The sequence below is a fragment of the Streptantibioticus ferralitis genome, assembly GCF_029223525.1.
Lineage (GTDB): Bacteria > Actinomycetota > Actinomycetes > Streptomycetales > Streptomycetaceae > Streptantibioticus_A > Streptantibioticus_A ferralitis.
Genome location: NZ_JARHTQ010000048.1, coordinates 1 through 44677 on the forward strand (window position 1 = coordinate 1; position 44677 = coordinate 44677).

Sequence of the window (44677 nt, forward strand, 5' to 3'; positions counted from 1 at the left end):
GTCAACACGCCGAGTCGCACCTGATCAGACAATCCCACCCACGAATGAAGCACGCCCAGCCCAACGGCCCGCGGACCACTCCGTCACGGGTAACCCTTCACCACATCAAGCAACGGCATTGGGGGGCCGGGTCACGGTCGAGTCACTGGACATGACGAAGCCGGAGCAGGTCACCGCGCTGCGCGAACGCCTGGCGGAGCGCACCCTCGGCCTGCTGTTCGTCAACGCCGCCATCACGAGGGGCGACATTCCGATCGGCGACGTCCTGGAGGAGATGTTTGTCGAGGTCATGGTCACGAACGCGCTCAGCCCGATGCGCGTGGTCGAGTCCTTCCGCTCGCTGGTCGCGCCAACCGGGACCATCGGCGTCATGTCCTCGCGCCAGGGCAGCGTCAGCTTGAACACCAACGGCGGTCAGGACGTCTACCGCGCCAGCAAGTCCGCCCTGAACCAGTTGATGCGCGGCTACGCCGCCCGGTACGCCGACGCCGCGCACACGCTCCTGCTCATCTGCCCCGGCCGTGTCCGCACCGAACTCGGCGGACCGGACGCACCGCTGACCATCGACCAGTCCATCCCAGGCGTGGTGGACACGATCGACCGCCACAGCGGTGAACCGGGTCTGCAATTCCTCAACTACCAGGACCAGCCCGTGCCCTGGTAGCAGCCGTCGCAGTGACATTCCGGCCAGGAGAAGACCACGGTCAGGTGCTCTGTTCCGGCCAGGCGACGAGGCGGCGGGCGACATGGGCGAGGCGGGTGATCCGCGCCCTGGAGGAATATCGCCCTTGGGACTGGTGGGCTTGCATGTTGAGGTGTCGCGTATCCCTTGGGCAGGCGGGTGCGCCTCGATGTCGGCCTTCTCTGGTACCCAAGCACACAAGGCAGGACGGCGGGCGATGCGTCTGCGGCCATTCCGTGATCGCGGCCAGGGACTTTGCGCCAGCCGGTACCGCGCAGGCGGCGAGGGCGAGGGGTTGGCGCCACCCCTTGTCTCGGCACGGGTCGGGCAGCACGGCCAGGCAGGCGAGCAGACCGGAGTGCTCCCCGGGTGCGGGCGGTCGGGCAGCGGTGAACTGGCCCAGGCCGGTGGGAATGCGCGACGATGAACGGGCAGGCACGATCTTCCGTTCTGGTGATCATCAGGGACTCGACACCTGATGATCACCCGTCGATCGGGCCTGCCCGCATCCCACCCGGGGGCACGAAGTCCCCAGCCTCATCGGCCACCTGAACCGGCATCCGGACAGACTTGCTGAACGGCACCGCCCCGCGGCCGGCGCCGACCGCTCGACGAGCCCGTCGAACCCACCAACGACCCGCTGCGCCATCCAGTCAGGCAGCTCGTCGCCCTTGCGGAAACGCTATCTGCGTAAAACTTGACGCGCACCGCGCAGGTGGCCGTCTCCGCGGCTGGTCAGGTGGTGGTGGCAGGGGTGTGGAAGTAGTGGCCCTTGTCGAGGTCTTCGAGGAGGCCGGGGTGGGTCGGCTCCCAGTCCAGCAGTTCGCGGGTCAGGGTGTTCGACGCCGGGGCGTCTACGCCGAGGAATGCACCCAGCCAGGCGAAGTGCCCGGCCGCGGCCTCGGGGGCCACGGCAGTCACCGGCACGTCGAGGTGACGGCCGATCACCTCGGCGATGTCGCGGATCGCGACGCCCTCCTCCGCGGCGCCGTGCAGCACCGATCCGGCGGGGGCCTTCTCGGCCGCCAGGCGGAACAGCCGTGCGGCGTCGAGGCGGTGAACGGCCGGCCAGCGGTTGGCACCGTCACCGATGTAGCCGGAGACACCCTTGTCTCGGGCGATGGCGACCAGGGTTGCCATAAAGCCGTGGTCTCCTTCACCGTGGCAGGTCGGAGAGAGCCGCACCACGGATGAGCGCACGCCGCGCGAGGCGAGTGCGAGCACCGCCTGGGCGGTGGCCGATCGGATCGAGATCGGCGAGCCGTCGATCGTGGGCATGTCCCGCTCGGTCGCCAGATGCCCCGGCTTGAGGCCGACCACCCCGGAGGCGAGGACGAAGGGGCGGTCGGTGCCGGCGAGCGTGTCGCCGAAGGTGTCGACGGCGCGGCGATCTGCCTCGGCGGCGCCCTGGAAGTCGCCGGTGAAGGCGATGTCGTGCTTGAAGGCGAGGTGGATCACCCCGTCCGACGCGGCGGCCGCGTCCCGCAGGACGTCGAGGTCGTCGACGGTGCCACGGACGACCTCCGCCCCGGCCGCGGTGAGCGCGGCCGCGGAGGCGTCAGAGCGGGCGAGCCCGACAACCCGGTGCCCCGAATCGATGAGCTCGGGAACGACGGCGGAGCCGATCCAGCCGGACGCGCCGGTCACAACGATGCGCATGGGAGGAACCCCAGACTGTTGATGTCGGTGACTGTCATCGATGCTAGCACCTAATGTCAGCTGCTGTCATCACGTGGGATCTGCACATGGGTGGAAGGGAGCCGAACGCGCGCGGACGCCTGGCGGAAGCGGCGTTGGAGCTCTGCAGCGAGCGCGGCTACGAGCAGACCACCGCGGCGGAGATCGCCAAACGGGCCGACCTCACCGAGCGGACCTTCTTCCGGCACTGCGCCGACAAACGAGGGCGGCGGTTGATCACGTAGCGCAATCCCCGGGCCCCGCAAGCGCCGTTCGGACGACTGCGGGTCTCTCGTCGCATGAAGCGTTCGAGGCCGCAGGCGTAGACGGCGCCGTAGCGGGCCACGGACATCGCACGGATACCCGCCCCTGCGTTCGAGGAGCGCCCTCGCAAGGCGCCTGACCACGCTGCGCGCAGTGGGACCCGCGAAGGGGTCATGTGCGGCGCGACGTCACCGGCGTTGCCGCGCACTGCCGCAGAATGTCGCGCACGGTGAACCGCTCGAGTTCGGTTGCCACAGCGTCGGCAACCGTTCGATCGAGATCGGTGAGCGCCTTCTGCACACCGCGGCCCACCGCGCACGCCGGGTCGGGTCCGTGCAGTCCGAGTACCGGGTCGGTGCCCTGGAGGACTCGCCAGACCTGCGCGAGTGTCACGGCCTCGGCGGCGGCGGCCAGCTCCCAGCCTCCGTGCACGCCCGGACGCGACCGCACCAACCCGGCGTCACGGAGCGGGCCGAGCACACGGCGCACGTAGACGGGGTTGACGTTCGTGCTCCCGGAGAGATCCTCCGAGCTCACGGGGCGACCTTCGGCCACGCCGGCCAGGTAGGTCAACACGTGTACGGCGACTGCGAACTGGGTGTTGGTGGACCGTGCCATGCCCCCATCTTGCCATATCGCAATCATCACGACTACAGTTTGGGCGAACCGCAACCACAATGATTGCGAATTGGAGTAGGTATGACGATAGCCATCACCGGAGCCTCCGGCGCCCTGGGACGCGCCAGCACCGCCTTGGTACTGCAGGCCGTCGACCCGCGGGAGGTCGTGCTCACCACGCGGCACCCCGACGCCCTCGCCGATCTCTCCGCTCGCGGCGCCGACGTACGCCGGGTCGACTTCGGCGACCCGCGCACGCTCGCCTCCGCGTTCACGGGCGTCGATCGGCTGCTGCTCATCTCAACCGACGCGATCGGGTCACGTCTGGACCAGCAACGCGCAGCCATCCTGGCCGCTGCCGCCGCGGGTGTCCGGCACGTCGTGTACACCTCCGTTCCCGAACCGGTCCCGGCCAACCCGGCCCTGGTGGTCGCAGACCACGCCGGCACGGAGCAGGCGCTGCGTGACAGCGGCATGGGGTGGACGGTGCTGCGCAACAACCTGTACGCGCACATGCAGTTGCCGGTCATCCAGCAGGCGGTCGCGTCGGGCCGCCTGGTGACCAACAGCGGCACCGGCGCCATCGCCCATGTGACCCGTGAAGACTGCGCCGCGGCGGCCGCCGCCGCCGTGACCCAGGACGGACACGAGGGCCACGCGTACGACATCACCGGACCCGAGGCGTTGAGCGCCGCCGACCTCGTGAGCCTCGCAGGCGAGATCCGCGGCCGCGACGTCGAGCTCGTCAGCGTCGACGATGCCACCCACACCGCCCACCTGCGGGCCGCCGGGCTCCCGGAGGAGGCCGCAGAGCTCGTGACGTCGTTCGGCGCGGCCGCCCGCGGCGGCTTCCTCGCGAACGCCAGCTCAGCGGTCGCCGACCTGACCGGCCACACACCCACCGCGCTGGCGGATGTGATCCGGGCAGGGCTGAAGACCTGACCGTGGGTCTCGCCGGGGCAGTGGCCCGGCGAGACCCACATCCAAAGCACGCCGAGTCGTCAGCAGGGCGAGAGCCGAATCGGCAGCTCCGACTTCGCCGCCGCCTTCGCCGACCAGATCCCGGACGCGACAGCCGCGCGTCGCCGGGTCGCCGTCCCGCGGTGAGACCCGGCATCCCGGCATATGAACAAAGGAACCTGGCAATGACACAGAAGACGAACGCCGATGACCAGGCGCGCGCGGCGCCCGTGCGGAGCGCTTCCGTCCTGCTGATCCTCGCAGCTCTCGCCGCGCTCGGACCGCTGTCCACCGACGCCTACGTGCCCGGGCTGCCCCAGCTCGCCGAGGATCTGCACAGCCTTCCCTCGACGGCCCAACTCACGGTGACGACCTGCCTGATAGGTCTGGCCGTCGGTCAGCTTGTCGCGGGGCCGATGAGCGACGCGTTGGGCAGGCGGACACCCCTGCTCCTCGGACTCGCCGTCTACACGGCAGCAGGGCTTGCCTGCGCCATCGCCCCGAACATAGGGACCCTTGTAGTGTTCCGCGCGATTCAAGGCGGCGGCGGCGCCTTCGGGCTCGTGATCGCCTACGCGTACGTTCGTGACCTTCACCAGGGGAAGGCCGCGGCTCGCTACCTCTCGCTCATGCTGCTCGTGACCGGCCTCGCACCGGTGCTCGCCCCCCTCGTGGGCGCCCAGATCCTGAGGTTTTCGGGCTGGCGCGAGATCTTCGTCGCGCTCGCCGCGCTGTGCGCCGCCGTGCTCGTCGCATGCATCCGCGCGTTGCCGGAGAGCCTGCCTGCGCACCGGCGCCGGCCAGGCGGCCTGCGGGCAACCGGCTCGGTGTACGTCCGCCTGCTGAAGGACCGGGCTCTGGTGGGTTACGCGCTCACCAACGCGTCGGTGTTCTCGGCCATGTTCGCCTACATCGCGGGATCCCCCTTCGTACTGGAGCACATCTACCGTCTGACCCCGCAGCAGTACAGCCTGGTGTTCGCCGTGAACGCGTCAGGCCTCGTCGCCGCAGCGCACGCGAGCGGACGACTCGTCCGCCGCCTGGGCCCACTGTTTCTGTTGGGCGGCGGCGTAATCGGCTCAGTGGCCGGCGGCGGCGCCGTGCTCCTCGTCGTCATCACCAACGCGGGACTTTGGCCGCTGCTCGCCGCCCTGTTCACCGTCATCACGAGCGTGGGACTGGTCCTGCCGAACGCCCCCGCGCTGGCCCTGGAATCGCACGGCTCCCACGCAGGCGCCGCATCGGCACTGCTCGGCTTCACCCAGTTCCTGTTCGGCGGTCTCGCCGCACCCCTGGTAGGGGTCCTCGGATCCGGCAGCGCGCTGCCCATGGCCGCGGCCATGGCCGGACTCGCAGTCACCGCGTCGATCATGCTCATCGCGCTCGTACGGCCAACTACCCCGCTACCACTCGCAATCTGCCCTCGAAGCTGAACCCTTCACTCTCACGGCAGCACCGATCATCGGACGACCAGCGGCGCAGACCGCACCCGGAGGTTCCCATGACCAGCAAAGACCACAGCGATTCTGTCCACCTGCGCCGCCTGGCGTGGGCTGGCGTCGAGATCCGCCTCGGCGATACCCGTGTGCTGATCGACCCGCTCGAACACGCCGAGCCGCTCGCCCGCTTCCTCGGAAAGCCACGACGCCCTCTCCCCGCCATCGACGCCCCTCCCGGGACACACGCCCTGATCACGCATCTACACCCCGACCACTACGACCATGAGCTGCTCGCACGGCTCGCGGTCTCCGGGACCATCGGCTGCCACGCGCCGATCGCACCGACACTGACCGAGGCTGGCATCGGCGCGATCCCGCAGGAGCTTGGCCAGCCCCGCCGCATCGGCCCATTGACGGTCACGCCGGTCACCTCGCTGGACTGGCGAGGGGACGACGCCGACCAGGTCGCCTGGGTCGTGGAGGGCGCCGGCCGACGCGTCATCCACTGTGGTGACACCATGTGGCACGGCAACTGGTGGCAGATCGCCCGCGACCACGGCCCCTTCGACGTCGCGTTCGTACCCGTGAACGGCGTCATAGCCCGCTTCGAAGGCTACGAGGCCAACGTGCCCGTCACCATGACACCGGAACACGCAGTTGAGGCCGCCGCCGTGCTCGGGGCGACCACGGCCTGCGCGATCCACTACGGGCTCTTCCACAACCCGCCGACCTACACCGAGCAGCGCGACATCGAACAGCGCTTCCGACAGGCCGCCGAGGCGCGCGGCATCACGGCAGCGATCGTCGACGACGGCGAACCTGTCCCCCTCCCGCCCACAGGCCAATGACCGCCCGGCAGGAGACCTTGCCGGTGGTGGGCGGGGCCGCCTCCCTCATCACCGGCGAACGACACCTGCGCACAGTGCTCGGCAAGTACGCCGAGCACTACGACACCGGCCGAGCCCACCGCGGCCTGGACCTACGAGCACCACCAGCACCTCCCTGGGTCCAGGTCCTGACCTGACACCCAGGGAGGGAAGACGCTCCATGGTCCATCCGATGCGGGCAGTGCGCGCCCGGCTGTTCGTCTCCGCGGGGCAGTACCTGATCGTCGGCGACCCTGATCACGTACCCGTCCCAGAACGGCGCCCACCGGCGTGACCCTCACCGCGACCGACGGAGCGCTGCTCCTCCCCGGGCTGAACACAGGCGACATCTCGGCAACTTATGCCGAAAGGGATTCCTTCGCCGCGTCACCGCCGAGCGGGACCGGTTCGAACAGGGTGGGAGGCACGGGGGGCGTTGCGAGGAGCGCACTGATCCTTGGTATCTGGTCGGCCACGCTCGAGCTGTGCTCCGTGAACGCCTCGATCGAGGCGAACATCTGGACTACCAGCAGTGGACCGGTGTCCTCGCCGCGCGTGCGGTGCACGGAGTAGTGCATGCACCCCGGTTCAGCACGGATCTGCTGGGCGAGCTCCGCCAGGACCGCGACGAGGTCATCGCGTCGTCCGTGCTTCGGCTCCATCGTGGACACGGCAACGACCGCGCCGGTCCCGACCGGCTGGGCGGCCTGGAACAGTGCCAGCGCCTCGTCGGCCTCAGCCCGGCTGCGCATCCGGATCTCCCGCCCGCCCACCGCGGCTGCGGCCGACGCCGCGACCGCGACCGCACCGACCTGGTCGGCGGTCACCCAGTCCGGATCATCGGAGCCGACGAGGCGGGTCCTCACCGGCCCGAGCACCAGGGCGAAAACCCGCTGCTGTCCTGCGAGCTCGGCCTGGAGGACCTGCTGCATCATCAGCAGGGCCGCCTGCTCCATGCTGACCAGGCCGCTGCCGGGTACCGGCGTCGACGCGGAAGCCCCGACGATCACCGTGTACGCGCCGCGGGGGTTCAGCCGGGGCAGGAAGGCCCGCACGACGGCTACATGCGCGGTCGCCAGCCCGACGAAGGCACTCTGCCAGTCGGCCTCATCGATCTCCCAGACCCGCTTACCGACCCACCACCCACCGATCGGGGCCACCACGTCATCGACACCGCCGAGCCTGCGCTCCATCTCGTCGGCAAGCCGCTCGGCACCGGCGAACGTCGTGTAGTCGTGGACCACGAGGTGCAGGCGGTCGGTCGCCGCGTCACCGAGCACTCGCCGGAACTCCTCCGCCCGCTCCTGGGTGCGGGTGGGGACGACAACGTCCGCACCGGCGGAGAGGTAGCCGCGGACGACACCCTCACCCACGGCGCCGGTACCGCCCGGAACGACGACCCGGCGACCGGACAGGTCGGGAAGGGCATTGCTGCTGCGCATGAGATCACTCCTCGGGAGCGGTGTGGGGCAGTCGGTCGGGGGTCCGCCACTGACGCCACTCTTATGTCGGCCCTGCATGTTGGCCTGACCAACGTTGACTAGGCCAACATAGCGCAGGAGTGTTGGGAAGGCCAACGGTTAGGATTGGGGGATGACGGACACAGACGATGCCTTGCAGCCCCCGGCCCGGCTGCGTGGGCTTGTCAGCTGGCAGGCGAGCAAGGCGTCAACGCTCGGCGCCCGGCTGACCGCCCGACGCCTGCCGCTGGGAGCCCGCGCCGATTTCGCCGTGCTGGCAGCTCTGGAGGAGTACGGGGCGCTCAGCCAAGCCGACATCGGCCGCCGCCTCGGCCTTGACCGCAACGACGTCAGCGGCGTCCTCAACCGCCTCGAGGGCCGCCACCAGGTCGACCGCCAGGCCGACCCCGCCAACCGGCGCCGCAACGTCGTCACCCTCACTGCCGCCGGCAGGCAGCACCTCGAAGAACTCCAACAACACACCGATGCCGTCCAGGACGAACTCCTCGCCGGCCTCGACGCCGCGGAGCGCCAACAGCTCCACTCCCTGCTCGCCAAGCTGCTCGACAGTCACAAACCGCAACCGGCATAGCGATGTCCGGGAGTGCGGCGCCGTACACCCGCGGCCTCGCCACGGGCACCTGAAACCGCCAAGCGGGAGACGGCTGACGCGGGGCACCTGCGGAATCTGCCGAGGATGATTACGGTCACCGGAGCCTGGCGCGCCTGCTGTGGTGTGGGAGCGGTGGCCTGTGGGGGTTCTTCTGAGTCGGGCGGTGGTTACCGGTTATTCGCGGTGCTCTGTTTTTCTCTGGTGTTCCGCGGCGCTTTTTCCGGCTCGTCTGTGCGCTGGGGCCGGCTCGCGGGCGGCATCGGACCCGGTGCCTGGGCCTTCGATGCGGGTGGGGCTTGCACGGTTGGGGTGGTGTGGCCGTGGGCGGTGTGGAGCACGTCGAGGAGTTCGCAGGCCGGGTCGGGGGCGAGGGTGAACATCCTTGCGCCGTGGAGAGGTTGGGCTCGGGTTCCGGTGGTCGTTGTCACGGTTCCCTGTGCGTCGAGGTGGGCTCGGGCGGGCCATGCGTCAGCGTTGAGGATGATGACGGCCAGCTGGCCTCGGGCCGCTCGGTCGGCGGCGGATTTCAAGCGCTCGATACTGCCGGGGTCGAGGTCGCAGACCAGCAGGTCCATTGGCGGCCTGTCCTGCAATGCCTCGTCAAGTTCGATGTCTGCGCGGCGCGCACGATGCAGGAGGGTGCGTTCGACCAGGGCAAGGGCTTCAGTGCAGTCGCGCGTGATGGTCCACGCGGGCACGGGCTGCGTGAGGTGGGTGTCGGCGAGGAGGCGCTGCGCGGTGGCGGTCGGGGTCAGCAGCCGTACCTTGGGATGACCGGGGCGCAGGCGTTCGGCCGCGCTCAGGACGGCGACAGCCAGGGCGCGGGCAGCTGCATCTGCTCCTGGGCCGGTCAAGGCAATGCCGCCGGCAATGGCGAGGAGGTCGGCGTCCTGTTCGCGGTCATCGCGGATGGCGCAGACCACCGTCCCCGCTGCGGACGGCTCGGCAAGGGCCACGCGCCGCTGGAGGAGGGTCTCGGCCGTCTGCTCGGCACTCTGCTGAGACGAGGTGTGGCGGGTGGCCAGGTGCGCGGTGGTGGCGGCCCGCACCGCATGGGCCAGGGGCGGGGGCGCGGCTGTGGTGAGGCCTGGCTGACGGCGTCGACGGGCGTGCGCGCGGGCGAATCCTACGGCGGCGGCGATGCCCGCTGCCGTGGTCACGCCGATCACGGAGGCGGTACCGACGCTGATCTCCGCGACGTGCTGCTGTCGATGAGGGCCGGGTGCGATGGCTGGCGGGTGCTCACCCGTGTGCTGCGCCGGGGCGCCGGCCTGCGGCGCTGGTGAAGGCTGCTGCTGGCGCGGCACGAAGGCTCCGGTCGCTGGCGGCACGGTCGTACCGTGCGCTTGGGGGGTGGTCGGAACGTGCGGGGTCGGCATGAGGGTTGGAGTGTCGTTGCTGGTGGGGAGGTGGAGTGTCCAGCCGGGGTGCAGCAGGTCAGGGTCGTGTAGCCGGTGGCCGTCGTCTTGGATCCGGCCGCGGTTGAGTCGGTAGATCACCGGCCAGCGCAGCGGATCGCCCAGGTGGGCGCGGGCGATGTCCCACAAGGTGTCCCCGGGGGCGACCATGTACGTCGTGGTCCTGAACTGCTCAATGTGCCGCTCGCGCACCGTCTGGTGCTGTGGCGTCACGGGTGCGGCGGCGGAAGCGGCAGGAGGCCGGGCTGACGCAGGACTGGTCGCGGTGGCGCGCGCCGTGGCACGGCGCCAGATCACCGTCAGCGCGAGCAGCAGTGTGCCCACCAGGAACGCGGCAGCCGCCCGGTGCGTGGGGAGCGTGCGCAGGCGAGTGCGCAGCAGGGTGACATCGCCAAGGAGGGTGCCCAGTTGCCGTGTTGCCCAGGAGGCTTCGCGGATGAGCGAGACCATGAAGGCGGCCCAATACACCCATCCGGCCAAGGCGAGGAGTCTGGTAAGCAATGGGTCGCTGGCCGGCTGTGCCAGCCGGGCCCCCAGGTCGCCAAGCGAGGTGACCGGGGCAGGCCACGGCACCCCAGCGGAGGCTGCCAGGACATAGGGGATGCCGACAATGACGGCCACCAGGGCCGTCGTGGACAGCAGCAGCTGAAGGAGGGCGCACAGTCGCCCCCACGTTGTGGCGGCTGGGTTCATGGCGTTTTTCCTTGCAGCCAAGGGGTGGTGATGCCCTGCTCGGCTCGTGCCGTCGCATGGGCCGTGGTCACGAGCTGGTCGATTCCGGCGAGGGACAGGATCTGGGTGGGCTGACGATGCGTAACGAAGACCGCTATCTCAGCGCCGGTAGCTTCGGCGTGGCCGGTGTCTCCAACCGAGTCTGGATCCTTCAGGGGTTGCTCGCGGGGCAGAGCACCATGCGCGATCAGCCACAACCCGCCGCCCGCAGCGGCACCGAGAACAACCGCGTACAGCATGGTGGTGGTCATGCGCTGCGCCCCCACCGCTGCCCGTGTAGCGCCCGCTCGTCCAGGCCCGCTGCCAGCAGGACGGCAAGGGTCTCACCGCGCAGCGGCGTGGCCGGTACCGCCCGCCCGTCAGGCCCCGGCTGGTAGACCTCGTTCGAGATCACCTGGTGGCCGTCGGCGTCGACGATCTCGCGCACCGAATCGATCACTCGGCGGCCATCGGTATCCCACGCGAGGTGGACGACGAAGTGCACGGCCGAGGCCACCAGCAGGTTCGTCGCCTCCAACGACAACCGCTCCGGCGCCTGGGCCGCATAGGCGGCGAGTCTGGTGAACACTCCGCGGGAGGTAGAGGCGTGGATCGTCGACAGCGAGCCGTCGTTGCCCTGGGACATCGCGTTGCACATCGGCACGACCTCGGACCCGCGGATCTCGCCGACGATCACCCGGTCCGGAGACATCCGCAACCCCCAGCGGACCAGCTCGGCTTGGTCGATGGCGCCTTCACCCTCGATGTTCGCCTCGCGCGCCTGCATCGCCACCACATCCGGATGGGCCACCCGGTCGGTATCCAGGCCGAGTTCGAAGGTGTCCTCGATCGTCACCAGCCGCTCGTGCGCGGGGATGGCCGAGGCCAGGGCGCGCAGCACGGTGGTCTTACCGACATTGGTGCCCCCGGCGACGATCACGTTGCGACGGGCCCGCACCAGCGCACCCAAAAGGTCCGCCATCGGCTCGTCGCACACCCCCAGCCGCACCAGATCGGCCAGAGTGGCGGCGCGGAAGCGGTGGCGGCGAATCGACAGCGACACCCGACCGGTGACCGCCATGACCGCGAACAAGCGGGACCCATCGGGCAGGCGGATGTTCAGTCTCGGGACGGCGCGGTCGAAGCGCCGCTCCTCCAACCCGGCGCGCGCGGCGATCTGCCGTACCACCTCGACCAGTTCCTCATCCGACGCGGCTAGTGGCGCGGCGCGGTGTTTGGTGCCGTCCGCGTAGCGCACCCACACGGTGTCGGCTCCATTGACCGCAATGTTCTCCACCCGCTCATCCACCAACAACTGCTCCAGCGGCCCGAGACCGAACAGGGCGTCCAGCACGGCCCGCTCGATCCGTTGCTCCGCCCCCGGTTCCAAGGCCGGGCGCCCTGCCGCCAACTGGGCTGCTGCGTGGGCGTTGAGCTCCTCGGCCAGCAGGCGGCGGACCACCTGACTGCGCCGTTCGGCGTCCTCGGGCGGCAGACCGGCTTGCTCCCGCGCGTGCGCGTACCCCGCCATCCGCCCGGCGACCTGCTCCCGCAGCAGATCCACCAGCTGCTTCTCACTCGCTCCAGCGACCGTCGTCCACGGCACTCCCGCCGCATCCGTCACCGTGCTCACCGCACGTCACCTTCTTCCAACGTCCTTGCGGCCGCCTGTCCGGGAACCGGACGCGCGGTGGTGAGCGAGGTCAGGTCCCGCCCTGGGCTTTCACCCGACTCCACTACCGGGGTGACCAGATGCCAGGCCAGATCGCTGGCGGCACGCACGAGCGGGGCGGTGCGCCATCTGCGCGGTGATGCCGAAGCCCGGCCAGCCAAAGCTCGCGCCGTGCGCGCATCCCACGGCATCCGATGCACCCGCTGCACACCCAGGACCTCACGGATCTCGGACGGCGGATACGGGCTGGGGCCGACCACGACCAGCTCCACGCACCGGCTAGACCCGCGCAGGTCCGCCGCCGTCGAAGCGGCGTGAGCCAGCGCGTCCACCTCACCCCGGGACACCAGCAGCAACCGATCAGCCGCCTCCACCAGCCAGGCAGTCTCCGGCTGAAGCCGCCCGACATCCACCAGGACAGACCCGTCGCTGCCCATACCCGCCCGCAGCAACGCCGCACCATTGCCCGCGAACAGCCTCACGGCCGCAGCAGCCTGCTGCGCACCCGTCGGCCCCACCACCACATGCGCCCCGCCCGGCAGCAGTTGCACGCACTTCCCCAGCACCTGCTGCACGCGCTTCCCCAGCACCTGGGGCGACACCGCACGGCGAGCGGCAGCGGCAGCGGCAACGGCCATCAGTCCGGGCGAGTCCGACAGCTCGAAGCGCGCCGCCACATCACCGCCGGACGGGTCCGCCTCCACCACCAACGGCCGAGGCTGCCGGTCGGAAGTGGGCCAGCACTCCGCCAAGGCCAATATCAGCGTCGTCGCCCCAGGCGAGCCCTTAGCCGACCCGATCACCACCAGCGCCCGGGTCACGGCACCTCCCGGCCCACGGGACTGAGCACCACCCGACGCGGCTTGTCGATCCGCGCCGCCCGCCCGGCAGCGGTGGTGTCCGCCAAGACCGTCACCACCGAGGCCGCCGAATCCCGGTCTCCCGCCGCCACATTCGACAGCCAGCAGGCTGACAGCACTGCTGAAGGAGATACCGGGAGTTGCTCGGAAGTCGGTCTTGTATCCGATGAGCGCTCCTTGGAGCCAGGGGGGTCTTCCGACCGGATTCGGCTGTCCGTACGCCCCGACGTGCCGGCTTCTTCGGTGCACTTGGCACCGGAAGAGTGCACTCCGGCGATCAGCCGTCTCCCGCCATCAGCCAGAGCGGACGCGGCCGTGACCGCTACGGGGAGTACGCCAGACACCGCCAAAACCGCCAAGCACGCTGGCCACCCGACTGGAACCGCCATCAACAAGTGCCTGATTCGTGCAGGTAAAGAGCCGTGACCTTCCAGGCATCCTTCTCACGAGTAACCGTCGCGTCGGCCTTGCTACGGCTTCCCGGGCGATCGTTCTTCAGCGCGCCAGATTTCGCGTACTGCAACCAACCAGTTCCATCGACGCAGTCCTGGAGCTTGACGGTATTGGCGCCAGACGCAATCACCAATGGGTCGACCTGCGGTACTCCCTTGGTCACAATGTTCTCCGCTTGCGCCTTCTCCAAGCCGTACTTCAAAAGGCGGAGGGCCCCGTCGTCGGCGTGATCGGGAAGGTGCGGCCACCCCGGATCCGCATAGGCGGATGCCACGGCCATGTCCTTCCACATCGCTCGATAGGCGGCGAGCGCAGGGGCAGTGCTCGTATCTTCTCCGTTGCCGTTCCGCCCCCATGACGTCGCACCAACAGGCGGTGAACTGCTCGGTGTTCGGCCTGCCTTACCAGCACAGCCCGCGAGCAGCACGCTTGTTACTACGCACAGTGCCGCAACAGAGGCGGCGGTACGCCTGCCAGGCATCATGAATCCCCGCCATCCACCGAGACGTCACGAAGGGCTATGAACCTATCACCGTGGGTCACATTTCACCGTGCCCGCCTCACCCGTTTGCCGGAAAGCGCACGCTTCAGACGTCAGGCATGAGCCCGGCACAGGACTGACTATGGGGACGGTCCAACGCTGAACAGGGCGAGCCGACCGCTCGCGGGATGCCCGCGTCGGAGGCCTGGTGGGCGGAATCCAGCGCAGGGTGAGGAGGGGGCCGGGCCCCAAAGACGGTGGGGAGCCGGGTATTGAGGCGGCCGGGTGGTATCAGCCTTCGATGTTTCGTCAGAGGGTGGGGAGAAGTCCTCCGTCGACCGAGATGGTGATTCCGGTGAGGTAGGAGGCGCGCGGGGAAGCGAGGAAGGCGATCAGCTCTGCGGCTTCTTCGGGCTGTCCGGGGCGGCCGAGCGGGGCGGCGAGGCGCTGGTGGAACTCCTTGCGGATGGCGTCCAGGTCGCGCCCGGTGCGTTCTGCCGCCTGCCGCAGGCTTGCTTCGACGGCGTCGCCCTCAATGACTCCCGGCATGACCGCAGTGACGCGCACGCCGCGCGGACCACAGGCGAGCGCGAGGCTCTTGCTGTAGGCGTTCAGGGCGGCCTTGGCGGCGGCGTAAGGGGCACCGTTGGGCTGCGGGTAGCGGGCAGCGTTCGATGACACGTGGACGACCGCACCATGACCCTGCGCCGTCATGTGCGGGACGAGGGCGCGGTCGAGGCGGACGACGGACAGCAGGTTGGCTTCGAGGTTGGCCTGCCAGTCGCCGTCGGTCGCGGCAAGGACGCCGTCGGGGACCTGGGTGTTGCGTCCGGCGTTGTCGACGAGCACGTCGATGCCTCCCAGATGGTCGAGTGCTGCCGCTGCCGCCTGCTCGATCCCGCCGGGGACGGTCAGATCAGCGGTCACCAGGTGCACTCCGGTGGGGACCGCGGCCTGGTTTCGGGCAACTGCGACCACGCGCGCGCCGGCCGCAGCCAGACGGCGCACGGTGGCCGCGCCGATGCCACGGGTTCCTCCGGTGACTACGGCGCGCGCCCCACGCAGACCCAGATCCGCGCTCGGATCGGGCAGCAGGGTGGGATGGACAGGCGGCATGGTGCTCCTTGGGTGACGGGTGGCCGTGCGTAGGCGGATGGGGACCGCGGCCAACAATCATTCGCATGAATGAATCGTTTAGCAAGCTACACGATAGCGTGGGGTAAAGTGAACGGGTGACCTCGGCTACCTCCCCCGCTTCCAGCCCGGCGCTGCTCGACGAGCACCGCAACAGCCCCGGCCTCATGCTCGCCCTGCTCGGGCACGAGGCCATGCGTCGCCTGAGGGACGCACACACCGCCAAGGGCCTCACACCGCGGCAGTTCCACGTCCTCGGGCTGCTCCACGATCGCGGCCCGTTGGCGCAGACCGACCTGGCCTCCGAGACGGATACCGCGGCCAGCGTGCTCGTCACACAGCTCAACCCCCTGGAGGCCGACGGGTTGGTGACGCGCACGCGTGATCCCCGCGATCGGCGCCGTCACCTGGTTGTGCTGACCGAAGTGGGGCAGCAGCGGCTGCGAGCCGCGGCGGCCGCGCAGCAGGAGGTCGAAGACGACCTCTTCCGCTCACTCAGCGACTCCCAGCGCTCGCAGCTGACACAGCTCCTTGTCCTGGTGCGAGACGACCTGACCGACGGCAACGAGCACTGCGGCACCCCGACCTCCCTCGACAGGAAGACGTCGTAAAGCCCTGAATCGGGCGGCCAGGCGCCCGATTCACCCTCGGGCGCCTGGCCGGTGACGCCAGCGCCCCTGCGGCAGGCACTGGGGGAGCCGACGTGGGTGCTGTCGTTTGTCACGAATATCGAAAACGGCCCTCCCGGGACGCTGTCCGAAGTCAGGTTCTGGCTCAACTTCTGTGGTGCGCCTGCTCTCTGTAAGTGTTGATCTGGCCGTGCTGGTGCCCGGCTGGCAGACGTCTTCGGAGCGTCGGTCAGCCGCAGCACGGCTCTGCGGCTGACCGACGCGCTCCCCGAGCCGCGGCTGCGGAGCCCGCGTGTGGTCGGCGCCGATGAGTACGCGATGCGCAAGGGCCGCGTCTACGGGACCGTGCTGGTCGATGTCGAGACCCGCAGGCCGGTTTCGCCAAGACCTCCGGCGTGCGGCTGGCCCTGACGAGTACTACAGCCTCAGATCTTGTGACGGCTGATCGGTGATGTCGTTGTCTGGTCATGCTGGCCAATGTGGCGCCGGAGCATCCGGAGGGGTGGGCGGAGGAACTGGCCTCGCTCACTGGATCGCTTTCGCCACCAAACCCCAGCTGAGCATCGCCATGCTGGAGACGGCGCTCGTCCGCGGGCTGCCGTTCGCGTGGGTGGCAGCCGACGCCGACTACGGCAAAGCCCCCTCCCCGCGGGCCTTCCTCCACGCCAACGCCCTGCCCTACGTGCTGGGGGTACCGGTCACCCTGCCGGCGGGCCGGCCCGCCTGGCGAGCCGCACCGGCCCGCCGTCGAGAAGGCCGGCGATCTCCTGCACTACGCGATCGTGCGTGACCAATGGGAGCGCCGAAGCCAGGGTGAGGGCTCCAAGGGACAGCGATACTACGACTGGACCTGGTTCGAGGTGACCCTGTCGGGCCAGCGGCCCGCCGACGGCTTCGCCCACCACCTGCTCATCCGGCGGTCCACCAAGAAGAAGCAGCTCGCGGGCGGGCGCGTGGACTACGAGTACGCCTATTTCCTGGTGCACCACCGCCGCGAGTCCGCGCTGCCGGAGGCCGTGCGCCGTGCCGGAGTGCGCTGGAAGATCGAGGAGAACAACGAAGCAGCGAAGCAGATCACCGGGCTGGGGCAGTACCAGGTCCGCCGCTGGAACTCCGGGCATCGCCACGTCACCTGCGCGATGCTCGCCCTGGCCTTCCTCGCCGTCCAACGCGCCCAGCATCCCGACCCCGAAGTTGACGCCCCACCCCCAGGCACTGCCGAACAGGCGGACAATACGGGAAAAATCTGGCAGTCGAAGGAAGAGGGCGACTGCCGCTCATCCGCTTGACCGTTCCAGCCCTGGCCACCGTGCTCGCCGCAACCGCCCTGACCACCCACCATCAGCCCGAGCACCACCTCCAGCAACACCACTGGCGAGCCGTCCACCAGACCCGCGCCACCGTCAGCCACTACCGCAGACGCAGTGCCCCCCTCCCTGCCCGGCTCCGCACCTGCCGCCAGCAGGCCGAACAGAACCGGATCACCTCACCAAGATCCGATGAGGCTGTAATACAGGCCCACTGCGTCTACACACCGCGATGACTCCGCACAGCCCTCGTCACAACCTCAGGTGCCCAAGAGTCGACGACATCTCCAACAGCGGTTGCCTTCTGCTTTGTCCACAAAGACCTCACAAAGTTCATCGTTACCTTCGCAAGCACGGTATCGACAACGAAAAGGGGCGCGTGATGACCTTGACAAGAAATCGGGTTTGGCCGGTGGCACTCGCCCTGACCGTGGGACTGACCGTATCGGCATGCCAGGGGAAGAACGGCGCCCTCGGCGCTCATCCCCGCTCCTCCCCCACCGCCGCGGTCCTCGCGGCGAGCGCGTCCGCAGCGGAGCCCGGGCGCCAGACCGGAGCCGCGCCGGCGCAGTCGCAGCTCAGCAGTGTCCGCAGCGCAAGCCTGACCGTCCCGGCCAAGCCTTTCGGGCTGGTCTACGCGCGGACGGGCCACGTCGCCTTCGTCGCGTTGAAGTCGGAACTCGGGGTGCTGTCCACAAGCAGCGGCACACCCCGGCTCGTGCGGACGATCCCGCTTCCGGCCGCAAGCCTGGGGAAAGAAGGCGCCACCGGAGTCACCCTCACCCATGACGGTCGCGAGCTGCTCATTGCCGCAGGCGGCGGAGCAATCGTGGTGGACGCGGCCAAGGCCGCGTCCGGAGCACCGGGGGCCGTGCTGGGAACAGTCACCGGCACAGCCGGGACCAGCGCAATCGAGGTGACCGTCTCACCCGACGACCACTACGCCTTCGTCAGCCAAGAGTACGGAAACACCCAGACCGGCAACCGCGGCGACATCGAAGTCTTCGACCTGCACAAGGCGCTTCACAGTAGCTTCGGCCCAGACACCAGCATCGGCAGCCTGACCCTGGGCAATGCCGTAGTCGGCACCGCGATCTCCCCCAACGGGCGCTGGCTGTACGCGACCAGCGAGATCGCCCCAGGCCAGAAAGCCAAAGCAGGCGCCGGGCACGGTGACCTCAGCATCATCGACCTCGCCACCCTCGAATCCACTCCGACAAAGGCCCTGCTAGGCAGCGTTCCCGCCGGATGCGACCCCGTGCGAGTCGCCCCCTCACCGGACGGAAAGACGGTATGGGTCACCGCGCGGCAGAGCAACGCACTGCTCGCCTTCGACGCCGCCAAACTCACCACCGACCCCCAGCACGCCATGCTGACCTCCGTCCAGGTAGGCACCGCCCCAGTCGGCCTGACCTTCGTCAAGGGCAGCAACCGGATCATCACCGCCGACTCTGACCGCTTCCACGCCTCAGGCGCCACCACCGGGCTGACTGTGGTGGACACCCAAGCTGCCCTCGCTGGCAAACCGGCCAACCTCGGACGTATCCAGACCGGCGCGTTCCCCCGCGAGTTCGCCCTCAGCCCCGACGGAAAGACCCTTCTCGTCTCCGACTACGACTCAAAACAGATCCAGGCAATCGCCACCACCACGCTGCCATGACCACCCCATGTGGCACCCCGCCACGCCAACGCCAGCCACCCCCGAGCGCCGGATCAGCAGGTGGTGGGCGAAGCCGTCGGCGGGCTGCCGAACGAGCAGGCCCTCGATCAGGTCCGCGAACACCTCGCGCGGCTCCGGCCGCGCGAACAAGTTCCCCAACCCCACAGTGAGCGAGGCCAGTTCCTCCGCCCACCCCTCCAGATGCTCCGGCGCCACATTGACCAGCATGACCAGACAACGACATCACCGATCAGCCGTCACAAGATCTGAGGCTGTAGTACGAGCTCGACTATCTGGCGACGGAACTCCGGCGGGTAGACCGGGCGCGCCCCTGGTATCCCCTTAAATCCACGTTTTTATCGATTGTGATGTCGCCCTAGAACCGTCCATTTCGGACCAGTGCCACCTTAGTCGAGCGGCAGGGCGGCCCCTAGATCTATCTCAAAGGATCTTGATGGCGAGCTCGACGGTCTCAAAGGGGTTACCCTCCGTGATAGACCAGCATTCCCGGCAGAATGCCTCGTCGACGCCTTCGCCGAGCTTGTCACGTAGCAGTAGGCCCACCGCTTCCACGGTGAGCGGCGCCAGTTCGTACGGCCGTGAGCCATGCCGTTTGGCCAGTCTGCGGAAGGCCTCGGTAACGGGAGGGAGTTCATCGGGCCGATACGCTACGGCAACCAGCGGGGGCAGCTCCTCGGCACGGGCTGTGAATCCGGTGAGCCACTCCAAGGACTCGCTATCGGCCCAATGCGCGTCATCGACGATCAACACTACCGGCGCCCGTCGCACGGCAATGTCGGTAACGACCCAGTCCAGGCCGTCGATCACGCCCTGGTGATCCGGTGACAGGCCCGCATCCGGCGAAACCAAGCCGAGCGCCGGGCCAACTACATTGGCCCAACTGCCCAGTACCCTCGCGCGCTCTTCCTCGCTCAGCGAGGCGAACAGGGGCTGAAGGAGTTGCCGTACGACGTGGAACGCGACTCGCTGTTCCCGCTCGCCGCCGCGCGCCCACAGCACGATGCACCCATGGACCGCCGCCCGCCTGCGTGCCTGCGCAAGAAGAGTTGTCTTGCCCATGCCTGCCTGCCCGACATAGGCCAGAAAGCCGCCGTCTCGTGACCCCTATCGTTCGCCCCGCGGTCCGCACAACTCCACCAACCCGGCGTCCAGCGCGATCAGTGCAGCCTGCCGTTCGAGTAGCCGCTCATCGAGGCTATTGCTCTGCCGCAGCGTGCCAACCATCTCTCGCACCCCCTCCGTTGGCCATATACCCACCGGATATGCTCAATTGCGGCCTGCTTAGCGAACCAGACAGGGACAGCACGCGGGGCGGCTATGTCGCAGTGTCATCCATACGGGTTACCCCAGTCGCGTGATCTCTCACACCGGAGGCGATGCTGTCGAACTGAGCATCGTGGTCAGGGAAGTTGACTGCCGCCCGCGCTGTGCGTGCGATACGGCCTGTGGGTGCCGGAAAGTCCATCCGCGCGGATGAGCTGCGTGGAGGCGAACGCGGCGCGAAGCTGCGGTCTGCGGTCTGCGGTCTGCGGCATGATGATCGCTCGTGCTGCTGCGTCTGGCCTGCCTGACGGTGACGAACGCCTTCGTCACGCTTCGGCTGCTGCCGATGGGCGATCGGGACAAGGACGTGGCAATTGGTCCGCCGAGTTCCACGATCAGCTCGGCGGCGGCCCGTGCGGACCGGGTGTCGTTCCACAGCAGGGCGTCGCGCACCGGATGCCCCGTGTCGTCGACGGCGACCATGCCGTGCTGCTGCCCGGCGACGGAGGCCGCGTCATCGTGTTCGAGCACGTCCTTCCCGGCTTCGCACAGCGCCTGCCACCATGCCTCGGGATCCACTTCGGTGCCCTCGGAGTGGGTGGCCCTGGTGCGGTGCGGAACCTTTCCGGTGTCGGCGTCGCAGACGACGATCTTGCAGGACTGGGTGGAGGAGTCGATTCCGGCCACGGTCGGCATGGCGGGTGTTCGCTTCCTACGGTGCGGGGCCGGGTCAGCCGGTCGGCCGGATCTGGATCTTCCGGCCGGAGCCCTCGCGGAACGTCTGCAGTGCCTCGGCGAATTCGTCCAGGCCGAAGCTGTGCGTGATCATGGTTTCGGCGTCGATGACCCCCTTCGCCATAAGGTCCACTGCCCGGCCGAAACTGTGCAGTACGGCCATGGATCCGACGATGGTGATCTCGTCGTTGTACACCTTGAACGGGGAGAAGCTGGCTTTGGCGGCGCTGGGGGCGACGCCGAACTGCTGGAAGGTGCCGCCGCGCCGGACCCGGGTGAGCGCGTCCTCGATGGCGGGGATCACTCCGGTGCAGTCGATGACGGTCTCCCAACCTTGCGTGCGGTCGAAGGTGTCCGCGCTGGTGGCGGTGGCGTCGGCGCCGAGTCGTGCGGCGATCTTGAGCCGGTCCTCGTTGACGTCGACGACGGACAGTGACGCGGCGCACGCCGCCTTGGCGAGTTGGAGCATCATCAGGCCCATGGTGCCCGCGCCGTAGATCAGGTAGTGGTCCCCGAGGCGGCGGGGCAGGACGTCGAAGCCACGAACCGCGCAGGACAGCGGCTCGATCAGGGCCCCTTGGGTGACGTCCAGGCCGTCTGGGAGCCGGTAGCAGTTCGCGGCCGGGACGGCGACATACTCGGCCATCGCACCGTCCACGGTGTCTCCGATGGCGCCCCAGTGCTCGCACAGGTTGCCGTGTCCGATGGTGCAGTAGTGGCAGGCGCCGCAGAACAGCGAGGGATCGACGGCGACGTTGTCTCCGGTGTGCAGGCCCGTGACGCCTTCGCCGAGCGCGACCACCTCTCCGGTGAATTCATGGCCGGGGATGATCGGGTAGGGCGTGGGGGCGAACTCGCCCTGGACGATGTGCACATCGGTACCGCAGATGCCCACCGCGGCGGGAGCGACCACCACTTGGCCGGGGCCGGGGGCAGGGTCGGCGACCGTGGTGACGCCGAAGTGTCCAGGGGTTTCGATGACCAGGGCGCGCATGGGACAGATTCCCTTCTCAGTGATGGCGGTTGGCCAGGCGGCGGGCACGGCGGTGGGCGGCGGGCGCGGACGGAAGGTGGCTCACTCGCGGAGGTCGACCGTACGCACCTCGACCCCGAGGTCCGCGATGCTCCGCACCTCGTCGGCGGGAGCGGCGGAGTCGGTGACCAGTAGGTCGTAGCCGCTCACATCGCCGTACGCGTAGGTGGCGGTGCGGCCGAACTTGCTGTGGTCGACGGCGAGGACAATGCGTTCGGCCGCCCGCACGTACGCCTCCTTGTTGTCGGCGTACTCGCGGATGGGGTGGAACAGGTGCCCCTCGCTGATGGAGGTGGCAGTGAGGAAGGCGATGTCGGCACGTACGCGTTCCAGCTGCCGTAGTGTCTCCGGTCCCGCGCAGGACTCGAAGTCCGGGTAGTAGCGGTCACCCAGCAGCGTCACCTGCACGTCCGACCCGCTCAGCAGGTACGCCACGCGCAGCGAGTTGGTGATCAACCGCAGCCCCTCGACGTCGCGGAGGCGGCGGACGAGCGGGAAGAGGGTGGAGCCGCAGTCGACCAGCACCGTACTGCCGGGGGTGACCTGGTCGGCGAGCGCCTCGGCCATGGCCTCCTTGATCGCCATGTTGGAGTGCTCGCGGAAGCGCAGCGCGCTCTCCACGGTGACGGTGGGGAAGGCCGAGGCCACCCCGCGTCGTTTGCGCAGCAGCTGCCGTTCCTGGAGGTTGTCCAGGTCGCGGTGCATGGTCATCAGGCTCACACCGAGGCGTTCGGCGAGATCGCTGATCCGGATCTCGCCCTCGGCCGTCACCTGGCGCAGAACCAGCTGACGGCGCTCTTCCACTTCGGCCTCTGACCCCCGGCTGGGTCTCATGCCGTACCCCCTCGCTCTGCTGTGCGGCCCGCGCCGCACGACAATCATCACACACTCTCTGAGAAGTCATTGCAATTATCCGAGATGCACTTCAAGATGCTGACCATCAGGCCGCCAGCTGTCCGAGGGCGGGACGACCCTCGGTGCCGCGGCTGTCAGGAGGTCTCCGCTTACCCCCCGACCAGCGCGCGATCGGTCGCGCGCATGACCTTCCCCATCCCCATGCGGTCCCCGGTAGGGGGCGGCAGCAAGGAGACAAGGATGCGAATCCGACAAGCAGGGCGACGTGCCGTGGCCGCGGTCGCGTCGATCGCCGCTGTGCTGCTGTCGGCCACGGCGTGCGCGGGAGCCGGCGCGACGGGCGGCGGCTCCTCGGGCACCACGATCACCGTGGCGATCGTCGCCAACCCGCAGATGCAGGACATGGAGACACTGACCTCGTCCTTCGAGCACTCCCACCCGGGCGTCCACGTCCACTACGTCACCCTCCCGGAGAACGAGGCGCGGCAGAAGATCACCGAGTCGGTGGCCACCGGCAGCCGCGAGTTCGACGTCGTGATGATCAGCAACTACGAGACGCCGATGTGGGCGCGCAACGGCTGGCTGGTCGACCTCCAGCCGTATGCCGACCGCACACCGGGCTACGGCCCGAACGACTTCATCCGCCCCGTCCGCGCGTCCCTGTCCTCCCACGGCGACCTGTACTCGGTGCCCTTCTACGGCGAGTCGTCGTTCCTGATGTACCGCAAGGACGTCTTCGCGGCCCACCACCTGACCATGCCCGCCCATCCGACCTGGACCCAAGTGGCCGCTCTGGCAGACAAGTTGAACGACCCGGCCCACCACATGGCCGGAATCTGCCTGCGCGGCGACCCCGGCTGGGGCGAGAACCTGGCTCCGCTGAACACCGTGATCAACACCTTCGGCGGCCGCTGGTACGACCCGCAGTGGAACGCCCAGCTCACCTCACCCGCCGTGCAGAAGGCCGTCGGCTTCTACACCGACCTGCTGCGCCGCGACGGCGAACCAGGCGCACCCACCGCCGGTTTCACCGAGTGCGGTACGGACATGGCACAGGGCACCGCGGCCATGTGGTACGACGCCACCTCGGCGGCCGGGTCACTGGAAGACCCCACCAGCAGCAGGGTCGTCGGCAAGATCGGATACGTGGCCGCCCCGGTCGACGAGACGGCGTCCTCGGGCTGGCTGTACTCCTGGTCGCTGGGCATCCCGAAGACCAGCCCGCACCAGCAGGCCGCCTGGCAGTTCATGTCCTGGGCGACCTCCAAGGACTACATCAAGCTGGTCGGCGAAAAGCTGGGCTGGTCGCGGGTGCCGCCGGGCAGCCGGAACTCCACTTACCAGATCCCGCAGTACCAGAAGGCAGCCGCCGCCTTCGCCGGACCGACCCTGCAGGCCATCAGCAGCACCGACCCCGCGCACTCCACGGTGGAACCCGTTCCGTACACCGGCGTGCAGTTCCTCGACATCCCCGAGTTCGAGGATCTCGGCACCCGTGTCAGTCAGCAGATCACCGCCGCCATCGCCGGACAGCAATCGGTCCACGCCGCACTGGCGCAGTCCCAGCAGTACGCCCAGACCGTCGGCCGTACGTACCAGCACCCCTGACCGGCCCATCCACCACCAGAAGGGAGGCGTCATGGCGACCTTCGCCCCACCCCGTCCCGGGCCGATGACGCCCGGAGCGCGACCGCCCGCAGCGGCGCGCCGCGAGGCATGGCAGCGCCGCCTGCCGCTGACACCGGCACTGCTATTCATGATCTTCGTTACGCAGATCCCGTTCGTGTTCACGGTGATCTTCTCGTTCCAGTCCTGGAACCTGGTACGCCCCGGATCCCAGCACTGGGTGGGCCTGGGGAACTATGCGAACGTCTTCACTGACAGCGCGTTCCGCGGCGCGCTGTTCACGGAGATCGAGATGACCGTGCTCGCCGTCGCGATCTCCATGGTGCTCGGCATCGGCCTCGCTGTGCTGCTGGACCGCAAGTTCCCCGGCCGGGGCATCGTGCGCACCCTGCTGATCGCGCCATTCCTGGTCATGCCGACGGTGGCCGGGCTGTTGTGGAAGACCACGATGCTCGACCCGGTCTACGGCATCGTCAACTACCTGCTTCGACTGGTCGGGGTCGCGCCCGTCGACTTCGTCAGCCGCTTCCCGATGGCCTCGATCGTCACCGTGCTGGTGTGGCAGTGGACGCCGTTCATGATGCTGATCGTGCTGGCCGGGCTGCAGAGCCAGTCGGGCGAGGTACTGGAGGCCGCACGCGTCGACGGAGCCGGACCTTGGACGACATTCCGCGCGATCACCGTGCCGCACCTGAGGCCATACATCGAACTGGGCGGGCTGCTCGGTGCCATCTACCTGGTCAACACCTTCGACGTCATCTTCATGACGACGCAGGGCGGTCCAGGGACGGCCACCACCAATCTGCCGTACTACCTCTACCAGCGTGCGTTCCTCGGCTTCGACGTCGGGCAGGCATCCGCACTCGGCGTGGTCACCGTCATCGGCACCATCGCCGTCGCCTCGGTCGCACTGCGCATGCTGTTCACGGTGTTCTCCACGACCGAAGGGAGGGCGTGATGACCACCGCCGCCCCCGCCTCGCCTGCCGACACGACAACCCCGCGTACCGCGGTACGCGGCCCACTACGACACCTGTTGCGTACGGCTTCCTGGACCGCGGGCGCGTGGCTGGCCGGGTTGGTGTTCTTCTTCCCCGTGCTGTGGATGGTGCTCACGGCGTTCAAGCAGGAGTCCGACGCCTACACGACCACCCCGCACATCGTGTTCTCGCCGACACTGAGCCAGTTCAAGGCGGTGTTCGACAGCGGTATCGGTCCGTACCTGGCCAACTCGGCCCTGGCGACCGTGCTTTCCACGATCCTGGTGCTGGCGTTGGGCATCCCGGCGGCCTATGCCTTGTCGATCAGATCCGTCCGCAAGTGGCGGGACGCGCTGTTCTTCTTCATCTCCACGAAGATGCTGCCGGTGGTCGCGGCGATCATCCCGATCTACCTCGCGGTGCGCGACCTCGGCGCGCTGGACAACGTCGGCACCCTGATCGTGCTGTACACCGCGATGAACCTGCCGATCGCGGTGTGGATGCTGCGCTCGTTCTTCCTGGAGGTCCCCCGCGAGGTCCTGGAGGCCGCCCGGGTGGACGGGGTCACACTCCGCCAGGAGATCACCCGGATCATGCTGCCCATCGTCGCTCCGGGCATCGCGGCCACCGCGCTGATCTGCGTGATCTTCTCCTGGAACGAGTTCTTCTTCGCGCTCAACCTGACGTCGGTGCGGGCGGCGACCATGCCGGTCTTCCTAGTCGGCTTCATGACCAGCGAGGGCCTGTACTGGGCGAAGCTCGCCGCCGCCGCCACCTTGGCCTGCCTGCCCGTGCTTCTGGCCGGCTGGATCGCCCAGAAGCAACTCGTCCGCGGCCTGTCGATGGGCGCGGTGAAGTAGTGCCCTGCTGTCTCGTGTCCCGATGGCCCCATTGGAAAGAAGAAGAGTGAGGAAACATGGCTGAGGTTCGGTACGAGCAGGCATCACGGATCTACCCGGGGACACCGCCCGTGATGGCGGTGGACCGGCTGGATCTGGCAATCGCCGACGGCGAGTTCCTGGTACTCGTCGGCCCTTCGGGATCGGGGAAGACCACCGCGCTGCGCATGCTCGCCGGTCTGGAAGAAATCGATTCCGGCCGCATATCGATCGGCGACCGCGACGTGACCCACGCACCGCCGAAGGAGCGGGACATCGCGATGGTCTTCCAGTCGTACGCGCTGTACCCGCACATGACCGTGGCGCAGAACATGGGCTTCGCACTGAATCTTCGTGGCGTGTCCAAGGAAACGATCGCCGAGAAGGTGACCGAGGCCGCGCGGTTGCTGGACCTGGACAAGTACCTCGACCGCAAACCCAAGGCGCTCTCGGGCGGGCAGCGCCAGCGGGTGGCCATGGGCCGGGCGATCGTAAGGGAACCCTCGGTATTCCTCATGGACGAGCCGCTGTCCAACCTGGACGCGAAGCTGCGCGTGGAAACCCGCGCAAACATCGCGGCCCTTCAGGCACGACTCGGCACCACGACCGTCTACGTCACCCACGACCAGGTCGAAGCGATGACCATGGGCCACCGGGTCGCCGTGCTCAAGGACGGAGTCCTGCAACAGTGCGACACCCCCCGAACCCTGTACGAGCGGCCCGCGAACGCCTTCGTCGCCGGCTTCATCGGCTCGCCCGCGATGAACCTGCACACCGTGCCCGTGAGCGAGAACGGGGCACAACTGGGCGAACTGACCCTCCCGCTGCCGCGCGCCACCACGGCAAACCTCACCGAGGTCACCCTCGGAATCCGCCCGGAGACGCTGCGGCTGGTCGGCCCGGAGGAGGCCGGCTTCAAGCTCGCCGTCGAACTCGTGGAGGAACTCGGTGCCGACGCCTATCTGCATGGCAGGGCGCACCTCGGTGACTCGGACCAACGGTTCGTTCTCCGCGTCGATGGCCGCACCCCGCCGACCATCGGGCAGACCGTCAACGCCGGGCTCCGCGACACGGGCGAAATCCACCTCTTCCACCCCGGCACGGGCGAACGGCTGGACTGAACGTTCCCGAATTGTTGCGCACGGTCACCAACAATGTGGGCTATCTGCTCATTTGGGCGCCATGCGCTCATTTCTTGAAAAAGTCCCACCGAAGACCCCCCGACCTATTGACTTCGCCCAGCATCGAGCTCTAATGGAAGAGCAAGTGAACATATGAGTTGCAATTGCTCGTTTGAGTACAAGTTGCAGCGCGGGATGTCCGAGCCTTCTGTCGTCCATGACGTGCACGGCCCTTGATCCCTCGCATTGCAGCAGGAACCCCGCCTTGAGGACGCGGCAGCCTCGAAGTGGATCGCGGATTTTCTTGAAGGGTCAAGGAAATGACTGCTGTGGCCGAATGCGCCGTGCCCCCTCATACCGAAGTCGCCTCCGCCTCGCTCGAATTGCAAGCGGTTCTGCCCGCCGCGCGGCAGGCGCGGACCTTCACCAGGGAGTGCCTGCACCTGTGGGACGAGGGTGAGGAACTCATCGAGGCCGCTGTGCTGATCGTCTGCGAGCTGGCCACAAACGCCATCCGCCACGGCGCGGCGCTGTTGCTGGCCGAACGCGGGCGAGGGCGGGAGCCGGACTCGATGATCACTCTCACACTGGCGCTGCAGCCTGATGTGCTGCACATCGAGATGCGTGACGGATCAGAGGTCCTGCCCGTACAGCGCGCGGCCGGACATGGAGACGACTGCGGACGCGGGCTAATGATCATCGCGGCACTTGCCGAGTCCTGGACCTCCGGGAGGGATCCAGGCGGCGGCAAATGGGTTCGGGCCCGGCTGCCGCGCACGACCGGCGCCCACGCGGTCTGACGTGTTCGTCATGAGTCTGAGGTGTTCATCATGAGTACCCGGGATAAGGCGAGGGCTGGAGCCCGCCCGCACCACGCGGGCCCGGAAGAGCTTGTGCAGACGGCCGCCATGGCCCGGAGGTTCTATCTCGATGGCAAATCCAAGATCGAGATTGCCGAGGAGTTCGGTATCAGCCGCTTCAAGGTGGCCCGGACGCTGGAGACCGCCATCCGCGACGGCTTGATCCGGCTGGAGATCCGGCTGCCCCCTGAACTGGACGCCGAACGGTCCGACGCCCTGCGTACCCGGTACGGCCTGAGCCACGCCATCGTGTTCACCTCCCAAGTACAAGACCCAGGCGGTGCAGCGCTGGTAACCCGCCGCCTCGGCGCCGTAGCAGCGGGCCTGCTTGCCGAGATCGTGACGGAGGACGACGTCCTCGGGCTCATCTGGGGCCCCGAGATCGAGGCGCTCGGCCCGGAACTGACCACCCTGGCCCGGTGCACCGTCGTGCAACTGTGCGGGGTGACCCCGCTGCGGCCGGTCGATGCGAACGCCGTAGAAGCGGTGCGCCGAGCCGCGGCGGTATCGAGAGGCGTCGCCTACCCCATCTACGCACCGCTGCTGCTGCCTGACGGCGCGACAGCCCGGATGCTGCGGCGGCAACCCGGCATCGTCGAAGCGGTCGGCCGGTTCAGCCAGGTCACCAAGGCAGTCATCACGGTCGGCGCCTGGGGTCCGGAGCTGTCCACCATTTACGACGCACTCAGCGACGCGGAGCGTGAGAACTACCGGAGCCAGGGAGCGTGCGCCGAGGTGTCCGGTCACCTGCTCGACGGGGAGGGCCGGATCGTCGCCCCGGAACTGACCGAACGGATCATCGCCATCAGCTTCGAGGAACTGCGCCGCGTGCCCGACGTGATTCTCCTGGCCGATGGCTCCCAGCGGGCCGCCGCCACCGCGGCAGCTCTGAAGACCGGCCTGTTCAACGGCATCGTCACGGACACGGGCGTGGCCGAGTACCTGCTCGCATGATGCTCCGCGTGGGTTGACCGACGAGCGACAGCGCGGCCTTCAAGGGCAGCGGGACCTTGCTCCACCGGGTCGCACGGAGCACCGGCAGACGCTACACCCGCCGCATCCACATCGACCGTGCTGCTGCGACTGGCTTGCCTGGGCGTGACGAACACGTTTGCCATGCTGCGCTTGTTGCCGATGAGCGATCGGGACAAGGACGCAGAGATACTCGCCTTACGGCATCAGATCACTGTTCTCAAGCGCCAACCCGGCAAAGACAGGACGCGGTTCACCTCCGGCGATCGGGCGTTCACGGCAGACCCGCTGCACCGGCTGCCACGGGGCGCGCTCCGCAGAGTGCGGCTGCTGGTGGAGCAACCTGCCTTCCCGCTCGATGAATGAGCACGGCGTCCTCGTGCAGTAGCCGCAGACGGTCTCCCGGGGTGGGAAGCCGTGCGGGAGACAGCGCCAACTGCGCGCCGGTCCGATCCACGTACATATCGCGTCCATCATGGTCCGCAGGTCGCGCCCTATCGAGCGGTCGGCCGGTATCCAGGGTCCGGTCCCGACGCTCGGCCCGCCAGTCCGACGACAGCGGCTCGATCAACTCCCAGCGGGCCGCTGCAAGGTGGCTTGCGGACGGGAGGACAACCAGCGGGCCTGGTCCGGATCGAAGGCACGCATGTCCATGGGCGTCGTCAGGGACGGCCCGGGTAGGGGCGCCACCTTGAGCCCTCAAGAGACGCCCCCGCAGGCTGGTGGTGGAGTCCGCACCTCGCGGGCATCCGGAAAGCGCCGTGGATCACAGTCGGATGGCGTCGGGGGCGGGTGCGGTCAGGATCCCGTTGAGGAGGACCTGGAAGATCCAGGTACGGCGTTCGCCCGGGGCGCCGGTGAACAGATCGTCACCTGTCGCCGCCAGGTGCGGGTAGCGCTCGGGCGAAGCCGAGCGCAGGGCCTCGGTGAAGGCCGTCCAGTCCTCTTGCGCATCCGGTGCCTGGCGCCGGCTTCCGTGCTCGGCGGCAGCCGTGGTGGCGAACTGCAGGAGGAGGTCGACGGCCCAGCCGGCGCGTTCGCCGTCGATGCCGCCGGACTTCAGAAGCGTCAGCAGCCCTTCGAGCAGGGCGAGGTAGTGTTCTCCCCTTGGCCGCGCGACCAGGGCGGAGCGAGCCAGGCTCGGGTACTCGTACAGGACCTGGATGTAGGACGTGAGGATGTCGATGAGACGCTCACGCCAGGGCCCGTGATCCGCCACGGGGCCGAGGTCCACTTTGCCAAGCAGTTCGTCGAGCACGGCAGCGTGCAGTTCGGCCGTGTTGCGGAAGTACACGTACAGCGAGGCCGGTCCGGTGTCGAGTTCCTGGGCCAGGCGGCGCATCGTCACCCGCTCCAGTCCCTCGCTCTCCACGAGCGCGACCGAGGTCGCGACTATCCCGGCGCGGCTCAGGGCGGGCTTGGCGCGGCGCTCTCGGCGGCTCTGCGGAGCCTCACTGGGTGCTGCCATACGAGCAGCCTAACGAACACGTTCGCGGGTGACCAAGCCGTCCGATGGCTCACCAGGACGGCAGCTAGGCGCTCCGCCCTGGCCCAGCACCATCTGGAGCTGACGTATGCGCCCCCATCCAGTGCGCGAGAAGAGCCCAAGCGAGCATTTCCCCGCTGAACGAACTTGTTCGTGCCGAACATGTTCGTTATGCTCGCCACACCAGCACCCGCCCCGGGGTTATAACGCCGCGATCTGCAGCAGCCAAGCACAGTCGGGCGAGCCTCGATCAAGCGCACTCAGGATGCGCGTCGACTTCCAGGAGGGGTCAATGTCCACTTTCATCACGAATGTTCGACTCTTTGATGGCGAACATGTTCGTTCGGAGCAGACGGTGGGAATCGAGGGAACCAAGATTGTTTCCCTCGGGCAGAATCCCCCCAGCGGGGCGGAGGTCGTCGATGGCCGGGGCGGGACGCTGCTGCCGGGCCTGATCGACGGTCATGTCCACACGTCACTTGACGGGCTTCGGCTCGCGCGCGTCTTCGGTGTGACCACGGAGCTGGAGATGCAGGGCTACTGGACGCCGCAGCAACGCAAGGAGATCAACGAGAACGACGACATCGCCGACGTGCGCTCGGCCCTGCTGGCCCTGATGGCGAAGGACGGCCACCCCCACGAGCTGATCGCCGAACTGGACGAGCACCGGCCCGGCGGGGGTGGCTGGACACCGCCGTCGGTCTCGACCCCTGATGAGGCGGTGGCCCACGTCCAGGCCATGGCCGCCCAGGGGGCCGACTACATAAAGGTCATGATCGAAGAAGGCACCGTGATGGGCCACCCCGGGTTGCCCCTGATCAGCACGGAGGCGCTCAAGGCCGGCGTGGCGGAGGCGCATCGGCTGGGGAAGAAGGTGATCGCTCACGCGATGACGCTGGCTGCCACCGAGCAGGCCGTCGAGGTCGGAGTGGACGGCCTCGCGCACCTGTTCATCGACCGGGCGCACACCGAGGAGATCGTCACGGCGATCGCCGACGCCGGCATCTTCGTCACCCCGTGCTTGGTGATCAGCTCTTCCGTCATGGGAGCCACCGGCCAGGGACTGGCCGACGACCCGAGGGTGGGCCCCAAACTGCCGCAGCAGTGGCTTGCCACGCTGCGCGGCACGTTCAACAAGTACCCGGACGGCATTCTGAACCAGGTGCTGGCGAGCGTGGCCGCCCTGCACAGCGCAGGCGTCGACATCATCGCCGGTACCGACGCCTCCATCCCCGTCCCCGCCCACGGCGGGGTGGTGCACGGCGCGAGCGTGCACCACGAGCTGCAACTCCTGGTCGAGGCCGGGCTGACGCCCCTGGAAGCGCTGCGCGCTGCCACCTCCGTCCCGGCGCGGCGTTTCGGCCTGGACGACCGTGGCCGGATCGCTCCGGGGGCGCGGGCCGACCTCGTTCTGGTGGACGGTGACCCGACGACCCGCGTCCAGGACAGCTTGTCCATTCGTGCGATCTGGCGCCGTGGGGCCGTCTCCACCGACTAGCCGTATCCGCCCACTCGCCCTCCAGGCGGCCCACGTCGCATACGTGCAGTGGCTGTTCGGCACGTACCACTTGGGCCGGCCGGGGCGGCGGGCGCCGCTCCGACACCGCCGTATCGGTTCTCGGCACAGGTCCCGTGTTGGCGCGCGGGACCTGAACGCCGGGAAGCAACAACAGCTTCCGGGGAAGCACAGCGGCCTTCTGTCGGAATTTCCGACGAATGGCACGTGCCGCCCCGCTTCTGAAAGGAGTGGTCCGCCATGACCGCCCCCAAGTCCGCACCGCCCGACGGGGCCACGGAGCCCGTCGTCCCGAAGAACATCCGCTGGGTGCTGCTCGGCATCATGCTTGCCCTGCTGCTGTCCCAGCTCGACGGCCTGATCGTGGGCACCGCGATGCCCACGATCGTGAACGAGATAGGCGGCGTGAACAGCCTGTCGTGGGTCGTGACGGCCTACACCCTCACCACTGCCTGCTCCACACCGGTCTGGGGCAAGTTGGGGGATCTGTATAACCGCAAGACCATGTTCCTGGCCTCCATCGCGGTCTTCCTGGCCGCGTCCGCGCTGTGCGGGATGGCGTCGACGATGAACGAGCTCATCATCTTCCGGGCCCTGCAAGGCATCGGCGCGGGCGGCCTGGGCGCGGGGGCCTTCGCGCTGATCGGCGCCCTGCTGCCGCCGCGGGAACGCGGCCGCTACCAGGGCATGGTCGCGATCGTCATGGCGGTCGGCAGCATCGGCGGACCGCTGACGGGCGGCGCCATCACCGGCCACCTCGGCTGGCGCTGGGCCTTCTACATCAACCTTCCCATCGGGCTGATCTGCATCGCCTGGTGCCAACTGCTACTGCACGTTCCGCACACCCGCCGCAGCAAGGTCGTCATCGACTGGCTGGGCATCACCTTGATGACGGCCATGGTCAGCACCATCGTGATGGCGGCCACCTGGGCGGGCAGCACGTACGCCTGGGGCTCCTGGCAGATCCTCACGCTCGCCACGGCCAGCGTGGTCCTGTTCGCGGCCTTCGTCGCCTCCCAGCGGCGTTCCACCGAGCCACTGCTGCCGCCGCGGATCTTCACCGGCAGCCGCAATTTCTCGCTGGCCGCCGTGCTGCTGGTCGTCGCGGGCGTGGCCATGTTCGGCGGCACGCTCTACCTGCCGCTGTACCAGCAGACCGTGCAGGACGCCTCTGCCACCAACTCCGGCCTGCTGCTACTGCCGATGATGATCGGCACCGTCATCGCCTCCAACATCGCCGGCAAGGTCATGACCAAGACCGGCCACTACAAGGTGTTCCCCATCATCGGCGCGGTCTCCCTCACCATCGGCATGGCCCTGCTGTCCTCGATGGACACCCACACCTCGCCAACCGTCACCAGCGCCTTCATGGTCCTGGTCGGCATCGGCACCGGGTTCACCCTGCAGATGGCCAACACCATCGCGCAAAACAGCGTCGAACTCCGCGACATCGGCGCCGCCTCGGCCTCCACCAACCTGTTCCGCACGCTCGGCGGCTCTCTGGGTGTCGCGGTGTTCGGCTCCCTGTTCACCAGGGCCGTCCAAGGCCGTGCCCCGGCCGGCGGCGCACCCGGCGACGGCGCGCACTCAGGCGACTCGGCCCTGGCGCACCTGCCGCAGGCGGCCAAGGATGCCTACCTGCAGGCGGTCGTGCACGGCACCCACCAGATCTTCCTCGTGGCCTCGATCGTGGCGGCCGCCGGCCTCGGCGCCGCGGTCTTCATCAGGGAAGTGCCGCTGCGCGGCAAGCCCGGAGGGGCGCAGGCCGCACCCGGGCCCAAGGTGCAAGCGGCAGCGAACTAACGCCAGGCCCTGTCAACGCACGCAGGAGGCCTCGACGGAGACCGCCTGCCATATCTGAAGGAGAAGTCTGTGACCAGCAGTCACGACGACACGGTGGACGCGTTCCTCAACCGCGTACAAGAGGCATGGAACGCCGGTGACGCCCAGACTTACGCCGCCCAGTTCTCCGAGGACGCCTCCTACATCGCGTTCATCGGCGTAGCGATACTCGGCAGGCCGGAGATCGAGCGGACGCACCACGAGGTGTTCACCATGTGGCAGAAAGGCACGCGCATGGCCGTGAAGCCGATCGATGTGCGCACGGTGGATGCCGACACGACTGTGGTGACGACGATCGGTGGGATCGGCACCCACCCCGAATTCGGCTACGACAAGTTCCAAACGTACGTGCTGCGCCGCCAGGAGGGGCGTTGGCTGTGCGTCGCCTTCCAGAACACAGCGATGAGCGAGGAGGCGAAGCGCGCATACAACAACTGACGGACACCTCCACCCCGCGCGCCCACTCAGCGGGGCGTGAGCACGGCCCGCCCGCACGCCGGCCCCCGCGCCCGGCCAGTCTCCGCCGAACTCGGCCTGCTGCTCGGGCGTCAACTTCACTGACCGGCTCTTCGGCATCACCACCACTTCCCGCCAAAGCCCATATCGCCAAATTGAGTTGATGGCACCGAGCCCCCTTAGGAGGCTACTGTCGGTGGGGTGACATCAGCCTGCGCAGCAACCGTCACCGGGCCCGGCCGTCAACAGGCGTATGACCCGTGCCCGGTGTCGCCGCTCATCGACGTCGTGTTCAGCCGCTGGACGACACCGATCCTTTGGCTGCTCCAGCGCCAGGGACCGATGCGGTTCAACGAACTGCGCGAGCGTCTCGGCACCATCACTGCGAAAACACTCACCGAGCGCCTTCGCCAGTTGGAGCGCGACGGCCTGCTCACCCGGACTCACTATCCGCAGGTCCCGCCCCGTGTCGACTACGAGATCACCGACCTTGGCCTGTCCCTCAGCCCTCTGTTCCGGTCGATGGTCGAGTGGTCCAACGACAACATGCCGCTCGTGCGAAGTGCTCAGCGGCAATACGACGACTCTGGCCGCCCACGGCCGTCGTGACCTATCCCCACGGCAAGGCCGGATCGCGGCCGTGCCGCGCCTGAGCGTCGACGGTTTCGCCTAGGAAACCCAAGGGCGAGCTGACGTAACGTCGGCTACGCGTTCGCAGCAGGCAGGCTACGGCGGACGCATCTGACTACCCGTTGGGACGGCCCAGGGTGTGCCCCGGGCAGTGAGGGAGAAGCGTCATGCCAAGGAGCCAGGGCCGGTTGGGGATCGGGAAGGTCCTGATCTCACTCGTGGCGGTCGAAACGGCCGTAGGGCCATACAAGTTCGACTGGAACGAGACCCACATCTACAACCCGGCGTGGCCGCCGCATGCCAAGTTTCACAACGCGCAGACGATGAGCATGGGCGGCGCGCTCGGCGGCGTGAGCCTGTGGCACCTCTGGAAAGGTTCCGGCGACACACGCGAGGCACTCGACGCCGCCGCCATCTGCGCGGCGTTGTACTGGGTCACCAACATCTCCGCGCTGTGCTACCCGGGGTCCAAAGCCGTGGACCCGCCCGACACCGCAAGCTTCCCGCAGGCCAAGTTCGCTTTGCCATCGCTTGCCCTCGTGGCGCTCGGCTACCTTCTGGAACGGCGACGGCTCAGTTGACCCGCTTCGCCGGCCACCACGCGGGCTTACCCGGCGGCTACGCAGCCGCACAGACGTGGGCGCCGGCTTGCCGAGGTCCTCGTAGCAGCGCAAGGCCCCGGGATCCGCAACCGATGTGACAGATCGAAAGGACGACATGGCAAACGAAATTGGGGACGGCGACAGCGCGGCGCGGCCGCCGGTCGTCCTCGTTCACGGCAATCCGGAGAACGCCGCCGTGTGGGGGCCGGTACTCAAGGTGCTGGACCGTGAAGATGTGTTCACACTGTCCCCGCCGGGGTTCGGGGTGCCTCTGCCCGGTGGCTTCGAGGCCACCGTGGCTGGCTATCGCGAATGGCTGGTGTCACGGTTGGAGGCGTTCGGACGCCCAGTGGACCTCGTGGGACATGACTGGGGCGGGGCGCACGTGGTGCAGGTGGCCATGCACCGTCCCGACCTGATCCGCAGCTGGGTCTCGGACACGATGCAGCTTTTCGCCCCGGACTACGTCTGGCACCCATTGGCGCAGGTGTGGCAGCAGGAGGGGGCCGGGGAAGCCTCGGTGGCGGAGCTCTTCGGCGGCACCTTCGAACAGAGGATGGCCGTCGTGAACGGCATGGGCATCAACGGACCCGTCGCCGAGCGCCTCGCCGCTGGCTTTGACGAGGAACTCGGCCGGGCTGTGCTGTCCCTGCTGCGCTCGGCCGCCCAACCGGTGATGGCCGAGGCCGGAAAAGATCTCGCGCGGGCTCGTCAACGGCCCGGGCTTGTCCTCGTCCCCACTGCCGATCCCAACGGGACACTGGCCATGCATCAGTGGTCGGCGCAACAGGCCGGCGCGGACATCGCCCTCCTCGAAGGAGTGGTGCACTGGTGGCCGGAGACGGATCCGCGCCCGGCGGTCGAGGCGATGACACGGTTCTGGGCCGGTTTGCCTCACCGCGACTAATCAGTGGATGACAGACCACGACAACCCTGACGCACGGTCCTTCTACCGATCCCTCGGATTCGCAGAGTTCGACGGGAAGACCGTCTACCGGATCGACACCAACACGGCATGACGACGAGAGTGGTTATACGGGAAGAACGCTGCGACTACATCGTTGGGCTGGGGTGCGAGACCAAGGCGAGAACGACCGAACCAGCCTGAAGGGTGTCGTTGGTCACCCCGGGCACGCTGCTGGCCTGCCACCGGCGCCTGGTGCGCTGGACGGGGCGTCAACCACCGGGCAGGTCCGGCCGACCACCACTACCCTGTCAACGCCGGGTGGCCGACGTACGTGCCCTCAGCGATGATCAGGCCCACCCCGCCCGCAGCACGCCTGGCGTAGTACTGCGCCACATCGGCACCGGGAACGCCACCGGGTGAGAAGGCACGGGCCATCGGAGCCATCGCGATCCGGTTGGGCGGCGACATGGTCCCCAGCGAGAACGGGCGGGCGCGCACCTCCATGGCACGCGCAGCTGAACTGCCGGCTGTCACTCGGAATCCTCCAGAATTCGTCGTACAGGAGCGATGCCGTGGGCGTGAGTTCGGCGGCGCCGGATTCGGACGCGCGGCAGGGGCCGCCGATGGGGGCCTTCGTCAGGCAGGGAGCTCGAAGCCGAGCACCTTCAGGGCCGCCTCGGCGGCCTGCTGGTCCTGCTCGTACGTGCCGCCGGAGATGCCCAGGCCGCCGATGAGCTTGCCGTCCTCCAGGATCGGGTAGCCGCCGCCGACCGCCATCAGCCGGGGGTGGTGGGCGAGGGGCGCGACGTTGGGGTCGGCCAGGTAGTTGTTCCAGACGTGGGTGGGGTAGCCGAAGGATGCCGCCGTCCACGCCTTGTCGAGGGCGACCTCGCTCGCGAGGAACGGGGTGGAGTCGGTGCGCTGGAACGCCTTGAGGTGCCCGCCGCCGTCGGTGACGGCCACGGATGCCTCGAAACCGATCTCCGCGGCGGCGGTCTGCACCGCCTGAATGAGGGCGTTGGCAGCCTCAAGGGTGACCGAGGCGGCAGAGGTGGACTTGGTAAGGGGTGCGTTGGTCATGGCTGCCTTCTGGGTGCTGTGGCGCATGGTCGCGCCAGTTGGTGACGAGATGTCGAGATATCGGACGTCAGTGCGGGAGCCCGGGACCCGATCCGCTGGGCTCGACGCGTCGTGCTTGCGACCGTAGCCGCGAGGTGGTGGTTACCTGCAAGGGCAGGTACTTCCCATTGGGAAGAGCGAAGTCTGCGGCGGGTCTGGCGCACAGGAAGGCGCGGGCAGCGGCGGCACGCCCGGCTGCGGTGACAGGGCGCAACCGGCGGGCTGGCGATCGGCCGCCGCGGCCTCGGCGGCCGTGTGGACATGCTGATCGACGAGGGCGAGCAGGGCGTGCAGCGCCGCGCTGGGGCAGCACGCCATCACGGTGGCGACCTCCAGGGTCCACAGCAGCGGACTCCCGGTGAGCGGGCGGACCCGCAGCCTCCGATCGTCGGAGGGTGCCGCGAACGCCATCATCAGTGACACGCCGAGGCCGTGCCGGACGTAGTCGGCGGCGGTCGCGATGTCGGGCACCTCAGCCGCCACGCGGCGCTCCAGCCCGGCCGCCGTGATGGCGTGGTCGACGACGCAACGGTTGCCGTACCCCAGCGGGGAGTCGATGAACGGCGCCTCCGTGAGCGCCGCCAGGTCCACCTGGTCCCGGTCGGCGAGCGGCATGATCACCGCGACAGCGACCGCCTGCCTGTCCGAACTCCACGCCACCGCCCGCCCGGACGCCGGCCGAGCTCGGTCAGAGCTCGTCGCGACCACCGCCAACATGGGCGGCCTCGCCGCCGGTCCGCTCGCCTCGGGCTCCTCGCCCACTACACCCACCAGCCCCTGCGCCTGCCCTACGCCGGTCTTCACCGGCGCCAGACGGCCGGTATGTGGGTGTCGCGGGCTACCGGAGGGGGGAGGCGGGGGTGGGGGTGACGCGGGTGACCACGGACTCCTCAGGGATCAGCAGGCTGTAGACGACCGGGCCGATCTCGTTCTTCCAGCGGTCGTGGTCGTAGACCGCCGCGTACAGGGCCTCGCTCTGGGCCTCGTCCTCGAACCGGCGTATCCACACATAGCCGTCCTCGTCCTGGTCGTCGACGAAGGAGGCGGTCACATCCATGCCGAACGAGGTCTGGAACGGGATGACCACGTCCTCCATGTAACGGACCCACTCCTCGCGGCGTCCGGGCTGGGCCTGGTAGCGGCGGATCTCGTAGTACACGGTGTTGCTCCAAAAGGTATGCCGGGATGGTCAGTTGGTGACAGTCAGGACGAGCTTGCCGCGGGTGCGGCCCGCCTCGCCGCGGGCGTGGGCCGCACCGGCCTGCTCGAGCGGGAAGGTCTCCTCCACCTCGACGACGACCTTGCCGGCGTCGATCAGCCCGGCGATCGTCGTCAGCGCGGCACCGTCCGGCTCGACCAGGAACGGGGTGACCCGCACGCCAGCCGCCTCGGCGGCCTGGGCCAGCTCCGGGGAGACGCCGGCCGGGATCGCGACCAGCAGGCCGCCGGGGCGCAGGACGTTCAGCGAGCGGGTGCTGGTCTGGTCGTAGGCATCGCCCACCAGGTCGATCACGACGTCGACCTCCTTGGTGGCGTCCTCGAAGCGGGTGGTGGTGTAGTCGATGGCCTCGTCAGCGCCGAGCTCGATGAGCCAGGGGTGGCGGCCTGCGCCGGCGGTGGCGATCACGTGGGCGCCCAGGTGCCGGGCGAACTGGACCGCGAAGTGGCCGACCCCGCCGGCGGCGGCGGTGATCAGGACGCGCTGGCCGGCCTGCACGTGGGCGGTGTCGACCACGGCCTGCCAGGCGGTCAGCGCCGCCAACGGCACGGCGGCGGCGTGCACGTGGTCGACGGCGGCCGGCTTGCGGGCGAACTGCCGGGCCGGCGCGGTCACGTACTCGGCGTAGGCGTTCGCGACGCGCGGGAACCACGGCATGCCGTACACCTCGTCGCCGACCTTCAGGGTGGTCACGCCGAAGCCGACCTCCTCCACCACGCCGGACACGTCCCAGCCGAGGGTGAACGGCGGCTCGCCGAGCAGGCCGGCCATGCCGGTGCCGCCGCGGGTCTTCCAGTCCACCGGGTTGATCCCGGCCGCGTGCACCCGCACCAACACCTCGGTGGGCAGCGGCGCCGGGCGCGGCACCTGCTGGACCCGCAGCACCTCCGGACCGCCGAAACCGTCCTGAACCACCGCGCGCATCGTGTCTGCGGACATAGGTCATCTCCCTGGATAGCAGCCTGCGGAAGGCCCATCGACGGCCCTCCCCTTGACGTCGACGACGCTATCCTCGGGGGTACAGTTACCTGCAAGGGCTAGTACTTCCAATTGGGAAGTAACCTGGTGAGGAGAGTGAGCATGACGACCACGTGCCCCAGCGGCCAGCACGCGCACCACGATGTCTACGCCGCCCAGTGCCCCTGCCGCGCCCTGCTCGACCTGCTCGCCAACAAGTGGTCCGCGCTGACCATCGGCGCCCTCGAGGGGGGACCCCAGCGGTTCGGAGAGCTCCAGCGCAGGCTCCAGGGAATCAGCCCCAAGGTGCTGACCCAAACGCTGCGCCGCCTTGAGGAGTTCGGCATCCTCGACCGCACGGTCTACCCCGCCGTCCCGCTGCACGTCGAGTACTCGCTCACCCCGCTCGGGAGGAGCGCCGCGACCCCGCTCAACGCGCTCCGCTCGTGGGTCGAGGACAACATCGACCAAGCGTTCCGGCCGGAGCCGGTCGCGTCGTAAGGGGGCTGTCACGTCGGTGTGCTGCCCGCGTCCGGCTCCGGCCGCCGGGACGGCGGGCGCGGCACCGTGATGAGCTGCCGCCTGGAGGCGTGGGGGGCGACGGGCGCTCGGCCGTGGTGGCGGGCAGCGGCCGCTCCTCCCCGGAGGCGGCAGGACGGACGGCCTCCAGCAGCTCGTCCAGCCGGGCCGCGCGGCGCCTCGCCGCGGCCAGCCAACGGCCTTGCGGTCCGGGGACCTTGGCGCGCAGGGCGAGGACGGCCGATGCCATCGTGCGGGCGGTCGCCGGGTCGTCGGCCCCGCACCATTCCAGCAAGTCCAGAGCCGACTCGCGGTAGAGATCGGGGGCGCGCTTCTCCTGCCCGGCGAGCCGGTACACGTGGGCGCAACTGCCGTACGTGCAGGGCGCGTTGGGATTCCTTGCCGTACGCATCGGGTCGGCGCCGCTCGGGACGTTCCACAGCAGCCTGATCGGCCGTCACCGACCGGGTGACGGTGGGCAGCGGCGCGCCGTCGGGACCCATCACCGACGCCGATACCACCTCCGATTCACGCTGGCTCGCGCGTATCGACGCACTGTTCGCTTCGGACCACGATCAGGTCGCGGTGACAGTGCGGGTGCCGATACAATCATCCGCCCTGGTCGCGGCCTTGATCGCCGCCTTGCGGCGGTGCCCGCCGATCGCGTCGAAGCCTCACCTGCCCAAGCATCGACGGCATGACGATCCGTCGCGTTGCCGCGCCTGGCCCATCTCGGCGCGACCAACACCCTTGCCCTCCTGCGCCTGTCGCCGATGAGCGACCCGGACAAAGACACCGAGATCCTTGCCCTGCGGCACCAACTGCTCGTCCTGCGACGCCAGATCGGCAAGGTACGCCCGGCACGATCCCGCACTGGCACCGTGGCATCGCAACCTGCTGACGCCGCGACTTCGCGCCTGCCGAGAATCCCATCCGTGCTGGGCCACCGCTCGTCGCCGTCCAGCTCGTTCGTCCTCGCCCCCGTCCCCAACCGACTCCGGGCACTCCAACTGGACCCTCCCACGCGGACAGCCGTCACACGACAACTGCGAGGAAGACCGGGAAAGAAATGCAAGCCCCGGCTCCTCATCACAGGGCCGCAGGCCAGGCTCACTTACGCCTTGACAGCATCGTCCCTCATGGGTGCATGGATGGTTTTTCGGCACCCACAGTGTCGCCGAAGGGCATGTGGCGCTCGACCAGAGCGCACGGACGCGCCGATCGCGGTCACCAGCTACTTCACCGCCGGGCGTGAGGTGATCGCCGACACCCTGGAGACGCAGCGGCACCTGATGCACGCCTGCGAGGGCGAGACCTCGATGGCACTGGCCGCCTTCCCCGACCTCGTGCGCACGGAGCAGGCCGCGCGGGTGGTGGGCCTGGACATCTCCCTGCAGTCCGAGGACCCCTCCCCGGTCTACCGCTCCGTCACCTTCGACACCATCACGCCGTCCGGCACCGCCGGTGACGCCCGCGGCGCCTCCGCGACCAAGGGCGAGCGCATGTTGGACGGCTGCGCCAGAGCCCTCGCCGGCCTCCTCGTCGCGGGCATCTGGCCCTGATCCCGATCGGAGCAGAACAGCCCACGCGTCACCGTCCGAGTCCGCCAGTTCAACGGGAGACGGCTCCCGATCGGGGCTGGAGCGACGAAGCCACACCAAAAGCTAACGGTTTGCTTTAGGGTGGACGCAGGCCCTACAGTCACCTTAAGGCAAACGCATTGCGTTTATCGGGAAGGAGTCCAACCCATGTCCAGCGTCATATCCGACGCACCCGCGCACTGCTCCCTCCGGGCCGCCCGTGCCCGCGCGGCGAACCGCGCGGCTCCTTTCGTCCTCAACGCGTCGATCCTGGCGGCCCTCCTGGCGGCATCCAGCGCCCCGACGCCGCTGTACCCCCTCTACCAGGAGCAGTGGGGCCTTTCCGCGCTTGTCGTCACGGTGGTCTTCAGCGCCTACTCCCTGGCGCTGCTGTTGGCACTGCTCACCGCCGGAGCGCTCTCCGACCACTTGGGACGGCGCCCCGTCCTGGTAGGCGCCCTGATCGTGGAGGCCGCCTCCATGGTTCTCCTGGCTGCAGCGGGCGGCGCCGCCTCCCTTATAGCCGCCAGGGTCCTGCAGGGAGTGGCCACCGGCGCGGCCACCGGCGCCGCAGGTGCGGCTCTCCTCGACCTGGAGGATCCCCGGCGCCCGGGCCGATCTGCCCTGACCAACGGCATCGCCCCGGTCGGCGGCATGGCCGCGGGCGTTCTTGCCTCCACCCTCCTCATCCATTTCGCCCCCGCCCCCACCGTCACCGTCTACGTACTGCTGGCGGCCCTGTTCGCCGCCCAGGCGATCGCGGTCACGTTCACCACGGAGACGGCCCACCGCCACGCCGGCGCGCTGCGGTCGCTGCGCCCGCAGCTCAGCGTCCCGCCCACAGTCCGCCGCGCCCTGTTGACCGCCGGTACCGGGATCGTCGCCGTCTGGGCGCTGGGCGGCTTCTACTCCTCCCTCGGGCCGGCCCTCGTGCGCTTGGTGGCCCCCGACGCCCCGCAGGCGGCCCGCGGCATGGTCTTCTTCACCCTCAGCGCCGCTGCCGCGCTCACCGTGTGGACGCTGCGGCGCACGGCGCCCTTCGCCACGGCGATCGGCGGATACCTGGCCGTTCTGCCCGCCGCGGCCCTGACCTTGAGCGGTCTGCACGGGGCCGGACTGCCCGCCATTTACGGCGGCGCGGCCCTGGCCGGCATCGCCTTCGGCGCCGTTTCCCAAGGGGCGCTGCGGATGATCCTCGCCTCGCTCGACGAGCAGGACCGCGCCGCGACCCTGGCCGCCTACTACGTCCTCAGCTACCTCTCCATGAGCCTGCCCGCGGTCGCCGCGGGCGCCGCCACCCAGCACTACGGGCTCGGGACCGCCTCCCACGCCTACGCGATCCTCGCCGCTCTCCTCGCCGTGGCAGCCCTGGCAGCGCTCGCCGCGTCACGGCGCGGGGCAGCCCACCCCGCAGACAACCACCTCCGCTGAACAGATCAGCAGACAACCACCTCCGCTGAACAGATCAAAGGAAACGACGGACCATGCAGCTTTCCCATGCCACCCCCATCCCCTCCTGGACCGTGGGCGACGTCACCGTCCACCGCGTCGACGAGGTCCTCCTGCCACCCGCGACCGGACCGTGGCTGCTGCCCGACGCCACCCCCGACGTGGTGACCGGCCAGGACTGGCTGCACCCTCACTTCGCCGACCAGGAGGGCATCCTGCACATCAACAGCCACAGCTTCGCGTTCGTCGTGGACGGACTGCGGGTACTCGTCGACACCGGCATCGGCAACGGCAAGGAGCGGGCCAACCCGGCCTGGCACAACCTGCAGACCGACTTTCTGGAGCGCCTCACCGTTGGCGGTTTCTCCCCGGACTCCGTCGACCTGGTGATCCTCACCCACCTGCACGCCGACCACGTCGGCTGGAACACGCGGGAAGTGAACGGCGAGTGGACCCCCACCTTCCGCAACTCCCGCTACCTCACCTCCCGCACCGAGCGGGAGTTCTGGGCCACGTACGACATGGAGAAGGCGCGCAAGCAGATGTTCCGCGACTCCGTGATTCCGGTCGAGGAAGCGGGTCTGCTGGACCTCGTCGATGTCCCGGCCGAGGGCGTCGAGATCGCCCCGGGCCTGCGCCTGACGCCCACGCCCGGCCACACCCCCGGCCACCTCGCCGTCGAGCTGACCAGCCGGGGGGAGACGGCGCTGATCACCGGCGACTGCATCCACCATCCGGTCCAGCTCGCCCACCCTGCCATCGGCGCCTGCGTCGACATCGACCCGCGGCAGTCCGAGGCCTCCCGCCGCAAGCTGCTCGGCTCACTGGCCGACACGGACACCCTCCTCCTCGGCACCCACTTCGCGCCGCCCAGCGTCGGCCGCGTGATCACGCATGGGGACGCCTACCGGCTGCTGCCCGTCCCCGCAGCCTGACAGGCCTTCCCTCCCGACCTCGTTGCCGGCCCAGCCCATGGCGGGCCCGCGCGGGTCGCCGTCCGACCAGAGCATGCCTGAAAGCTGGGAGTATCACGAAAGCGGTGTTCACCACTCGGTTGGCGTAGAGGTTTCTCGTTGATCTGATTGGCCTATACCCGTCCGGCCGAGAGGCGGCCGTCGAAGGCGATGTCGAAGGCGTTCATCGCCTCC

The 44677-nt window shown here is 68.8% G+C and carries 46 protein-coding genes and 5 pseudogenes; 30 read left to right on the forward strand and 21 right to left on the reverse strand.

All coding sequences use genetic code 11. The annotated features are described in order from the left end of the window. Positions 1–118: 118 nt before the first annotated feature. The gene (locus tag P2L57_RS36970) at positions 119–664 is read left to right on the forward strand and encodes an SDR family oxidoreductase (protein ID WP_425574893.1); all 546 of its coding nucleotides are present in this window, start codon (positions 119–121) and stop codon (positions 662–664) included. A gap of 753 nt (positions 665–1417) precedes the next feature. On the opposite strand, the gene P2L57_RS36975 is transcribed toward P2L57_RS36970, so the two are convergent. Then, positions 1418–2341 carry an SDR family oxidoreductase gene (locus P2L57_RS36975; protein WP_275822398.1) on the reverse strand — a complete coding sequence of 308 codons (924 nt, stop codon included), beginning with the start codon at positions 2339–2341 and terminating at the stop codon, positions 1418–1420. An 86-nt stretch (positions 2342–2427) separates the two neighbouring features. Here P2L57_RS36975 and P2L57_RS36980 point away from each other — a divergent pair. Further along, positions 2428–2583 (forward strand): annotated as a pseudogene (locus tag P2L57_RS36980) (helix-turn-helix domain-containing protein); the annotation flags it as partial. A gap of 211 nt (positions 2584–2794) precedes the next feature. Here the strand turns inward: P2L57_RS36980 and P2L57_RS36985 are convergent. Then, positions 2795–3241 carry an Rrf2 family transcriptional regulator gene (locus tag P2L57_RS36985; protein WP_275822400.1) on the reverse strand — a complete coding sequence of 149 codons (447 nt, stop codon included), beginning with the start codon at positions 3239–3241 and terminating at the stop codon, positions 2795–2797. An 81-nt stretch (positions 3242–3322) separates the two neighbouring features. On the opposite strand from P2L57_RS36985, the gene P2L57_RS36990 reads away from it, so the two are divergent. The 4 genes from P2L57_RS36990 (at position 3323) to P2L57_RS37005 (ending at position 6664) form a co-directional block, all read left to right on the forward strand. Further along, entirely contained in the window at positions 3323–4183 is an 861-nt protein-coding gene (locus P2L57_RS36990) for an NAD(P)H-binding protein (RefSeq protein ID WP_275822401.1), read from the forward strand. A 203-nt stretch (positions 4184–4386) separates the two neighbouring features. Then, complete coding sequence (locus P2L57_RS36995; RefSeq protein ID WP_275822403.1) at positions 4387–5634, forward strand: multidrug effflux MFS transporter; 1248 nt, start codon at positions 4387–4389, stop codon at positions 5632–5634. Between the two features lie 68 nt (positions 5635–5702). Continuing rightward, positions 5703–6488, forward strand: a complete 786-nt coding sequence (locus tag P2L57_RS37000; RefSeq protein WP_275822405.1) for an MBL fold metallo-hydrolase — start codon at positions 5703–5705, stop codon at positions 6486–6488. Next, positions 6485–6664: a hypothetical protein gene (locus P2L57_RS37005; protein WP_275822407.1), complete on the forward strand. Its 180-nt coding sequence runs from the start codon at positions 6485–6487 to the stop codon at positions 6662–6664. The genes P2L57_RS37000 and P2L57_RS37005 overlap by 4 nt, the downstream gene beginning before the upstream one ends. A gap of 201 nt (positions 6665–6865) precedes the next feature. Here the strand turns inward: P2L57_RS37005 and P2L57_RS37010 are convergent, their stop codons facing one another. Beyond that, a complete protein-coding gene (locus tag P2L57_RS37010) occupies positions 6866–7948 on the reverse strand; it encodes an SDR family NAD(P)-dependent oxidoreductase (protein ID WP_275822409.1) in 1083 nt (360 codons plus the stop codon). A 151-nt stretch (positions 7949–8099) separates the two neighbouring features. On the opposite strand from P2L57_RS37010, the gene P2L57_RS37015 reads away from it, so the two are divergent. Continuing rightward, entirely contained in the window at positions 8100–8558 is a 459-nt protein-coding gene (locus P2L57_RS37015) for a MarR family winged helix-turn-helix transcriptional regulator (protein WP_275822411.1), read from the forward strand. A gap of 188 nt (positions 8559–8746) precedes the next feature. Here the strand turns inward: P2L57_RS37015 and P2L57_RS37020 are convergent, their stop codons facing one another. From P2L57_RS37020 to P2L57_RS37050, 7 genes are all read right to left on the reverse strand, one after another. Continuing rightward, complete coding sequence (locus P2L57_RS37020) at positions 8747–10690, reverse strand: LysM peptidoglycan-binding domain-containing protein (protein WP_275822413.1); 1944 nt, start codon at positions 10688–10690, stop codon at positions 8747–8749. Next, entirely contained in the window at positions 10687–10980 is a 294-nt protein-coding gene (locus P2L57_RS37025) for a hypothetical protein (RefSeq protein ID WP_275822415.1), read from the reverse strand. Before P2L57_RS37025 ends, P2L57_RS37020 begins: the two co-directional genes overlap by 4 nt. Beyond that, positions 10977–12341 carry a TadA family conjugal transfer-associated ATPase gene (locus P2L57_RS37030; protein WP_275822417.1) on the reverse strand — a complete coding sequence of 455 codons (1365 nt, stop codon included), beginning with the start codon at positions 12339–12341 and terminating at the stop codon, positions 10977–10979. The genes P2L57_RS37025 and P2L57_RS37030 overlap by 4 nt, the downstream gene beginning before the upstream one ends. Beyond that, positions 12338–13201 carry a CpaE-like family protein gene (locus P2L57_RS37035; RefSeq protein WP_275822419.1) on the reverse strand — a complete coding sequence of 288 codons (864 nt, stop codon included), beginning with the start codon at positions 13199–13201 and terminating at the stop codon, positions 12338–12340. The genes P2L57_RS37030 and P2L57_RS37035 overlap by 4 nt, the downstream gene beginning before the upstream one ends. Further along, a complete protein-coding gene (locus tag P2L57_RS37040; protein WP_275822421.1) occupies positions 13198–13359 on the reverse strand; it encodes a hypothetical protein in 162 nt (53 codons plus the stop codon). The genes P2L57_RS37035 and P2L57_RS37040 overlap by 4 nt, the downstream gene beginning before the upstream one ends. A gap of 269 nt (positions 13360–13628) precedes the next feature. Next, positions 13629–13973, reverse strand: coding sequence for a hypothetical protein (locus tag P2L57_RS37045; protein WP_275822423.1), 345 nt, complete (start codon positions 13971–13973; stop codon positions 13629–13631). A gap of 510 nt (positions 13974–14483) precedes the next feature. Further along, positions 14484–15290, reverse strand: a complete 807-nt coding sequence (locus P2L57_RS37050; RefSeq protein ID WP_275822425.1) for an oxidoreductase — start codon at positions 15288–15290, stop codon at positions 14484–14486. A 116-nt stretch (positions 15291–15406) separates the two neighbouring features. Here P2L57_RS37050 and P2L57_RS37055 point away from each other — a divergent pair, with 116 nt between their 5' ends. The 6 genes and pseudogenes from P2L57_RS37055 to P2L57_RS37075 all read left to right on the forward strand — a co-directional run bounded on the left by P2L57_RS37055 (position 15407) and on the right by P2L57_RS37075 (position 18904). Further along, on the forward strand, positions 15407–15919 hold the full coding sequence (locus P2L57_RS37055; RefSeq protein ID WP_275822427.1) for a MarR family winged helix-turn-helix transcriptional regulator: 513 nt from the start codon (positions 15407–15409) through the stop codon (positions 15917–15919). A gap of 201 nt (positions 15920–16120) precedes the next feature. Next, positions 16121–16327: pseudogene (locus tag P2L57_RS41215) on the forward strand (ISL3 family transposase); the annotation flags it as partial. 112 nt (positions 16328–16439) lie between these two features. After that, positions 16440–16727, forward strand: coding sequence for a transposase (locus P2L57_RS37060; RefSeq protein WP_275822429.1), 288 nt, complete (start codon positions 16440–16442; stop codon positions 16725–16727). A 226-nt stretch (positions 16728–16953) separates the two neighbouring features. Continuing rightward, positions 16954–17109 (forward strand): annotated as a pseudogene (locus tag P2L57_RS41220) (IS701 family transposase); the annotation flags it as partial. 113 nt (positions 17110–17222) lie between these two features. Beyond that, complete coding sequence (locus P2L57_RS37070; RefSeq protein WP_275822433.1) at positions 17223–17480, forward strand: hypothetical protein; 258 nt, start codon at positions 17223–17225, stop codon at positions 17478–17480. 176 nt (positions 17481–17656) lie between these two features. Beyond that, positions 17657–18904, forward strand: coding sequence for a YncE family protein (locus P2L57_RS37075; RefSeq protein WP_275822435.1), 1248 nt, complete (start codon positions 17657–17659; stop codon positions 18902–18904). A 93-nt stretch (positions 18905–18997) separates the two neighbouring features. Here P2L57_RS37075 and P2L57_RS41225 read toward each other — a convergent pair. The 5 genes and pseudogenes from P2L57_RS41225 to P2L57_RS37100 all read right to left on the reverse strand — a co-directional run. Then, a pseudogene (locus P2L57_RS41225) lies at positions 18998–19132 on the reverse strand (IS701 family transposase); the annotation flags it as partial. Positions 19133–19345: 213 nt separating this feature from the next. Beyond that, the gene (locus tag P2L57_RS37085; RefSeq protein ID WP_275822487.1) at positions 19346–20008 is read right to left on the reverse strand and encodes an AAA family ATPase; all 663 of its coding nucleotides are present in this window, start codon (positions 20006–20008) and stop codon (positions 19346–19348) included. A gap of 279 nt (positions 20009–20287) precedes the next feature. Further along, positions 20288–20884 (reverse strand): FGGY family carbohydrate kinase, encoded by a 597-nt coding sequence (locus P2L57_RS37090; protein WP_275822439.1) that lies wholly within the window; start codon positions 20882–20884, stop codon positions 20288–20290. A gap of 34 nt (positions 20885–20918) precedes the next feature. Beyond that, positions 20919–21917 carry a zinc-dependent alcohol dehydrogenase family protein gene (locus P2L57_RS37095; RefSeq protein WP_275822441.1) on the reverse strand — a complete coding sequence of 333 codons (999 nt, stop codon included), beginning with the start codon at positions 21915–21917 and terminating at the stop codon, positions 20919–20921. 81 nt (positions 21918–21998) lie between these two features. Beyond that, complete coding sequence (locus P2L57_RS37100) at positions 21999–22790, reverse strand: DeoR/GlpR family DNA-binding transcription regulator (RefSeq protein WP_275822443.1); 792 nt, start codon at positions 22788–22790, stop codon at positions 21999–22001. 261 nt (positions 22791–23051) lie between these two features. Between P2L57_RS37100 and P2L57_RS37105 the strand changes: the two genes are divergently transcribed. From P2L57_RS37105 to P2L57_RS37135, 7 genes are all read left to right on the forward strand, one after another. Then, entirely contained in the window at positions 23052–24419 is a 1368-nt protein-coding gene (locus P2L57_RS37105) for an ABC transporter substrate-binding protein (protein WP_275822444.1), read from the forward strand. A gap of 31 nt (positions 24420–24450) precedes the next feature. Beyond that, positions 24451–25395, forward strand: a complete 945-nt coding sequence (locus P2L57_RS37110; RefSeq protein ID WP_275822446.1) for a carbohydrate ABC transporter permease — start codon at positions 24451–24453, stop codon at positions 25393–25395. Beyond that, positions 25395–26276, forward strand: coding sequence for a carbohydrate ABC transporter permease (locus P2L57_RS37115; RefSeq protein ID WP_275822448.1), 882 nt, complete (start codon positions 25395–25397; stop codon positions 26274–26276). Before P2L57_RS37110 ends, P2L57_RS37115 begins: the two co-directional genes overlap by 1 nt. 56 nt (positions 26277–26332) lie before the next feature. Further along, positions 26333–27415, forward strand: a complete 1083-nt coding sequence (locus tag P2L57_RS37120; RefSeq protein ID WP_275822450.1) for an ABC transporter ATP-binding protein — start codon at positions 26333–26335, stop codon at positions 27413–27415. 320 nt (positions 27416–27735) lie between these two features. Further along, on the forward strand, positions 27736–28215 hold the full coding sequence (locus P2L57_RS37125; protein WP_275822452.1) for an ATP-binding protein: 480 nt from the start codon (positions 27736–27738) through the stop codon (positions 28213–28215). 30 nt (positions 28216–28245) lie between these two features. Then, entirely contained in the window at positions 28246–29229 is a 984-nt protein-coding gene (locus P2L57_RS37130) for a sugar-binding transcriptional regulator (protein WP_275822454.1), read from the forward strand. A 117-nt stretch (positions 29230–29346) separates the two neighbouring features. Beyond that, complete coding sequence (locus tag P2L57_RS37135) at positions 29347–29613, forward strand: hypothetical protein (RefSeq protein ID WP_275822456.1); 267 nt, start codon at positions 29347–29349, stop codon at positions 29611–29613. A gap of 400 nt (positions 29614–30013) precedes the next feature. Here P2L57_RS37135 and P2L57_RS37140 read toward each other — a convergent pair whose 3' ends face one another. Beyond that, positions 30014–30715 (reverse strand): TetR/AcrR family transcriptional regulator, encoded by a 702-nt coding sequence (locus P2L57_RS37140; RefSeq protein ID WP_275822458.1) that lies wholly within the window; start codon positions 30713–30715, stop codon positions 30014–30016. Positions 30716–31025: 310 nt separating this feature from the next. Here P2L57_RS37140 and P2L57_RS37145 point away from each other — a divergent pair, with 310 nt between their 5' ends. The 6 genes from P2L57_RS37145 (at position 31026) to P2L57_RS37170 (ending at position 36686) form a co-directional block, all read left to right on the forward strand. Continuing rightward, positions 31026–32231, forward strand: a complete 1206-nt coding sequence (locus P2L57_RS37145) for an amidohydrolase family protein (protein ID WP_275822460.1) — start codon at positions 31026–31028, stop codon at positions 32229–32231. A gap of 258 nt (positions 32232–32489) precedes the next feature. Next, the gene (locus P2L57_RS37150; RefSeq protein WP_275822462.1) at positions 32490–34052 is read left to right on the forward strand and encodes an MDR family MFS transporter; all 1563 of its coding nucleotides are present in this window, start codon (positions 32490–32492) and stop codon (positions 34050–34052) included. A gap of 69 nt (positions 34053–34121) precedes the next feature. Further along, positions 34122–34529 carry an SgcJ/EcaC family oxidoreductase gene (locus P2L57_RS37155; protein WP_275822464.1) on the forward strand — a complete coding sequence of 136 codons (408 nt, stop codon included), beginning with the start codon at positions 34122–34124 and terminating at the stop codon, positions 34527–34529. 285 nt (positions 34530–34814) lie between these two features. Further along, positions 34815–35156, forward strand: a complete 342-nt coding sequence (locus P2L57_RS37160) for a winged helix-turn-helix transcriptional regulator (RefSeq protein ID WP_275822466.1) — start codon at positions 34815–34817, stop codon at positions 35154–35156. A gap of 209 nt (positions 35157–35365) precedes the next feature. Next, positions 35366–35758, forward strand: a complete 393-nt coding sequence (locus P2L57_RS37165) for a DUF6640 family protein (protein ID WP_275822468.1) — start codon at positions 35366–35368, stop codon at positions 35756–35758. 136 nt (positions 35759–35894) lie between these two features. Next, positions 35895–36686, forward strand: coding sequence for an alpha/beta fold hydrolase (locus P2L57_RS37170; protein ID WP_275822470.1), 792 nt, complete (start codon positions 35895–35897; stop codon positions 36684–36686). Positions 36687–37004: 318 nt separating this feature from the next. Here the strand turns inward: P2L57_RS37170 and P2L57_RS37175 are convergent. The 5 genes and pseudogenes from P2L57_RS37175 to P2L57_RS37195 form a co-directional block, all read right to left on the reverse strand. Next, positions 37005–37190, reverse strand: a pseudogene (locus P2L57_RS37175) (oxidoreductase); the annotation flags it as partial. 132 nt (positions 37191–37322) lie between these two features. Next, positions 37323–37766, reverse strand: coding sequence for a GlcG/HbpS family heme-binding protein (locus P2L57_RS37180; protein ID WP_275822472.1), 444 nt, complete (start codon positions 37764–37766; stop codon positions 37323–37325). Between the two features lie 141 nt (positions 37767–37907). Further along, positions 37908–38609 (reverse strand): LysR substrate-binding domain-containing protein, encoded by a 702-nt coding sequence (locus P2L57_RS37185; protein ID WP_275822474.1) that lies wholly within the window; start codon positions 38607–38609, stop codon positions 37908–37910. A 34-nt stretch (positions 38610–38643) separates the two neighbouring features. Beyond that, entirely contained in the window at positions 38644–38964 is a 321-nt protein-coding gene (locus P2L57_RS37190; RefSeq protein ID WP_275822476.1) for an NIPSNAP family protein, read from the reverse strand. A gap of 30 nt (positions 38965–38994) precedes the next feature. Then, positions 38995–39963 carry an NADP-dependent oxidoreductase gene (locus tag P2L57_RS37195; RefSeq protein ID WP_275822478.1) on the reverse strand — a complete coding sequence of 323 codons (969 nt, stop codon included), beginning with the start codon at positions 39961–39963 and terminating at the stop codon, positions 38995–38997. Positions 39964–40104: 141 nt separating this feature from the next. Between P2L57_RS37195 and P2L57_RS37200 the strand changes: the two genes are divergently transcribed. The 4 genes from P2L57_RS37200 to P2L57_RS37215 all read left to right on the forward strand — a co-directional run bounded on the left by P2L57_RS37200 (position 40105) and on the right by P2L57_RS37215 (position 44464). Then, positions 40105–40482 carry a winged helix-turn-helix transcriptional regulator gene (locus P2L57_RS37200; protein ID WP_275822480.1) on the forward strand — a complete coding sequence of 126 codons (378 nt, stop codon included), beginning with the start codon at positions 40105–40107 and terminating at the stop codon, positions 40480–40482. 791 nt (positions 40483–41273) lie between these two features. Further along, positions 41274–42062: a creatininase family protein gene (locus P2L57_RS41285; RefSeq protein WP_344185683.1), complete on the forward strand. Its 789-nt coding sequence runs from the start codon at positions 41274–41276 to the stop codon at positions 42060–42062. A gap of 186 nt (positions 42063–42248) precedes the next feature. Further along, positions 42249–43511, forward strand: a complete 1263-nt coding sequence (locus P2L57_RS37210; protein ID WP_275822483.1) for an MFS transporter — start codon at positions 42249–42251, stop codon at positions 43509–43511. Positions 43512–43564: 53 nt separating this feature from the next. Beyond that, complete coding sequence (locus tag P2L57_RS37215; RefSeq protein WP_275822485.1) at positions 43565–44464, forward strand: MBL fold metallo-hydrolase; 900 nt, start codon at positions 43565–43567, stop codon at positions 44462–44464. The last annotated feature ends 213 nt before the right edge of the window (positions 44465–44677 follow it).

Bases quoted from the DNA above. Each gene is read 5' to 3' on its own strand.
- P2L57_RS36975 (WP_275822398.1), bottom strand. From the start codon at position 2,341: ATGCGCATCGTTGTGACCGGCGCGTCCGGCTGGATCGGCTCCGCCGTC.
- P2L57_RS36985 (WP_275822400.1), bottom strand. From the start codon at position 3,241: ATGGCACGGTCCACCAACACCCAGTTCGCAGTCGCCGTACACGTGTTG.
- P2L57_RS36990 (WP_275822401.1), top strand. From the start codon at position 3,323: ATGACGATAGCCATCACCGGAGCCTCCGGCGCCCTGGGACGCGCCAGC.
- P2L57_RS36995 (WP_275822403.1), top strand. From the start codon at position 4,387: ATGACACAGAAGACGAACGCCGATGACCAGGCGCGCGCGGCGCCCGTG.
- P2L57_RS37000 (WP_275822405.1), top strand. From the start codon at position 5,703: ATGACCAGCAAAGACCACAGCGATTCTGTCCACCTGCGCCGCCTGGCG.
- P2L57_RS37005 (WP_275822407.1), top strand. From the start codon at position 6,485: ATGACCGCCCGGCAGGAGACCTTGCCGGTGGTGGGCGGGGCCGCCTCC.
- P2L57_RS37010 (WP_275822409.1), bottom strand. From the start codon at position 7,948: ATGCGCAGCAGCAATGCCCTTCCCGACCTGTCCGGTCGCCGGGTCGTC.
- P2L57_RS37015 (WP_275822411.1), top strand. From the start codon at position 8,100: ATGACGGACACAGACGATGCCTTGCAGCCCCCGGCCCGGCTGCGTGGG.
- P2L57_RS37020 (WP_275822413.1), bottom strand. From the start codon at position 10,690: ATGAACCCAGCCGCCACAACGTGGGGGCGACTGTGCGCCCTCCTTCAG.
- P2L57_RS37025 (WP_275822415.1), bottom strand. From the start codon at position 10,980: ATGACCACCACCATGCTGTACGCGGTTGTTCTCGGTGCCGCTGCGGGC.
- P2L57_RS37045 (WP_275822423.1), bottom strand. From the start codon at position 13,973: ATGGCCGTGGCATCCGCCTATGCGGATCCGGGGTGGCCGCACCTTCCC.
- P2L57_RS37050 (WP_275822425.1), bottom strand. From the start codon at position 15,290: ATGCCGCCTGTCCATCCCACCCTGCTGCCCGATCCGAGCGCGGATCTG.
- P2L57_RS37090 (WP_275822439.1), bottom strand. From the start codon at position 20,884: ATGCCGACCGTGGCCGGAATCGACTCCTCCACCCAGTCCTGCAAGATC.
- P2L57_RS37095 (WP_275822441.1), bottom strand. From the start codon at position 21,917: ATGCGCGCCCTGGTCATCGAAACCCCTGGACACTTCGGCGTCACCACG.
- P2L57_RS37100 (WP_275822443.1), bottom strand. From the start codon at position 22,790: ATGAGACCCAGCCGGGGGTCAGAGGCCGAAGTGGAAGAGCGCCGTCAG.
- P2L57_RS37105 (WP_275822444.1), top strand. From the start codon at position 23,052: ATGCGAATCCGACAAGCAGGGCGACGTGCCGTGGCCGCGGTCGCGTCG.
- P2L57_RS37110 (WP_275822446.1), top strand. From the start codon at position 24,451: ATGGCGACCTTCGCCCCACCCCGTCCCGGGCCGATGACGCCCGGAGCG.
- P2L57_RS37115 (WP_275822448.1), top strand. From the start codon at position 25,395: ATGACCACCGCCGCCCCCGCCTCGCCTGCCGACACGACAACCCCGCGT.
- P2L57_RS37120 (WP_275822450.1), top strand. From the start codon at position 26,333: ATGGCTGAGGTTCGGTACGAGCAGGCATCACGGATCTACCCGGGGACA.
- P2L57_RS37125 (WP_275822452.1), top strand. From the start codon at position 27,736: ATGACTGCTGTGGCCGAATGCGCCGTGCCCCCTCATACCGAAGTCGCC.
- P2L57_RS37130 (WP_275822454.1), top strand. From the start codon at position 28,246: ATGAGTACCCGGGATAAGGCGAGGGCTGGAGCCCGCCCGCACCACGCG.
- P2L57_RS37140 (WP_275822458.1), bottom strand. From the start codon at position 30,715: ATGGCAGCACCCAGTGAGGCTCCGCAGAGCCGCCGAGAGCGCCGCGCC.
- P2L57_RS37145 (WP_275822460.1), top strand. From the start codon at position 31,026: ATGTCCACTTTCATCACGAATGTTCGACTCTTTGATGGCGAACATGTT.
- P2L57_RS37150 (WP_275822462.1), top strand. From the start codon at position 32,490: ATGACCGCCCCCAAGTCCGCACCGCCCGACGGGGCCACGGAGCCCGTC.
- P2L57_RS37170 (WP_275822470.1), top strand. From the start codon at position 35,895: ATGGCAAACGAAATTGGGGACGGCGACAGCGCGGCGCGGCCGCCGGTC.
- P2L57_RS37180 (WP_275822472.1), bottom strand. From the start codon at position 37,766: ATGACCAACGCACCCCTTACCAAGTCCACCTCTGCCGCCTCGGTCACC.
- P2L57_RS37195 (WP_275822478.1), bottom strand. From the start codon at position 39,963: ATGTCCGCAGACACGATGCGCGCGGTGGTTCAGGACGGTTTCGGCGGT.
- P2L57_RS37200 (WP_275822480.1), top strand. From the start codon at position 40,105: ATGACGACCACGTGCCCCAGCGGCCAGCACGCGCACCACGATGTCTAC.
- P2L57_RS41285 (WP_344185683.1), top strand. From the start codon at position 41,274: ATGAGCGACCCGGACAAAGACACCGAGATCCTTGCCCTGCGGCACCAA.
- P2L57_RS37210 (WP_275822483.1), top strand. From the start codon at position 42,249: ATGTCCAGCGTCATATCCGACGCACCCGCGCACTGCTCCCTCCGGGCC.
- P2L57_RS37215 (WP_275822485.1), top strand. From the start codon at position 43,565: ATGCAGCTTTCCCATGCCACCCCCATCCCCTCCTGGACCGTGGGCGAC.